Origin of the sequence: Burkholderia sp. MSh2, assembly GCF_000731655.1 — a bacterium.
Taxonomy (GTDB): domain Bacteria; phylum Pseudomonadota; class Gammaproteobacteria; order Burkholderiales; family Burkholderiaceae; genus Burkholderia; species Burkholderia paludis.
Window position 1 is genome coordinate 1 of the sequence record NZ_JPGM01000020.1, and the last position, 56,827, is coordinate 56,827.

At 70.4% G+C, this 56,827-nt stretch carries 47 protein-coding genes (1 of these 47 cut by a window edge); 13 read left to right on the forward strand and 34 right to left on the reverse strand.

Translation table 11 applies throughout. The annotated features are described in order from the left end of the window. The 3 genes from GQ57_RS13450 to GQ57_RS13460 all read right to left on the reverse strand — a co-directional run. Positions 1–281 (reverse strand): ESPR domain-containing protein (locus tag GQ57_RS13450; protein ID WP_034198082.1); only part of this gene is annotated, 281 nt, incomplete at its 3' end. Positions 282–344: 63 nt separating this feature from the next. Next, the gene (locus tag GQ57_RS13455; protein WP_235215056.1) at positions 345–1,988 is read right to left on the reverse strand and encodes a ShlB/FhaC/HecB family hemolysin secretion/activation protein; all 1,644 of its coding nucleotides are present in this window, start codon (positions 1,986–1,988) and stop codon (positions 345–347) included. Positions 1,989–2,414: 426 nt separating this feature from the next. After that, positions 2,415–3,656: a YbfB/YjiJ family MFS transporter gene (locus GQ57_RS13460; protein WP_031401218.1), complete on the reverse strand. Its 1,242-nt coding sequence runs from the start codon at positions 3,654–3,656 to the stop codon at positions 2,415–2,417. 128 nt (positions 3,657–3,784) lie between these two features. Between GQ57_RS13460 and GQ57_RS13465 the strand changes: the two genes are divergently transcribed. Next, positions 3,785–4,699, forward strand: coding sequence for a LysR family transcriptional regulator (locus GQ57_RS13465; protein WP_034198083.1), 915 nt, complete (start codon positions 3,785–3,787; stop codon positions 4,697–4,699). Positions 4,700–4,837: 138 nt separating this feature from the next. Here GQ57_RS13465 and alaS read toward each other — a convergent pair whose 3' ends face one another. Beyond that, entirely contained in the window at positions 4,838–7,462 is a 2,625-nt protein-coding gene (alaS, locus tag GQ57_RS13470) for an alanine--tRNA ligase (RefSeq protein WP_034198084.1), read from the reverse strand. Between the two features lie 281 nt (positions 7,463–7,743). Here alaS and GQ57_RS13475 point away from each other — a divergent pair, with 281 nt between their 5' ends. Further along, positions 7,744–8,964 (forward strand): CaiB/BaiF CoA transferase family protein, encoded by a 1,221-nt coding sequence (locus GQ57_RS13475; protein ID WP_034198085.1) that lies wholly within the window; start codon positions 7,744–7,746, stop codon positions 8,962–8,964. A gap of 57 nt (positions 8,965–9,021) precedes the next feature. On the opposite strand, the gene GQ57_RS13480 is transcribed toward GQ57_RS13475, so the two are convergent. Then, positions 9,022–9,573, reverse strand: coding sequence for an RBBP9/YdeN family alpha/beta hydrolase (locus GQ57_RS13480; RefSeq protein ID WP_034198086.1), 552 nt, complete (start codon positions 9,571–9,573; stop codon positions 9,022–9,024). 181 nt (positions 9,574–9,754) lie between these two features. Beyond that, positions 9,755–9,964 carry an ornithine acetyltransferase gene (locus GQ57_RS13485; RefSeq protein WP_031401223.1) on the reverse strand — a complete coding sequence of 70 codons (210 nt, stop codon included), beginning with the start codon at positions 9,962–9,964 and terminating at the stop codon, positions 9,755–9,757. Positions 9,965–10,213: 249 nt separating this feature from the next. On the opposite strand from GQ57_RS13485, the gene GQ57_RS13490 reads away from it, so the two are divergent. Further along, entirely contained in the window at positions 10,214–11,923 is a 1,710-nt protein-coding gene (locus GQ57_RS13490) for a glutamine--tRNA ligase/YqeY domain fusion protein (protein WP_031401224.1), read from the forward strand. 121 nt (positions 11,924–12,044) lie between these two features. Here GQ57_RS13490 and GQ57_RS13495 read toward each other — a convergent pair whose 3' ends face one another. From GQ57_RS13495 to GQ57_RS13505, 3 genes are all read right to left on the reverse strand, one after another. Continuing rightward, positions 12,045–12,515, reverse strand: a complete 471-nt coding sequence (locus GQ57_RS13495; protein WP_034198087.1) for an NUDIX hydrolase — start codon at positions 12,513–12,515, stop codon at positions 12,045–12,047. An 11-nt stretch (positions 12,516–12,526) separates the two neighbouring features. Further along, on the reverse strand, positions 12,527–12,913 hold the full coding sequence (locus tag GQ57_RS13500; RefSeq protein WP_031401226.1) for a hypothetical protein: 387 nt from the start codon (positions 12,911–12,913) through the stop codon (positions 12,527–12,529). Positions 12,914–13,019: 106 nt separating this feature from the next. After that, positions 13,020–14,405: a cytochrome-c peroxidase gene (locus GQ57_RS13505; protein ID WP_034198088.1), complete on the reverse strand. Its 1,386-nt coding sequence runs from the start codon at positions 14,403–14,405 to the stop codon at positions 13,020–13,022. Positions 14,406–14,630: 225 nt separating this feature from the next. Here GQ57_RS13505 and GQ57_RS13510 point away from each other — a divergent pair, with 225 nt between their 5' ends. After that, positions 14,631–16,217 (forward strand): acid phosphatase, encoded by a 1,587-nt coding sequence (locus tag GQ57_RS13510; RefSeq protein WP_031401228.1) that lies wholly within the window; start codon positions 14,631–14,633, stop codon positions 16,215–16,217. Between the two features lie 163 nt (positions 16,218–16,380). Here the strand turns inward: GQ57_RS13510 and GQ57_RS13515 are convergent, their stop codons facing one another. From GQ57_RS13515 to GQ57_RS13540, 6 genes are read right to left on the reverse strand one after another with little or no spacing between them, the layout of a single operon-like run. Then, positions 16,381–17,835, reverse strand: a complete 1,455-nt coding sequence (locus GQ57_RS13515) for an alginate export family protein (RefSeq protein WP_034198151.1) — start codon at positions 17,833–17,835, stop codon at positions 16,381–16,383. After that, on the reverse strand, positions 17,832–18,527 hold the full coding sequence (locus GQ57_RS13520) for a YoaK family protein (protein ID WP_034198089.1): 696 nt from the start codon (positions 18,525–18,527) through the stop codon (positions 17,832–17,834). Before GQ57_RS13520 ends, GQ57_RS13515 begins: the two co-directional genes overlap by 4 nt. Beyond that, the gene (locus GQ57_RS13525; protein WP_034198090.1) at positions 18,524–19,441 is read right to left on the reverse strand and encodes a glyoxalase/bleomycin resistance/dioxygenase family protein; all 918 of its coding nucleotides are present in this window, start codon (positions 19,439–19,441) and stop codon (positions 18,524–18,526) included. Before GQ57_RS13525 ends, GQ57_RS13520 begins: the two co-directional genes overlap by 4 nt. A 26-nt stretch (positions 19,442–19,467) precedes the next feature. After that, a complete protein-coding gene (locus tag GQ57_RS13530) occupies positions 19,468–19,929 on the reverse strand; it encodes a DoxX family protein (RefSeq protein ID WP_031401232.1) in 462 nt (153 codons plus the stop codon). Position 19,930: 1 nt separating this feature from the next. Continuing rightward, the gene (locus GQ57_RS13535) at positions 19,931–21,820 is read right to left on the reverse strand and encodes an amidohydrolase (protein ID WP_034198091.1); all 1,890 of its coding nucleotides are present in this window, start codon (positions 21,818–21,820) and stop codon (positions 19,931–19,933) included. Positions 21,821–21,838: 18 nt separating this feature from the next. After that, positions 21,839–22,006, reverse strand: coding sequence for a DUF1427 family protein (locus tag GQ57_RS13540; protein ID WP_034198092.1), 168 nt, complete (start codon positions 22,004–22,006; stop codon positions 21,839–21,841). Between the two features lie 113 nt (positions 22,007–22,119). Here GQ57_RS13540 and GQ57_RS13545 point away from each other — a divergent pair, with 113 nt between their 5' ends. Further along, positions 22,120–23,043 (forward strand): LysR family transcriptional regulator, encoded by a 924-nt coding sequence (locus GQ57_RS13545; RefSeq protein WP_031401234.1) that lies wholly within the window; start codon positions 22,120–22,122, stop codon positions 23,041–23,043. A gap of 22 nt (positions 23,044–23,065) precedes the next feature. On the opposite strand, the gene GQ57_RS13550 is transcribed toward GQ57_RS13545, so the two are convergent. Beyond that, the gene (locus GQ57_RS13550) at positions 23,066–23,752 is read right to left on the reverse strand and encodes a hydrolase (protein ID WP_031401235.1); all 687 of its coding nucleotides are present in this window, start codon (positions 23,750–23,752) and stop codon (positions 23,066–23,068) included. A 280-nt stretch (positions 23,753–24,032) separates the two neighbouring features. On the opposite strand from GQ57_RS13550, the gene GQ57_RS13555 reads away from it, so the two are divergent. From GQ57_RS13555 to GQ57_RS13570, 4 genes are read left to right on the forward strand one after another with little or no spacing between them, the layout of a single operon-like run. After that, positions 24,033–24,293, forward strand: a complete 261-nt coding sequence (locus GQ57_RS13555) for a DUF1427 family protein (protein ID WP_031401236.1) — start codon at positions 24,033–24,035, stop codon at positions 24,291–24,293. A 10-nt stretch (positions 24,294–24,303) separates the two neighbouring features. Beyond that, a complete protein-coding gene (locus tag GQ57_RS13560) occupies positions 24,304–25,884 on the forward strand; it encodes a cation:proton antiporter (protein ID WP_034198093.1) in 1,581 nt (526 codons plus the stop codon). A 47-nt stretch (positions 25,885–25,931) separates the two neighbouring features. Then, positions 25,932–26,324: an OsmC family protein gene (locus GQ57_RS13565; RefSeq protein ID WP_034198094.1), complete on the forward strand. Its 393-nt coding sequence runs from the start codon at positions 25,932–25,934 to the stop codon at positions 26,322–26,324. Between the two features lie 31 nt (positions 26,325–26,355). Next, a complete protein-coding gene (locus GQ57_RS13570; RefSeq protein ID WP_031401239.1) occupies positions 26,356–27,240 on the forward strand; it encodes a pirin family protein in 885 nt (294 codons plus the stop codon). Between the two features lie 58 nt (positions 27,241–27,298). Here the strand turns inward: GQ57_RS13570 and GQ57_RS13575 are convergent, their stop codons facing one another. Genes GQ57_RS13575 through bcsB form a run of 9 tightly spaced genes read right to left on the reverse strand, consistent with a single transcriptional unit; the run spans position 27,299 to position 41,879 of the window. Next, positions 27,299–27,496, reverse strand: coding sequence for a hypothetical protein (locus GQ57_RS13575; protein WP_031401240.1), 198 nt, complete (start codon positions 27,494–27,496; stop codon positions 27,299–27,301). Beyond that, on the reverse strand, positions 27,478–29,037 hold the full coding sequence (gene bcsG, locus GQ57_RS13580; protein ID WP_031401241.1) for a cellulose biosynthesis protein BcsG: 1,560 nt from the start codon (positions 29,035–29,037) through the stop codon (positions 27,478–27,480). The genes GQ57_RS13575 and bcsG overlap by 19 nt, the downstream gene beginning before the upstream one ends. A 27-nt stretch (positions 29,038–29,064) precedes the next feature. Further along, a complete protein-coding gene (bcsA, locus tag GQ57_RS13585; RefSeq protein WP_034198152.1) occupies positions 29,065–31,602 on the reverse strand; it encodes a UDP-forming cellulose synthase catalytic subunit in 2,538 nt (845 codons plus the stop codon). Beyond that, complete coding sequence (bcsQ, locus tag GQ57_RS13590; protein WP_034198095.1) at positions 31,599–32,378, reverse strand: cellulose biosynthesis protein BcsQ; 780 nt, start codon at positions 32,376–32,378, stop codon at positions 31,599–31,601. The genes bcsA and bcsQ overlap by 4 nt, the downstream gene beginning before the upstream one ends. Then, entirely contained in the window at positions 32,375–32,584 is a 210-nt protein-coding gene (locus tag GQ57_RS13595; RefSeq protein WP_031401244.1) for a hypothetical protein, read from the reverse strand. Before GQ57_RS13595 ends, bcsQ begins: the two co-directional genes overlap by 4 nt. Continuing rightward, positions 32,581–34,485: a cellulose biosynthesis protein BcsE gene (gene bcsE, locus GQ57_RS13600; protein WP_034198096.1), complete on the reverse strand. Its 1,905-nt coding sequence runs from the start codon at positions 34,483–34,485 to the stop codon at positions 32,581–32,583. Before bcsE ends, GQ57_RS13595 begins: the two co-directional genes overlap by 4 nt. Before the next feature lie 9 nt (positions 34,486–34,494). Beyond that, complete coding sequence (locus tag GQ57_RS13605) at positions 34,495–38,349, reverse strand: cellulose synthase subunit BcsC-related outer membrane protein (RefSeq protein ID WP_034198097.1); 3,855 nt, start codon at positions 38,347–38,349, stop codon at positions 34,495–34,497. Beyond that, positions 38,334–39,563, reverse strand: coding sequence for a cellulose synthase complex periplasmic endoglucanase BcsZ (gene bcsZ, locus GQ57_RS43695; RefSeq protein ID WP_031401247.1), 1,230 nt, complete (start codon positions 39,561–39,563; stop codon positions 38,334–38,336). Before bcsZ ends, GQ57_RS13605 begins: the two co-directional genes overlap by 16 nt. A 3-nt stretch (positions 39,564–39,566) precedes the next feature. Further along, positions 39,567–41,879 (reverse strand): cellulose biosynthesis cyclic di-GMP-binding regulatory protein BcsB, encoded by a 2,313-nt coding sequence (gene bcsB, locus GQ57_RS13615; RefSeq protein ID WP_031401248.1) that lies wholly within the window; start codon positions 41,877–41,879, stop codon positions 39,567–39,569. Positions 41,880–42,354: 475 nt separating this feature from the next. On the opposite strand from bcsB, the gene GQ57_RS13620 reads away from it, so the two are divergent. Then, positions 42,355–43,377 carry a sensor domain-containing diguanylate cyclase gene (locus GQ57_RS13620; protein ID WP_034198098.1) on the forward strand — a complete coding sequence of 341 codons (1,023 nt, stop codon included), beginning with the start codon at positions 42,355–42,357 and terminating at the stop codon, positions 43,375–43,377. An 18-nt stretch (positions 43,378–43,395) separates the two neighbouring features. On the opposite strand, the gene GQ57_RS13625 is transcribed toward GQ57_RS13620, so the two are convergent. From GQ57_RS13625 to GQ57_RS13640, 4 genes are all read right to left on the reverse strand, one after another. Further along, the gene (locus tag GQ57_RS13625; protein ID WP_031401250.1) at positions 43,396–43,848 is read right to left on the reverse strand and encodes a hypothetical protein; all 453 of its coding nucleotides are present in this window, start codon (positions 43,846–43,848) and stop codon (positions 43,396–43,398) included. Then, the gene (locus GQ57_RS13630; protein WP_034198099.1) at positions 43,848–45,251 is read right to left on the reverse strand and encodes a phosphatase PAP2/dual specificity phosphatase family protein; all 1,404 of its coding nucleotides are present in this window, start codon (positions 45,249–45,251) and stop codon (positions 43,848–43,850) included. The genes GQ57_RS13625 and GQ57_RS13630 overlap by 1 nt, the downstream gene beginning before the upstream one ends. Beyond that, a complete protein-coding gene (locus tag GQ57_RS13635) occupies positions 45,248–47,017 on the reverse strand; it encodes a bifunctional alpha/beta hydrolase/class I SAM-dependent methyltransferase (RefSeq protein ID WP_031401252.1) in 1,770 nt (589 codons plus the stop codon). Before GQ57_RS13635 ends, GQ57_RS13630 begins: the two co-directional genes overlap by 4 nt. Before the next feature lie 79 nt (positions 47,018–47,096). Further along, complete coding sequence (locus GQ57_RS13640) at positions 47,097–47,702, reverse strand: CDP-alcohol phosphatidyltransferase family protein (RefSeq protein WP_031401253.1); 606 nt, start codon at positions 47,700–47,702, stop codon at positions 47,097–47,099. 452 nt (positions 47,703–48,154) lie between these two features. Here GQ57_RS13640 and GQ57_RS13645 point away from each other — a divergent pair, with 452 nt between their 5' ends. Together GQ57_RS13645 and GQ57_RS13650 are read left to right on the forward strand one after the other, a co-directional pair. Beyond that, entirely contained in the window at positions 48,155–48,787 is a 633-nt protein-coding gene (locus tag GQ57_RS13645; protein ID WP_031401254.1) for a lysophospholipid acyltransferase family protein, read from the forward strand. Between the two features lie 35 nt (positions 48,788–48,822). Next, on the forward strand, positions 48,823–49,752 hold the full coding sequence (locus tag GQ57_RS13650; protein WP_031401255.1) for a phosphatidate cytidylyltransferase: 930 nt from the start codon (positions 48,823–48,825) through the stop codon (positions 49,750–49,752). A gap of 46 nt (positions 49,753–49,798) precedes the next feature. Here the strand turns inward: GQ57_RS13650 and GQ57_RS13655 are convergent, their stop codons facing one another. From GQ57_RS13655 to GQ57_RS13670, 4 genes are read right to left on the reverse strand one after another with little or no spacing between them, the layout of a single operon-like run. After that, positions 49,799–50,602 carry a hypothetical protein gene (locus GQ57_RS13655; RefSeq protein ID WP_031401256.1) on the reverse strand — a complete coding sequence of 268 codons (804 nt, stop codon included), beginning with the start codon at positions 50,600–50,602 and terminating at the stop codon, positions 49,799–49,801. A 60-nt stretch (positions 50,603–50,662) separates the two neighbouring features. Then, on the reverse strand, positions 50,663–51,334 hold the full coding sequence (locus GQ57_RS13660) for a DUF1266 domain-containing protein (RefSeq protein ID WP_031401257.1): 672 nt from the start codon (positions 51,332–51,334) through the stop codon (positions 50,663–50,665). Positions 51,335–51,347: 13 nt separating this feature from the next. Next, positions 51,348–52,574: a hypothetical protein gene (locus GQ57_RS13665; protein ID WP_200878002.1), complete on the reverse strand. Its 1,227-nt coding sequence runs from the start codon at positions 52,572–52,574 to the stop codon at positions 51,348–51,350. Further along, positions 52,556–54,937, reverse strand: a complete 2,382-nt coding sequence (locus GQ57_RS13670; RefSeq protein WP_152603247.1) for a hypothetical protein — start codon at positions 54,935–54,937, stop codon at positions 52,556–52,558. Before GQ57_RS13670 ends, GQ57_RS13665 begins: the two co-directional genes overlap by 19 nt. Before the next feature lie 156 nt (positions 54,938–55,093). Between GQ57_RS13670 and GQ57_RS13675 the strand changes: the two genes are divergently transcribed. After that, entirely contained in the window at positions 55,094–55,885 is a 792-nt protein-coding gene (locus GQ57_RS13675; protein ID WP_034198101.1) for a response regulator transcription factor, read from the forward strand. A 45-nt stretch (positions 55,886–55,930) separates the two neighbouring features. Here the strand turns inward: GQ57_RS13675 and GQ57_RS13680 are convergent, their stop codons facing one another. Then, positions 55,931–56,827, reverse strand: the 3' portion of a protein-coding gene (locus GQ57_RS13680) for a methyl-accepting chemotaxis protein (RefSeq protein WP_034198102.1). 930 nt of this gene lie beyond the right edge of the window; 897 of the gene's 1,827 nt are visible here — the last part of the coding sequence; the start codon falls outside the window, past its right edge; it ends in the stop codon at positions 55,931–55,933.

Consider the following 56,827-nt stretch of genomic DNA (forward strand, 5'->3'; position numbering starts at 1 on the left):
CCCACGCTGAAGTCCTGCCAGTTCGTGATCAGCTTGTCCGTGTGCTGGTTGATCGACATCGTCTTGCCGTCCGCCGACGTCGCGATGTCCGCCTGCCCCGACGCAACCGCGCCGCCCGTCGGCAACGCATACGCGCTCGTCGCCGCCAGACCCAGCAGCGATACGCCCACCGCCAGCAGGCGCTTGCCGCCGCCCGCCTTGCCCCGACGGCGCGCCGTTTCGCTCACCGCGCACCAGCCGCCCTGCGCGTCGTTCCATACCAGTGAATAAGCCTTGTTCATTTGGACTCCTTTTTATTCGATTGACAAATGTTCGTGCGAAATAAAACCGCCGATCACGCCTGCTCAGAAATACTGAGCAGCCTGAACCCATACGCTCGGCGCGCGGGTCGGCGAATCGCCGCCCCGGCCGAGCGGCAGCGCTGCCGTCAGCGAGACCTGCCGCTTGGTACCGAACCAGCTCGCACCGATACCCGCCGCCTGCATGTGTTTCGTATTCCGTTCGTTCGTCCATGGACGCCGGCTGATCTGCACGGCGCCCGCGTCGACGAACATGCTGACCTGCCACCCCGGCGCGGCGAGATAACGCAATTCCGCGCTGGCCTGCCAGCCCTGGTCGCCGCTCCCTTCGCCGAGCGCGTACGCACGCACGCCGTACGGGCCGCCCAGGCTGAATTGTTCGGAAGAGTCGAGATTGCGCGACGCGAGCTGTGCGCCGACCTGCCCGTATAGCTGGAACCGGCCGCCCAATGCCTGAATCCGCTGCAGGTCCAGATTGAGCTTCTTGAAGCTGCCGATCGTGTTCGTCAGCGGATTCGCCTGAAGCAGGTCGGTGCTGCGCAAGCGCCCCACGCCGAACATCACCGAGAAACCGGTGCGGCCGCCGCCCAGCCAGCCGTCCTGGCCGTTTCCGCTGAGCCCGAAGGTCCACAGGCCGACATTCTTGTCGTTCACCAGCGAGACCATGCCGTAGGTGTCGTGCAGGTTCTTGTTTTCGTATTGCACCTGCGCCGTGACGCTGAGATCGCGCGCCCGCACGAGCGGTTGGGCGACGTAGACGGTCTGCACGCTGGCGCGCCCGCTCAGCTCGACATCCGCAAAGCGCCCCGCCACCCGGTAGTTCAGCGACGAATACGCGACGCCGACCCGCGTGGATGCCGGCCCCACCGGCACCTGATAGGCGGCGCGGGAATAGCGTTGCCGCTCGTCGCTGACGAGCCCGCGCAGGCTCAGGCGATCGCCGAGCCGCAGCGGCGCATTGACGTCGATGCTGCCGGTGACGCGATAGCGCCCCGTCGACACGCCCCCGTAGTTGTCGAATTCCAGCGATCCGGAGGCCGGCGGCCCGCGTTCGGCGTCGACGACGAGATCGGTGGTGCCCGGTGCTTCGCCGGGGCGCAGCGTGCCGCGCGCGCCGACGCCCGCCAGATCGTCGAGCAGCAACAGGCTGCGTTCGAGGCTGGAGCCGCGGACGACGTCGCCCGGATGCAGCGCGGCCAGCGGCTGCCGCAACACGGCAGCGATCACGCGGGACTGGTTCTGGATCTCGATCTTGCCGTAGCGCCCCTCGGCGACTTCGATGCGCACGACACCGTTCTCGATGTCCTGCTTCGGCAGATAGGCGCGCGCGAGCACATAGCCGCGCTCGCGATAGTAGGCAGTGATCCGCTCTGCCGCGCTTTGCAGGTCGGCAAACGTGAGCGAATCGCCTGCCAGCCCGGCGACGAGCGCCTGCAGCGTGGCAGTGTCGAATACGGTGTTGCCGCTGACGTCGAACGCGCGCACGGCGATGCGCGGCCCGGCGTCCGGTTGCGGCTGCGCGGCGCTTTCGGAGGGGACGATCTCGAGATCGGGGGCGGCTTCCGGCGGCAGCGCCGGCCGCGACGTTTCGACGTCGCGCATCGTCGCCCCGGCAGTCGGCACTTGCGCGTGCGCCTGCCCGGGCGCGCTCGCGACGCCTGCGCCCCACAACAGCGACAGGCACAGCATGCCGCCAGCGCTTCGAAGCGCGCGCGGAACACCGCGACCGTCGATGGATACGGCCGGCGCACCGGCTGCACACACCCCCGCGACGACAACACTGCCGATGTCATTCCGGCAACGGACGACGATTCTTCGTTGATCTACCCACATGCGCCACAGCATCCGAAGTGCAGTCGCCGGAACGCTCCGGCGATCAATTTATTCGGCGGATGCTACAGACAGACAATCGGGATGTATGTAGATCAGGTACGAAATTTACGCGGTAATTCTCGTTCAAATGCAGTCGCGTACTAAGTCACTTTCTTCAAAGATAGCAATCCTATTGATCTGTCCCGACCGGACAGGCATCGTTCGTGCGTGATCGACGCGTCGGCCGCACCAGCCGGCCCCCTCTCGACACGACATGCGCCGCGACGGCGACCACCGCCGGCTTCACGCGCGCCGATGCGCGGCGGTCGCCGCCGCGAGTGCCGCGAACCCCGCCGCCCCGGCGAGCAGCGCCGCGGCCGCGACCCACAGCGCCGGCGTGAACGATCCGTATCGGGCAACCAGCGGCGCCGCCACGAGCGGCCCCGCGATCTGCCCGACGCCGTACGACGCGGTCGCATAGCCCATCAGCCCGGCCGCGCGCTCGCCGTGCAGACGCCGCGCCTCGCGCATCGCGAACAACGTGATCGCGGTGAACGGCAGGCCGAGCAACGCACTGCCGACCGAAAAGCCGGCCGCATTCGGCCATACGATTCCGGCCGCGATGCCGAGCGCCTGCAACGCGCAGCCGGCCGAGAGCAGCAACCGGTTGTCCCAGTGGCCGGGCAACCGCGAAGCGGCGATCGCGCCGACGATCAGCGCCGCGCCGAACATCGGCCAGAACAGGTCGGGCCACGGCGAAGCGGCCGGCAGCGCGCCGCGCGCGATCACGGGCAGGAATGTCGCGGTGATGATGTAGCCGAAGCCCGGCATGCCGTACAGCACGACGAGCCACGCGGCGTCCGCGCGGTGGCGACGTGCGCCGGCCGGCGCCGCGGAAGCTGCCGGGGTAGCGACAGCCGCGTTCACGGCCGCTCCGACGGCGGGCACGACCGCAAACGTGCGCCAGATCGCGACCGACAACACGGCCGACAGCGCCGCGAAACCCAGCCAGCCGGTCGCCGCGCGATGGCCGGCCAGCACACTGCCGATCAGCCCCGTCGCCACGATGCCGACGCCGGGCCCCGCGTAGATCACCCCGCTCCACTCCGGCGCGTACAGTTCGGCCAGCCGCTTCAGCCCCCATTGCGACATGAACACGAACGTCCACGCACTGACGACGCCCGCGACGAAACGCACCGCGAGCCACAGGGGCAGCGGATGGCCGACGCCCATCGCGGCGGTGAGCAGCACGGTGGCCGCGAGACCGAAGCGGACCATCCGCGCGGGCGCGACGCGCAGCGCCGCGCAACTGACCGCGCCGGCGAAATAGCCCGCGTAGTTCGCCGACGCGAGCCAGCTGCCGGCCTTCAGACCGATCGAGCCGTCGGCAAGCATCAGCGGCAGCAGCGGCGTGAACGCGAAGCGACCGACGCCGAGCACGATCGCGAGGCCGGTCATGCAGGCCAGCGCGACCACGCGGGCTTGGCGGTCGGCTTCGTCTGACGAAAGCGCGTGGACGGCGGACGGTGCATCGGGACGGGACATGGCGGCGGCACGGGCCGCCGCATGCGATGCGCCGGCCGGAACGGAAATCGGGACGACCTCATCCTAGCTTGACCTGACATTCTCGAAAAATGAATAATCCAGAACACATCCATCCCTCGGAGAGAATCATGGATCTGGCGGCACTGGCGATTTTCCGGGCGGTCGTGCGCGAGAACGGCGTGACACGCGCGGCGGTCAAGCTCAATCGCGTGCAGTCGAACGTCACGACGCGGATCAAGCAGCTCGAGGAGGAACTCGGCGCGGCGCTGTTCGTGCGCGACGGCCGCCGGCTCGTGCTGACGCCGGCCGGGCATACGCTGCTGCCCTACGCGGAGCGTCTGCTCGCGCTCGCCGACGAGGCGCGCGACGCGGTGCGCGAGGACACGCCGCGCGGGCGGCTGCGGCTCGGCACGATGGAAAGCACGGCGGCGAGCCGCCTGCCGGCCGTGCTCGCGCGCTATCACCATGCCTGGCCCGACGTGTCGCTCGAACTGGTGACGGGCACGACCGGCTGGCTGATCGACCGCGTGCGCGACTTCGAGATCGACGCCGCGCTGTTCGCGCGCCCGCCCGCGCCGGAGACGCTGCCCGACACGTTCGAGACGGTGCCGATCTTCCGCGAGGACCTGGTGCTGCTGACGCCGCGCGGCCATCCGCCGGTGCGCACGCCGCGCGACGTGATCCTGCCGACGCTGATCGCGTTCGAGCGCGGCTGTACCTACCGGAAATACGTCGAGCAATGGTATGCCGCGCACGAGGTGAAACCGGCGCGCGTGCTCGAACTCGGCTCGTATCACGCGATCGTCGCCTGCGTCGCGGCCGGCGCGGGCATCGCGGTCGCGCCGCGTTCGGTGCTCGACCTGCAGCCCGAGACCGGCAACATCGCCGCGCACACGATTCCCGCACTCGAAGGCATCGATACGCTGCTCGGGTGGCGGCAAGGGTATGCGTCGGCGGCGCTCGCCGCGCTGCGCGATGCGCTCGTCGACGCCGCCCGGCAACCCGGCGGTGCGGCGAAGCCGCCGGTGGCCGTGCCGGCCTGAAGCGCCGGGCAGCCGCAGCCGCGCCCGCGCCGGCCGGCCCCGCAAACACGAAGGCCCGACCGGCATCAACCGGTCGGGCCTTCGTATTTGTCACGCGATGCCGCCGTCAACCGGACGGCATCGTATCGGCTGCGACGATCAGAGGCGTTCCTCGACCCAGCCCTTCACGCCGGCCAGCGCGCCCGGCAGGTTGTCAGGCTCGGTGCCGCCCGCCTGCGCCATGTCCGGACGGCCGCCGCCCTTGCCGCCCACCTGCTGCGCGACGAAGTTCACGAGCTCGCCGGCCTTGACCTTCTTGCTCGCGTCGGCCGTGACGCCCGCGATCAGGCTGACCTTGCCGCCTTCGACGGCCGCCAGCACGATCGCCGCGCTCTTCAGCTTGTCCTTCAGCTTGTCGACCGTTTCGCGCAGCGTCTTCGCGTCGGCGCCGTCGAGCGTCGCGGCCAGCACGTACACGCCGCCGATTTCGACGGCCTGCTGCGCGAGCTCGTCGCCCTGGCTCGATGCGAGCTTCGACTTCAGCGCGCCCAGCTCCTTCTCGAGCGACTTCACCTGGTCCTGCACCTGCGCGATGCGCTGCGTGAGCTCCGACGGCTGCACCTTCAGCGCGGCCGCGGCTTCGTTCACACGGGTGTCGAGCGCCTGCACGTAACGCAGCGCGTTGTCGCCGGTGATCGCCTCGACGCGGCGGATGCCGGCCGCGACGCCGCCTTCGACGACGATCTTGAAGAAGCCGATGTCGCCGCTGCGGCTCACGTGCGTACCGCCGCACAGCTCGCGCGAGAAACCGAGGTCGAGCACGCGCACTTCGTCGCCGTACTTCTCGCCGAACAGCGCCATCGCGCCGCCCTTGACCGCTTCGTCGTACGGCATCACGCGCACGATGCCCGGTGCGTTCGCGAGGATTTCGGCATTGACGATCTGCTCGACGCGACGGATTTCGTCGTCCGTCATCGGCGCGTTGTGCGCGAAGTCGAAGCGGGTCTTTTCCGCATCGACCAGCGACCCCTTCTGCTGCACGTGCGCGCCGAGCACTTCGCGCAGCGCCTTGTGCATCAGGTGGGTGGCCGAGTGGTTGCGCTGCGTGCGCGCGCGGCGATGCGCGTCGATCTCCGCGCGCAGCACGTCGCCGACCTTCAGCGCGCCCTGCTCCAGCGTGCCGTGGTGGCCGATCACGTCGGCCTGCACCTTCAGCGTGTCAGCCACCGCGAAGCGCGTCGACGCATTCGCGAGCACGCCCTGGTCGCCGACCTGGCCGCCCGATTCCGCGTAGAACGGCGTGTGGTCGAGCACGACGACCGCGTCCTGGCCGGTTTTCACTTCGTTCACCGACGAACCGTCGACGTACAGCGCGACGACCTTCGCGTCGTCGAACGCGATTTCCTCGTAGCCGTGGAACGTGGTTTTCGCGCCCGTGTATTCGAGGCCCTGCGTGGCCTTGAACTTGCCGGCCGCGCGCGCCTGCTCGCGCTGGCGCGCCATCGCGTCGTCGAACGCCGGCTCGTCGACCGTCATCCCGCGCTCGCGGCACACGTCGGCCGTGAGGTCGAGCGGGAAGCCGTAGGTGTCGTGCAGCTTGAACGCGAGCTCGCCGTCGAGCACCTTGCCGCCCTTCGCCTCGACGTCGGCCAGCGCGGCCTCGAGGATCGACATGCCGTGCTCGATCGTCTCGAAGAAACGCTCTTCCTCCTGGCGCAGCACGTCGGTCACGCGCTGCTCGGCTTCCTTCAGCTCCGGATACGCGACGCCCATCTCGGCGACGAGGTCGGCCACCAGCTTGTGGAAGAACGCGCCCTTGCGGCCGAGCTTGTAGCCGTGGCGGATCGCGCGGCGCACGATCCGGCGCAGCACGTAGCCGCGGCCTTCGTTGCCGGGGATCACGCCGTCGACGATCAGGAACGAGCACGCGCGGATGTGATCGGCGATCACCTTCAGCGAGTTGTTCGTGAGGTCGCTGATCTCGGTCACGCGCGCGGCGGCCTTGATCAGGTTCTGGAACAGGTCGATCTCGTAGTTGCTGTGCACGTGCTGCAGCACCGCGGCGAGACGCTCGAGGCCCATGCCGGTGTCGACCGACTGCTTCGGCAGGCGCGTCATGTTGCCCTGCGCGTCGCGGTTGAACTGCATGAACACGAGGTTCCAGATCTCGATGTAGCGGTCGCCGTCTTCTTCGGGCGATCCCGGCGGGCCGCCCCACACGTCCGGGCCGTGGTCGTAGAAGATTTCCGTGCACGGGCCGCACGGGCCCGTGTCGCCCATCGTCCAGAAGTTGTCCGACGCGTAGCGCGCGCCCTTGTTGTCGCCGATGCGGATGATGCGCTCGGTCGGCACGCCGACTTCCTTCGCCCAGATGTCGTACGCCTCGTCGTCTTCCTGGTAGACGGTGACCCACAGCTTGTCCTTCGGCAACTGGTAGACCGTGGTCAGCAGCTCCCACGCGAAGCGGATCGCGTCGTGCTTGAAGTAGTCGCCGAACGAGAAGTTGCCGAGCATCTCGAAGAACGTGTGGTGACGCGCCGTGTAGCCGACGTTCTCGAGGTCGTTGTGCTTGCCGCCCGCGCGCACGCTGCGCTGCGCGGTGGTCGCGCGCGAGTACGGGCGCGGATCCGTGCCGAGGAAGACGTCCTTGAACTGGACCATGCCCGAGTTCGTGAACATCAGCGTGGGGTCGTTACCGGGCACGAGGCTCGACGAGCGGACGATCGTGTGGCCCTTCGATTCGAAGAATTTGAGGAATTTCTCGCGGATTTCGGCAGCTTTCATGGCGTGCGGGGACAGTCTGGCAAAGACGGCTTCAAACGCCGGCGCCCTGGGCGGGGCGCGGCGGCATGGATTTGGAAACGATCGATTATACGGGATCGGGGCCGGCTTCCGGGCAAAGCGCGGGCAAAGCGGCCGGGCCCTTCCCGGGTCCGGCGCCGGCCCGCGACCGGCGCGAGCGGGCGCCCGGCCCCCTGCGCGGCCGATTCGCCTTAAGATGCTCGGCATGCCAATCGGCCGTGCCCCGGCAAGGCAGGCCAGCCATGAAAGGAGACGATTCGACGATGGGTGCCCTGAGCCATATCCGCGTGCTGGACCTCACCCGCGTGCTCGCGGGCCCGTGGTGCGCGCAGACGCTCGCCGATTTCGGCGCGGACGTGATCAAGGTCGAGCGCCCGGGCGCCGGCGACGACACGCGCCACTGGGGGCCGCCGTACCTGCAGGACGCGGACGGCGCCGACACGGCCGAAGCCGCGTACTACCTCGCGGCGAACCGCAACAAGCGCTCGGTGACGATCGACATCGCGACGCCCGAAGGCCAGCGGATCGTGCGCGAGCTCGCCGCGCAGAGCGACGTCGTGCTCGAGAACTACAAGGTCGGCCAGTTGAAGAAATACGGGCTCGACTACCCATCCCTGCGCGCGGTGAAGCCCGATCTCGTCTACTGCTCGGTCACCGGCTTCGGCCAGACAGGCCCGTACGCGCACCGCGCGGGCTACGACTTCATCGTCCAGGGCATCGGCGGCTTCATGAGCATCACCGGCGAGCGCGACGGCGAGCCGGGCGGCGGCCCGCAGAAGGCCGGCGTCGCGATCGCCGACCTCTCGACCGGCCTCTACTCGACGATCGCGGTGCTCGCCGCGCTCGCGCACCGCGACCGCACCGGCGAGGGCCAGTACATCGACATGGCGCTGCTCGACGTGCAGGTCGCGCTGCTCGCGAACATGAACACCAATTTCCTCGCGAGCGGCAAGCCGCCGGTGCGCTGGGGCAACGCGCATCCGAACATCGTGCCCTACCAGACGTTCCAGACGCGCGACGGCTGGATCATCGTCGCGGTCGGCAACGACGGCCAGTTCCGCAAGTTCGTCGAGGCCGGCGGCCGGCCCGGGCTGGCCGACGACGAGCGCTTCGCGACGAACCCGTCGCGCGTGCGCCACCGCGACACGCTGGTGCCGATCCTCGCGGAGATGGTCAGGGTGCGCGACAAGGCCGACTGGATCGACGCGCTCGAAGCGGCCGGCGTGCCGTGCGGGCCGATCAACGATCTGGACGAAGTGTTCGACAACGAGCAGGTGATCGCACGCGGGATGCAGGTGTCGCTGCCGCATCCGTGCGGCGCGGACGCGAAGCTCGTGCGCAACCCGATCCGGATGAGCGCGACGCCGCCCGACGCGCGCACGGCCCCGCCGCTGCTCGGCGCGCATACCGACGACGTGCTGCGCGACATGCTCGGTTACGACGACGCGAAAATCGCGGCGCTGCGGGCGAAACAGGCGATCTGAGCGCGGTTGCCGGCCCGGGTGCGCGCCGGCATGCTGCGGGCGCCGCGCCGCGCGCCGTCAGGCGCGCGCCAGTGCGTCGAGCCAGCCGCGCGCCGCGGGCCAGTCGCCGAGGCCGCTGTCCGCATTGATGTGGCCGCGCGGGCCGATGTCGTGGAAGGCGCTGCCCCATGCGTTCGAGCACGCGCGCGCGAACGCGGGCGACCCGTACGGATCGTCGCGGCTCGCCACGACGGCGGTCGGAAACGGCAGGCGCTCGTGCGGCACGGGCCCGAAGCCGTGCGCATCGTCCGGAAACGCGGGGCCGGCCGGATCGGGCAGCGCGACGAGCAGCGCGCCGCGTACTTTCGCGAGCGCGGCCGGGCGGGCATAGCGCGTCGCCCACCACGCGGCCGTCAGCGTGCCGAGGCTGTGCGCGGCGATCAGCACGGGGCCGGGCGCGGCCTCGACCGCGCGGTCGAGCGCGAGACACCAGCCGTTGCGGAATGCATGCTCCCAGTCGGGCATCGCGACGCGCGAGAAGCGTGCATCGGCGCGCTCCCAGCGGCTCTGCCAGTGGAGCGGTCCCGAGTTGGCGTAACCCGGCAGGACGAGAACGGGGAAATGGCTCATGGAAGGTGCGTCGACGCGTGAAATCGTTATGTGGCGTCGACGCAGTGTCGCACACCCGTTCCTCCCTGATGCTGCCTGTCTGAACGAAACCGGAAGGATGTGCGTGGGGTCGGGTCGGGACGCGCCGGGTGCGGCGTCGCGACCGGTGGCGAGCCGCCGTGCCGGCGGCCCGCGTCGTCGGTCAGCGTACGTTCGCGCCGACGATGCCGCCTGCCGCGGCGCCGGCGACCGTGCCGATCGGGCCGCCCGTGATCAGGTAGCCGAGCGCGCCGCCCGCGGCCGCGCCGATGCCGGCGTTGCGCTGGGCATGCGTCATCGCGCATGCGCCGAGCTGAGACAGGACCGCGACGATCACGGCGGTACGAACGACAAAAGTGGTCTTCTTCATCATGGTTCCAGGTATTCCCCGCCCTGCGCCCATCCGCACGACGGCATTCGATTCGGTGCCGCCATCATAGGGAAGGCCAAACAGCGCGGGCAATCCGATTTACGTCGTGTTACAGCCGACACAATATCGAGATAAACCGGCGAAACCGCCTTCCGCCGTGCTGCGAGCCGCGCGGGACGCACCCCGGTCAGGTAGAATCACGGGATTAAACCGGCGCGACGCGCCGACACAGACACAACCTGACGCCACCGCATGAGCACCGAACGCAACGACGCCCCCGCGGCTTCCAATTTCATCCGCAACATCATCGACGACGACAACCGCACCGGCAAATGGGGCGGCCGCGTCGAAACGCGCTTCCCGCCCGAGCCGAACGGCTATCTGCACATCGGGCACGCCAAGAGCATCTGTCTGAACTTCAGCGTCGCGCGCGACTACGGCGGCGTGTGCCACCTGCGCTTCGACGACACGAACCCGGAAAAGGAAAGCGTCGAGTACGTCGACTCGATCGTCGACGCGGTACGCTGGCTCGGCTTCGACTGGCGCAAGGACGCGGTCGATCATCAGTATTTCGCGAGCGACTACTACGACAGGCTGTACGAGTTCGCCGAGCTGCTGATCAAGCGCGGCAAGGCCTATGTCGACAGCCAGAGCGCCGACGAGATGCGCGCGAACCGCGGCTCGCTGACGGAAGGCGGCAAGCCGTCGCCGTTCCGCGACCGTACGCCGGAAGAAAACCTCGACCTGTTCCGCCGCATGAAGGCCGGCGAGTTCAAGGAAGGCGAGCACGTGCTGCGCGCGAAGATCGACATGGCTTCGCCGAACATGAACATGCGCGACCCGGTGATCTACCGGATCCGCTACGCGCACCACTACCGCACCGGCGACGCGTGGTGCGTGTACCCGATGTACGACTACACGCACTGCATCTCGGATGCGCTCGAAGGCATCACGCATTCGCTGTGCACGCTCGAATTCGAGGATCACCGCCCGCTGTACGACTGGGTGCTGAACGAACTCGCGGAGGCCGGCATCTTCTCGCGCCCGCTGCCGCAACAGATCGAATTCTCGCGGCTGAACCTCACGTACGCGATCACCAGCAAGCGCAAGCTGCTGCAGCTCGTCACCGAAGGCCACGTCGACGGCTGGGACGACCCGCGGATGCCGACGATCGTCGGCGTGCGCCGCCGCGGCTTCACGCCGGAGAGCATCCACCTGTTCTGCGACCGGATCGGCGTGACGAAGATCGACTCGTGGATCGACATGAGCATCTTCGAAGGCGCGCTGCGCGACGACCTCGACGACAAGGCGCCGCGCACGGTCGCGGTGCTCGATCCGCTGAAGCTCGTGATCGACAACTACCCGGAAGACCTCGAGGAAGCCTGCACGGCGCCGGTGCACCCGCACCACCCGGAGCGCGGCGTGCGCACGTTCCCGATCTCGCGCGAGCTGTGGATCGAGCGCGAGGATTTCGCCGAGAACCCGCCGAAGGGGTATTTCCGCCTGTTCCCGGGCAACAAGGTGCGCCTGCGCTACGGCTACGTGATCGAATGCACGGGCTTCGACAAGGACGCCGACGGCAACGTCACGGCCGTGCACTGCAACTACTTCCCGGACAGCAAGTCGGGCACCGAAGGCGCGAACAACTACAAGGTCAAGGGCAACATCCACTGGGTCAGCGCGAAGCATGCGCAGCCGGCCGAAGTGCGGATCTACGACCGCCTGTTCAAGGTGCCGCATCCGGACGCGGGCGGCGCGAACTTCCTCGAGGCGCTGAATCCCGATTCGAAGAAGATCGTGCAGGCCTACCTCGAGCCGGGCAACGCCGATATCGCGCCGGAAACGCGCCTGCAGTTCGAGCGCCACGGCTACTTTGTTGCCGATCGTGTCGATTCGAAGCCGGGCAAGCCCGTGTTCAACCGGATCGTCGGGCTGCGCGACAGCTGGGGCAAGCCGGCCTGACGGCCTGCCGCGCACGGCGTCGACAGCCGTCGTCGCGCGACCAGAAAAAAACCGGCCTCAGGCCGGTTTTTTTATTGCACGCATCGAAGCGGAACGCGGCAGCGAGCGCCGCCGCGCGCGGTCACGCGCCCGACAGGCGCCGATGCAGCGCCGCCAGCGACAGCTTCGTGCGGAACAGCCGCGCGAGGCTGCGGCTTACATACGCGTCGACGTCGCCCGGCACGGTCCAGCGGTACGCATCCATCTCGGGAATCATCGAACCGTCCCGGCGGCTCGGGAACAACGACGTGCACGTGCAGCGCGCGGGATCGATCTCGCCGTCGGCCACCTGCACCGCGAACAGGTGCAGGTCCTTGTCGTGCCGATACGCGAAGCAGCCGAGATCGACGAGCCGCGCCGGCGCGAAGACGATGCCGGTTTCCTCGAGCAGCTCGCGCAGCGCGGCATCGACCGGCGTCTCGCCCGGTTCGCCCTGCCCCTTCGGGATGTCCCAGTGCGTGGTGTCCGTCGCATGCGCGAGGAACACGCGGCCGGCCGCATCGAGAATCACGACGCCGCACGACACCGTGCGCGGCGCGCCGCTCCGCCTCATCGCGCGTGTGCTCAGCGCTTCTGCAACTGCCACTTGCCCGCGGCCGTCTTGCAGTAGACGGGCTTGAGCGTCATCGTCTGGCCCTTCGCGGTGATTTCGGTGGCGATTTCGCGGCAGGTCTTGCCGTCGCTCTCGGACGTGGACGGCGTCAGCTTCGCATCGATCTGCGTGCCCCGGCCGCTGCTCTGCCACGTCGTGGTCTCGCCGTCCTTGCCTTCGTCACGCACCTGCGCGGCGGCCTGGGCGAGCGACGCGCGGTCGGCCTTGGTGAAATAGCTGATCGGCGTGTCGTTCAGGAAGTTCAGGTTGTTCTGCGCATGGGCGGGCAGCATCGCAGCTGCGCACGCGGCGCCGGCCAGCACGCGCGTGACGATGGAAAGGGATGCACGCATCGACATGTTGTTCTCCTTGGATGTTCGATCGAACGACGCGGTGCAGGCCGGCGAACCGGCACGCACCGCGCCCGTCAGCGAGCGAGCATAGCATGCGTGCCGTCGGCGCCGCCTAGTGCGTGGCCGGCGCGGCCGTTTGCGGATACCCGTCGGTCAGCGTGCCCAGGAACGCGATCACGTCCTTGATCTCGGCCGCGTCCAGCGCCGGCGCCTCGCCGCGCTTGCGGTCGAACGGCGCTTCGCGGTTGATGTTCGGCCAGTAGCGCTTCGGCAGGTCGTCGTAGATCTGCACCTTGCCGTGCACGACCGGGTAGAACTTCTCCGGATGGATGTCGCGTTCGACGTAGAAGCGCATGACGTCCTCGAGCGTGTGATACACGCCATTGTGGAAGAACGTCTTGCGCAGCGCGACGTTGCGCAGCGACGGCGTGCGGAACAGCCCGCAGAATTCGTCGCGGCCCTTCAGGTCGGTGCGCTCCGGGCCGCACGCGCCGAGATCGTGGAAGCGCGGGTCGCGGTTGACGGGCAACGCGCGGTTGCGCGGCACCGCGATCGCGATCAGCCCGAAATCGCTGAACTGCGGCGGCGTGCCGTCGAGCGCGCGCTGGCTGATGTGGCAGCTCGCGCAATTGCCCTTCTTCTCGTCGTTGAACAACTGCAGCCCGCGCATTTCGGCCGGCGTGAGCTGCGCATGACCGGCGAGATACGCGTCGTACTTGCTCGTGTACGGCGAGAACAGCTCGGGCGTCTGCTCGAAGGTCTCGAGCGCGCGCAGCACGGCCTTGAACGTCGCCGCGTCGTCGTCCAGCACCTTCACGCCGAACACCGCGCGGAATTCGTCCGCGTACGGGGCGGCCTTCACGGCCTGCGCGACCTTCGCGGGCGAACTGTTCATCTCGAACGGCGACGTGAGCGGAATGCGCGCCTGCTCGGCGCCCGTATCGACGCGGCCGTCCCACGTGAGGCCGCCCGTCGGGCCCGCGTCGACGCTCTCGTCGCCTTCGTCGTCGGAATCGTGGAAGTGCTCGGTGAACTGGGGCACGCCCTGCAGGTACTTGAGCGACGGCACCGCGCGAAAGCCCGAGCGCTTCATGTCGTCGCCGCCGAACTGCACGGCCAGCGCGTTGGACGGCCCGAACGCGTGATCGGGGCTGTGGCACGACGCGCAGGCAAGCTTGCCGGAACCTGACAGCGTAGGGTCAAAGAAAAGTTGCTTGCCGAGCGCCGTCATCCGGCGCACGCCTTCGTAAACTTGTGCACGCGTCTGCGGCTGGTTCGTCGCGACCACCGCCCCCGTGGCGGAAGCCGTTGCGGACGCAACCAGATTCGCGGCGCCCGGTGCACTCGCCGCACTCGCGGCCTGCCCGGATGGCGCCCCCGCGCCCGGCTGCCCGTCACAGCCGGCAAGGGTTGCAAGCGTGGTGGCCAGCGCGAGCGCGCCGGTCAGGTGCAGCCACGAACGCGCGAACGCGCCGGCTGTCGGTTGGCGAGGCTTCATCGAGTCGTCGGAAAGTGGGTTCATGAGCGGCCGGAGTTTATGTCAGCCGCATGACCGTTACATGACGGTCGATCGACAGCTAATCGAAAGGACGCCTACACCCGGCTGTCAAATCGAGCCCTCAAAATGCTTACAGCCGGACATGCCACGGTTACCCTCGCGAACCGGCGGTACACGGATGCTCCGGTTCCCCACGCGACAAGAGAGAGATAGAGAGTACAACGGATGAAAAACCACGCCTGGATTCGCTTTACACCGATCGCCGTTGCCGCGGCCGCCGCCCTCACCGCCTGCGGCGGCGACGACGTGCAGCAGCAAGGCCTGTCGACGGTGAAGAACGTCGTCGTGATCTACGCCGAAAACCGCAGCTTCGACAACCTGTACGGCAACTTCCCCGGCGCGAACGGCCTGCAGAACGTGACCGCGGCCAGCGCGCAGCAGAAGGACCGCAACGGCCAGGCGCTCGCGACGCTGCCGAAGGTCTGGGGCGGCCTGACCGCCAAGGGCGTGACGCCCGCCGTGACCGAGGCGATGACGGCCAACCTGCCGAACGCGCCGTTCGCGATCGACGATCCGAACGGCTTCAACACGTCGATGAGCGTGACGACGCGCGACCTGTATCACCGTTTCTACGAGAACCAGATGCAGATCAACGGCGGCAAGAACGACATGTTCGCCGCGTGGGCCGACTCGGGCGGCCTCGTGATGGGCCACTACACGCCCGACGCGACGAAGCTGCCGCTGTGGAAGATCGCGCAGCAGTTCACGCTCGCCGACAACTTCTTCATGGGCGCGTTCGGCGGCTCGTTCCTGAACCACCAGTACCTGATCTGTGCGTGCGCGCCGTTCTACGCGAACGCGGACAAGAGCCCGGCCGCCGGCTCGATCTCGGCCGTCGCGGCGGACGGCAAGTCGCTGCAGCTCGCGAGCAACTCCCCGGCTTCCGCGCTCGACGGCATTCCGAAGTTCGTGAATTCGGGCAACCTGACGCCGGACTTCTACGCGATCAACACGATGCAGCCGCCGTATCAGCCGAGCGGCAACAAGGCCGCCACGGGCGGCGACCCGAACCTCGCCGATCCGTCGGCCGCATCGACGCTGCCGCCGCAGACGCAGCAGAACATCGGCGACCTGCTGACCAACGCGGGCGTGTCGTGGGCATGGTACGGCGGCGCGTGGAGCCAGGCGCTGCAGGCCGCACAGAGCGGCACGGCGAACGTGATCTACGGCCCGAACATGACGGCCCCGAACTTCCAGCCGCACCACCAGCCGTTCAACTACTACGCGAACCAGGCGCCCGGCAGCACGAGCCGCGCGCAGCATCTGCTCGACGGCGGCACCGACGGCAGCGCGTTCATCAAGGCGATCGACGCGGGCACGCTGCCGCAGGTCTCGTTCTACAAGCCGCAGGGCAACCTGAACGAACACGCGGGCTACACGGACGTCTCGACCGGCGACCAGCACATCGCGAACCTGCTCGCGCACCTGCAGGCGAGCCCGCAGTGGAAGAACATGGTCGTGGTCGTCACGTACGACGAAAACGGCGGCTTCTGGGATCACGTGTCGCCGCCGAAGGGCGACCGCTGGGGCCCCGGCACGCGGATTCCGGCGCTCATCGTGTCGCCGTTCTCGAAGAAGGGCTTCGTGGATCACACGCAGTACGACACCGCGTCAATCCTGCGCTTCATCACGCGCCGCTTCTCGCTGCCGCGCCTCGCGGGCCTGCAACAGCGCGACGACGCGCTGAAGGCCAACGGCGCGCAGCCGATGGGCGACCTGACGAACGCGCTGCAGCTGTCGCCGAACCTGTAACGGCACGACGCGGCACCGGCCGGCATCGATGCCGGCCGCACCTGACGAAGGGCGACCCGGGTCGCCCTTCGTCGTTTCACGGATGCACGCGTGCCGGACGCCGGCCCCGGTGGGCGCGCTGCCCGGAGCCGTCGCATGCGAACCGCGCGCCGCGAGACGCGCGCTACCACCCGTACTTCATCTCGACGCCAATGTAATCGGCGTTGTGCCCGCCCGCCTGCCGGATCGCATCGCCGACCTGGAAGTGCACGGCCTCGATCGCGCCGATCAGGTTCGCGGCGATCGTCCAGTCCGCGCGCAGCTGCACGTACATCCCCGTCCACAAGCCGCCCTTGCCGGCCGTGCCCGGCACCACCGCGTTGCCCTGCTGGTAGACCGCGTCGCCGGTCGTCTCGCGCCACTGGAACCCGAGCGCGCCGAGCAGCGACAGCGCCGGCGACGGCTTCAGCGTCACCGACGGCTTCACGTGGATCAGGTTCGCGTAGCCGGTGAAGCCCGCGAGCGTGAAGTAATAGCCGTTCGGGAACAGCGGATTGAAGGTTTCGACGCGGCCGTCGTGCGGATGGCGATCGCCCGACGCCGCGTCGACCTGGAGCGCGACGCGCGGCGACCACGGCGCATCGAGCCGGTAGCCGGCAATCGAGCCCAACGCCCATGCGCGGATCGTGCTGCCGCCGACCGTGCCCGTCTGCAGCATCGTCTCGAGATCCCAGTCGAAGCGGCCCTGCGTGCCGGTGTAGCGCAGGTCCCACACGTCGCGCCGCTCGGCGCCGCTCGCATCGAGAAACCGCGCGTTGCCGCGGTTGTAGCGCGACCAGTAGCCCGACAGGTCGCCGGGCCCGACCGACTGCCGCTCGAAGCGCACGCCGCTGAACGTCAGGTCGCGGTTCGACACGTCGTCGAACGCGGACACGCTGCGGTTCTGCACCGGCTGCGTCGCATACGCAATGAAGCGCCATTTCCGGTATTCGTAGTCGGCCCACACCGCGTCGAACGCCTGCCGCACGTTCGGGCCGTCGCGCACGGCGATGAAGCGCTGCAGGTCGAACGCCATCTCCTGCCGGCCGACGCGGAACTTGAACGTGCCGCCGCCGAGCGCGCCCGTGTAGGTCGCGAACGCCTGTTCGAGATCGAGCGGATTCCTGTCGACCGGCGCGATCGTGTTCTTGCCGAACGCGCGATCATCCTGCAACTGCACGAAGAACTGCCAGTGCGAACCGAGATGCGCATCGGCGTGCACTTCGACGCGCTGGATCAGGTACGTATCCGATTGCGCGGAACCGATGCCGAACAGCGGCGCGTCGTTGGTTTCCAGGCGCTCGCGCAGGTTCACGCCGAGCGACAGGTACGACGCCGGATCGTTGCCGAGCGGGATGTACTTCAGGCCGTCGAGCGGCGCGCGCGGCACGCATGGATTCGCGAGCGCCGACCAGTCTTCCTGCCAGCGGTTGAACAGCACGGCCGGCCGCGCGGCCGGGCACGCCGACGCGCTCGCGCCGCCGGCGGCGGCCGGCGCCGATTCCGCCCGCGCCGCATCGACGCTCGCGAACAGCAGCCCGGCCACCACCGACGCGCGCGCAACGCGGTCGAGACGCGCCCCGCCCCGCCGCGCAATCATGCACGCTCCGGCGCGGCCGGCCGGGCGGACATGCCCGTGCATGCCGCCAGCGCCACGAGTGCGCCGGCCGGCGCGAGCAGCGCCCAGAACCCGGCCTGGCGATAACCCAGCGCACCGGCCGCCGCGCCGAGTGCGAACGCGACGATCGCCGGCCACATCTTCGCGAAGCGCGCACGCGCCGCGGCGCGCACGCTGTCGGGCGTGCCGGCGGACAGCAGGTCGACGACGTCGAGAATCGCCTGCGTGACGTTGCCGGTCATCACCGTGTTCGGCACGCCGGTGCGCGCGATCACGCGCGGATGCGCGTTCTGCACGCCCATCGCGAACGTGCCGACGATGCCGGTCAGCAGCACCGGCAGGCTGTCGGACTGGATGACGGGCGACGCCCACACGCCGGCCGCGCAGAAGCCGAGCAGCAGCAAGCCCTGGACCGCATGCAGCGCACGCGCGCCCTGCCAGGCCGGCCGCCCGGCAAACGCGCGTGCGATCAGGCTGCTCGCGACCACCCCGCACACGAACGCCGGAAACACGCTGAGCTTCAGCAGGACGCCCTGCCCGAACCCCGCGGCGCCCGCGCCGATCAGCACGAAGTTGCCGGTCACGTGCGCGGTGAAAAGGCCGAACAGCGCGACGAAGCTCAGCGTGTCGACGAAGCCGGCCACCGCGGCAAGGATCGTGTCCTCGTGCTTCATCGCGCCGCGCCCGCGTGGATCTCGGCGATATAGCCGCCCGGGAACCGGACCAGCGCCGCGTCGCGGCCGTCCGACGTGTACTGCGGCACGAGCACGCTCACGCCCGCGGCCTGCGCGCGCTTCAGCGTCGCGGCGAGATCAGGCACCTCGTAGCCGGTCATCTCGCGGCCGAACGGGTACGGCAGATGGCCGTCCGTCGCGAGCACGGTCATCCTGCCGAAGCCGGATTCGATGCGGATGCGGCGATACGTGTCGCCCGGCCGGCCGATCTCGACGCCCGGGGCGTTGCGAACGTCCGACACGACCTTGCCGTGCGAGAACGCGACGAAGTCGCGCACCAGCGTGTCGGCGCTTTCCGGCGACACGTACACGCGGTTCTCGGGCACGGTCTCCAGCGCGTCGTAATGCGGCGCCTCGGTGTGCCAGTAGAGCTGCATGTTCACGCCGCCCGGCCAGCGGATGATCGCGTCGCGGCCGATCGGATCGGGGAACGTGTCGACGACCACGTCCGCGCCGTGCGCACGCGCCGACTTCATCGCGACATCGAGATCGGTGACGAGATAGCCGGTGCGCTCCGAACAGAACGGATACGGAATCGGCGTCTTGAAGCCGAACACCGAGATCGTGCCGGCCGGCGTGAGCACCAGTTGCGACATCGTCTGGCTCGGCGTGGGCGTGACCTGGAACACGCCCTGCTTCGATTTCTTGCCGCCGAACGTCGCGACGAAGCTGTCGGTGAAGCGGTCGAAATCGTCGGGCGGCACGCACACGTGGGTCGTGTCGTACTGCGGGCCAACCGCCACGGCCGGCGTCGCGACGGCCTTCGCGGCCGAAGTCTTCGCGAAGGCGACGGGCGCGACGGCAAGCCCTCCCGCGATCATCACGGCGAGCAACACGGATCGAATGGTTTTCATGACAGGTTTTCCTGGTTGTTTCATCGTCATCGGGTGGTGCGGCCGTCGCCGGCCGGATGCTTCGCATCGGCGAGCAGGGTCGCGAGCACGAGTGCCGCGATCAGCCCGAGATGTTCGAAAAAGCTGTTGAGCGCCGTGAAATGCGCGGGGCCCGTGCGGTTCCAGAAGTCGTTCGCCACTGCCATCGCGACCAGCGTCAGCACGCCGAGGCCGCCAGCGCCGAGCCACGTGAAGCGGCCCAGCAGGATGCACAGCGAACCGGCAATCTCGACCGCGATCGCGAACGCCGCCCACAGTGCGGGCGGATGCAGGCCGAAATGCGCCTGCTCCGCCACCGCGCCGTCGAAATCCAGCGCCTTCGCGACGCCGCCGATCAGGTACGCGGACACCAGCGCGAGACGCGCGAGCGGCAGGACCCACGGCTGCGCCAGCAGCGCGTGGACCCACGCCGGGTTGCCGGTGCCGCCGGGGTTGGTCGGAGCCGCCATGTCAGACCGCCCAGCACGAGCAGCCGAACGCGCCCCAGAACCCCTTCGCGTCCGAGGTCGGCAACGCACTGCCCCACGCGCCCGCATGCGCATGCTGATGCACGTTGCACGCGTTCGCGCAGCCGCACATCGCGGCGGCCGCCGCCCGCTGCAGCGGTGCGCCGGCGCGCTGCGTCGCGCCCCAGCCGCCGTAGCCGCCGTACTGGCGCACCGGCGACCAGTCCGGCATCGCCGGCGGAACCGGCGCATCGTGCGACGCGAACGGCCCCGCGCCCCACACGATCCTGCCGCCGACCACCGTCAGCAACGCGGTCGTGTCGACGATCTCGTCCTCCGCGCAACTGAAGAAATCGCGATCCGGGACCACCAGGTCGGCAAGCTGCCCCACCGCGATGCGCCCCTTCCGCCCCTCCTCGTTCGAGAACCACGTCACGTACTCGGTCCACATGCGCAGCGCCGTCTCGCGGTCCAGCAGGTTGCGCTGCGGGTACAGGCGCAGCCCGCCGACCGTCCGGCCCGTCACGAGCCACGCGAGCGACACCCACGGGTTGTACGACGCCACCCGCGTCGCGTCGGTGCCGGCCGACACCTTGAGGCCCTTCGACAGCATCTTCGCGACCGGCGGCGTCGCCTCGGCCGCCTGTGCGCCGTAGCGCTCGACGAAGTATTCGCCCTGGTACGCCATCCGGTGCTGCACCGCGATGCCGCCGCCCAGCGCGGCGATGCGGTCCATCGAGCGCTCCGAGATCGTTTCCGCGTGATCGAAGAACCAGTTCAGGCCCGCGAGCGGGATGTCCCGGTCGACCTTCTCGAATACGTCGAGCGCGCGGCTGATCGTCTCGTCGTAAGTCGCATGCAGGCGCCACGGCCAGCGGTTCTGCGCGAGCACGCGCACGACGCCTTCGAGGTCGTCCTCCATCTGCGCCGGCAGATCCGGGCGCGCCACGCGGAAGTCCTCGAAATCGGCCGCCGAGAACACCAGCATCTCGCCCGCGCCGTTGTGGCGGAAGTAGTCGGTGCCGTCGTGATACTTCGTGCTCTTCGTCCAGTTCACGAAGTCTTCCTTCTCCGCATTCGGCTTCTGCGTGAACAGGTTGTACGCGATCCGGATCGTCATCTCGCCCGCGTCGTGCAGCTTGCGGATCACCTCGTAATCGTCGGGGTAATTCTGCGACCCGCCGCCCGCGTCGATCACGCCGGTCACGCCGAGCCGGTTCAGCTCGCGCATGAAGTGGCGCGTCGAGTTGTACTGGTACTCGAACGGCAGCTTCGGCCCCTTCGCGAGCGTCGCGTAGAGGATCGTCGCGTTCGGGTTCGCGAGCAGCAGCCCGGTCGGGTTGCCCGCCGCGTCGCGCAGGATCGTGCCGCCCGGCGGCTCGGGCGTGTCCTTCGTGTAGCCGACCACGCGCAGCGCGGCCGCGTTCAGCAGCGCGCGGTCGTACAGGTGCAGGATGAACACCGGCGTATCGGGGGCGGCCGCGTTGAGTTCGTCGATCGTCGGCAGGCGCTTCTCGGCGAACTGGTGTTCGGTGAAGCCGCCGACCACGCGCACCCACTGCGGCGCCGGCGTGATCGCGACCTGCCGCTTCAGCATGTCCATCGCGACCGCGAGCGAGCGCACGCCGTCCCAGCGCAGCTCCATGTTGTAGTTCAGGCCGCCGCGGATCACGTGGCAGTGGTTGTCGATCAGGCCCGGCAGCGCGCTGCGGCCGCCGAGGTCGACGACCCGCGTCGCATCGCCGGCGAGCGGCATCACGTCCGCGTCGCGGCCGACCGCCACGAAGCGGCCGTCCCTGATCGCGACGGCCGTCGCGACGGGGTTCGCGCGGTCAAGCGTCGTGATGCGGCCGTTGTGCAGGATCAGATCGGGTTGATTGTCAGTAGCGCTCATGAAGTGTCCTCGATGCAATCAGAAGCCGAGCCAGTGGCGGACCGGTGCGACGGCCGCGACGCCAATCAGCATGCCGGCCAGCCCGACCAGGGCGATCAGCGGCGGTGCGGGCGAGCGCACCTTGACCACGCTGTAGACGACGCCGACCAACGCGCCGGCACCCAATGAAACTAGATACGATTCCATCCGCCCCTCCCGACTCGATTAGAATGACCCGCAATGTCGCCCGGGCGCCGTGCGCGGGCGGCGCGATCCGCCGCCGCCCCGTCGGCTTCGCTTTCCTGCCACGCTTTCCTGCCATGCAACATCTTCCCGATCTCGAAGCCTGGGCCATCTTCGCGCGCGTCGCGGAGACCGGTTCGTTCGCCAAGGCCGCCGACCTGCTCGGCGTGTCGCAACCGACCGTGTCGAAAGCGATCGCGCGCCTCGAAAAGCGCCTCGGCTCGATGCTGCTGTACCGCACGTCGCGCAAGCTGTCGCTCACGCCCACCGGCGAGCTGCTGCGCGACCGCGCGATCCGGCTGCTCGCCGACGCCGAGCTGATCGAGGACGAAGCATCCGCGCACGCACTCGAACCGCATGGCCTCGTGCGCGTGAACGCGCCGATGTCGTTCGGGCTGCGCCACCTGTCGCCGGTGCTGCCCGCGTTTCTCGAACGCTATCCGCGCGTCGACATCGACCTCGTGCTGACCGACCACTTCGTCGACATCGTGTCGGGCGGCTTCGACGTCGCGATCCGGATCGCCGAGCTGAACGACTCGTCGCTGCGTGCGCGACGCCTCTGCTCGGTACGCCGGCCGCTCGTCGCATCGCCCGCGTATCTCGACCGGCACGGCCGGCCGACCCATCCGGGCGAGCTCGACCAGCACGTGTGCCTGACCTACACGAACATCCCCACACCCGACTACTGGCGCTTTCGCCACGTCACGTCGAACGACGAATTCGGCGTACCCGTGCGCGGCCGCATCCGCACCAACAACGCGGACGTCATCGCCCCCGCGCTGGTCGCGGGCCACGGTCTCGCCCTGCAGCCGACGTTCCTGGTCTGGGATGCGCTGCAACGCGGCGAGCTCGAGGAAGTGATGCACGACTGGAAAATCGCCGATATCAACGTCAACCTCGTGACACCGCCGGGCATGCTGCGCGCCGCACGCGTGACGGCCCTGCTCGACTTCCTCGTCGAACATCTGTCCCACGCGCCGTGGGCGCTGCCGCCCGTCTGAGCCCGCGACCGCCGGCGGCCCGTTACTTCGCCGGTACGGCCGGAATCGACTCGTGCGGCGTCGCGGTGCGCTGCGCCGCCTTGTGGACCATCGTGTACGCGTAGTCGACGCCCATCCCGTACGCGCCCGAGTGCTCCTTCGCGACCGCCATCACCGCGTCGTAGGTGTCGCGGCGCGCCCAGTCGCGCTGCCACTCGAGCACGACCTGCTGCCAGGTGACGGGCACGACGCCGGCCTGGATCATCCGCTGCATCGCGAAGTCGTGCGCATCCTTCGACGTACCGCCCGATGCATCCGCCACCATGTAGATCTCGTAGTCGCCTTCGAGCATCGCGCTGAGCGCGAACGTCGTGTTGCAGACTTCGGTCCACAGGCCCGACACGACGACCTTCCTGCGGCCGTTCGCGGCCAGCGCGTCGCGCACCTTCTGGTCGTCCCACGAATTCATCGACGTGCGTTCGAGCGTCTTCTGGCCGGGAAACACGTCGAGCAGCTCGGGGTAGGTGTAACCCGAGAAGCTGTCGCTTTCGACCGTCGTGATCGTGGTCGGGATGTCGAACGCCTTCGCGGCCTTCGCGAGCCCGACGACGTTGTTCTTCAGCGTTTGCCGGTCGATCGACTGCACGCCGAACGCCATCTGCGGTTGCTGGTCGATGAAGATCAACTGGCTGTTCTCGGGGGTGAGGACTTCAAGCTTCGGGTTGCTCATGGCGCGAATCATCCTTCTGGACAGGGAACGTTTGAGGCTTGCCTCGACCTGGAAACGGCGAGGAGCCGGCTGTGCGTTGCTCCGGAACTGCGTCATCCGGTTGCAGCCATTTAATCGGAAAAGTCGCGGTCCGGACATCCAAGAAACGGAATCGATCGAATTCCGAAAGCGGGGTCTCTCCGAGGCGGTCCGCCCTTTTGTTCGGCACGGAAACCCGATACGCTTCCTGCACATTGGAGGCCCGCCGTTCGCCCCCCGACCGTCACGAGAGGTTTTCATCATGAAGCCGTATTTTCTGTCGCTGCTCGCCGGCATCCTCGCCGGCGTCATCTATGGCGCGCTCGGCGTGAACGCGCCGGCGCCGCCGGTCGTCGCGCTCCTCGGCCTGCTCGGCATGCTGGCCGGCGAACAGATCCTGCCGCTCGCGCGCCGGCTGCTGTCCGGCCACCGGCTGCCGGCCGCATGGCGCGATGCACAATGCGGCCAGCACCTGTTCGGCGCGCTGCCGGGCGCGGCCGCGAACGACCGCAAGCCGTCGTGACGCAAGGCTCATGACCAACGTCGAACTGTTTCATTACCTGCTGCTGTTGATCTGCGGCGCGGGCGCGCTCACCTGGCTCGCCGAACGGATCTCGATCCCGCCGGCCGTCGTGCTGCTGCTCGGCGGTTGCGCGGTCGCCGTCGCCGGCAGGCGCGTGCCCGACATGGACCCGGCGCTGCTGCTCGCGGCCGTGCTGCCGCCGCTGCTGATGTCGAGCGGGTTCTATACCGCGTGGAAGGAATTCCGCCAGGAGCTCGCGTCGATCGCATCGCTCGCGCTCGGCGCGGTGGTGTTCACGACCGTCGCGGTCGCGCTGGCCGTGCATGCCGCGAACCCCGCGCTGCCGTGGGCCGCCTGCTTCACGCTAGGCGCGATCGTATCGCCGCCCGACGCGGTCGCGGCGAAAGCGATCCTGCAACGCCACCCGCTGCCCGCGCGGCTCGTCGCGGTGCTCGAAGGCGAAAGCCTCGTCAACGACGCGTCGGGCCTGCTGCTGTACCAGATGGCCGTCTCGGCCGCACTCGCCGTGTCGATCACGGCGGCAAGCGCCACCGGCCTGTTCTTCTCGCTGACGCTGATCGGCATCGCGGTCGGCCTCGCGTGCGGCCATGCGATGTGCTGGGTGCTGCCGCGGCTGCGCGACCCGATGCTCGGCATCGTCGTGACCTTCGCGATGGCATGGGGCAGTTACGGGATCGCGGAAGCCGTCGACGGCTCGGGCGTGCTGTCGGTCGTGACCTGCGGCCTCGTGCTCGGCGTGCGCCAGCATCGCGTATTCGACGCCGACATGCGGATCAAGGCGAAGGCGACATGGGAGGCGATCGTGTTCGTGCTCGACGCCCTCGTGTTCATCCTGATCGGTCTCGCGCTGCACGCGATCCTCGCCCGCGTGAACCACGAAGGCGCGCTGCTGATCGCCGGCCTGCGCGTCGCGCTGCCCGCGACGGCCGCCGCGATCGGCGCGCGCGTCGTGTGGGTGTTCGTCGCGATGTGGCTGCCGGGCCGCCTGCGCGCGCCGCGCGCGGGCCGCCCGCCCTGGTCGTGGCGCGAGGCCGTCGTGCTCGGCTGGTCGGGCATGCGCGGCGTCGTGAGCCTCGCGGCCGCGATCGCGCTGCCGGGCAACTTTCCCGGCCGCGACCTGATCCTGTTCAGCACCTTCCTGCTGATCATCGCGACGCTGGTCGTGCAGGGCGGCACGCTCGCGCCGCTGATCCGCATGCTGAAGCTCGGCCCGGCCGCGCGGCACACGATGTCCGAACACGCGGTACGCGCGCAGACGTTCGGCGCGGCGCTCGCCGAACTCGACGCGCTCGAACGGCGCGGATCGGACCTCGAACGCCAGTCGCTCGACCGCCTGCTCGCCGAGTACCGCAATCGCGTCGCGTTCAACGAACGCGCGCACCGCGACGGCGCCGAACCGGCCGGCGTGCGTGCGCGAATGCTGCGCGTCGAACTCGAACTCGTCGGCGTATCGCGCCGCGCGCTGCTCGACCTGCATCGCGACGGCAAGGTCGACGATACGGCGCTGCACCGGATCGAATCCGAACTCGATTTCGAGGAGCTGCGCCTGCAGCGCCTGCTCGAACCGTAACGCCCGGCGATGCCGCCGGCCCTCCCCCTTTTTCCCATGGAACTGCAATGAGCGAACTGTCCGTCGAAGCGAGCATCGGCCCGGTCGACTACCTCGTCCACTTCAACGATGGCGTCCACCAGTGGCGCGCCGACGAACCCGCGTCGCTCGGCGGCGGCGATACGGCGCCGACGCCCGTCGCGCTCCTGCTGTCGAGCCTCGGCGCGTGCACCGCGATCACGCTGAAGATGTATGCGCAACGCAAGGGCTGGCCGCTCGCCGAAGTGCACGTGAAGCTCGCGCACGAACCGGGCAGCGCGGGCAGCACGATCGTGCGCCGCATCACGCTCGACGGCGACCTGAGCGACGAACAGCGCGAGCGCCTGCTGCAGATCGCGAACGCGTGCCCGGTACACAAGATCCTCACCCATCCGATCGCGATCGACACCGCGATCGCCTGACGTCGCCCGCATCGACCACGAGATCCCCACCATGTCCGCCTCGATCAAGACCCTGCTCACGCCGCGCGAAAGCGACATCGGCAACCTCGTCGTACGCCGCGTGCTGCCCGCGCGCGCCGCGCGCCTCGTCGGCCCGTTCATCTTCTTCGACGAGATGGGGCCCGCCGTCCTGCCGCCCGGCCAGGGTATCGACGTGCTGCCGCATCCGCACATCGGGCTCGCGACCGTCACCTACCTGTTCGACGGTTCGCTGATGCATCACGACAGCCTCGGCTTCCGGCAGAAGATCGTGCCGGGCGACGTGAACTGGATGACGGCCGGGCGCGGCATCGTGCATTCGGAGCGTTCGCCCGACGAGGACCGGCCGCGCGCGCAGCCGGTTCACGGCATCCAGACCTGGGTCGCGCTGCCGGTCGAGCACGAAGACACCGCGCCCGCCTTCGTTCATCATCCGGCCGACACGCTGCCGTCGTTCTCGCGCGACGGCGCCAGCGTGCGCGTGATCGCGGGCGCCGCGTTCGGGCTCGCGTCGCCGGTCGCCGTGTTCTCGCCGACCCTCTATGCGTATGCGGAATTCGCGCCGGGCGGCCGGCTCGCGCTCGACGCCGAGCACGACGAACGCGGCGTGTACCTCGTCGATGGCGATCTCGCGATCGACGGCACGCCGCTCGCCCCCGCGACGATGGCCGTGCTCGAACCGGGCGCGACCGTGGCGCTCGCCAGCGCGAACGGCGCGCGCGTGATGCTGCTCGGCGGCGCGCATCTGCCGGGCGATCGGTTCATCGAGTGGAATTTCGTGTCGAGCGAGCGCGCGAAGATCGAGGCCGCACGCGCGGCGTGGGCCGCGCAGACCTTCGGCAAGGTGCCGGGTGAAGAAGACCAGTGGACGCGCCAGCCGGAGCGCAACGCGCAGTAAGCCGGGCCGGCCGTCCGCCGGCCGAAGACGGCCGGCGCATCGGCCGGCCGTCGTTCGCCTATCGCGTCAATCCCATCAGCTTCGCGAGCGTCGGCCAGCGGTCGAGCGACTCGATGAACGCGCGGCGCGCCTGCTCGTCGACGTAACGCTCCGGATCGAGCGCGGGCAGGTGCCGCGCGAGGCCGATGACGTCGTTCGGTTGCGACAGGCGATCGTCGTCGCCTTCGCCGGGAAGGATTACTGTTCGTCGATCCATACGCCATCCGGAGTTTTCACCGCGTAACCCGCGGCCGTCTGTATCGTCACCGTGCCCTCGTTCTCGCCCACCATTCGCGTGCGCGGCAGGTCGGCCGCGTACTGCGCGAGCGTCGCGCCCGGCTTGAACGGGCTGTTCGACACGAGGTTCGACATCAGCTGCGCGAGCGCGAGGAAGCTGGTGGGCTGCTCGATCACGGTCGTCGCGCCGTGGTTGCCGGCGAAGCCGACGAGCCGCACGCCCACCGGCCCGTGCACGATGCGCGGCGTCGGAATCTCGCGCAGGCCCGCGACCTGGTTCTTGTCGCCGCGCAACGCGGCGCCGTGCTCGGGGACGAACACGATCACGGCGCGGCGGCCCGATTGCGCGATCAGGTCGGCGAGGCGGTCGAAATCGCCCATCAGCTTCGTCGCGCGCTGCGGATACGAGTCGATGCTCGTCAGCGAGCTGCCGACGACCCGGTTGCCGTCGTGCAGGCTGATCGTGTTGTAGTACAACGCGACCGGGCCCGGCACCGACGCGCGCTGCGCGTACCAGCCCGCGAGCGTCGCATAGTCGTCCTTGATCGGCGAACCGTCGAACGCATGCATCGCGACGGGCGCGGCCGCGTTCGAGATCATCGGCGCATCGGGCACGCCGAGGTTGTCGTGAATCACCTGCAGGAAGTTGTCGAAGTGGCCGTCGTGGTTCAGCAGCGACTGCACCGAGTAGCCGGCGCTCGCCAGTTGCGAGAACAGGTGGCACTGCGGCGGCGCGGGCTTGTACAGGTCGGCATGCGCCTCCTGCCCGCAGCTCGCGCGCAGCACGCGGATCGCGGCCGGGCCGCTGTAGCTCGCAGCCGTGCTGAAGTTCGTGAACAGGTAGTCGAAATGGCTCAGCATCGGGTGGTTGCGCACCTTCGCGGCGTCGAGGTCGTCCCACGACAGCGAGCAGACATGCAGCACGATCACGTCGAACTGCGCGGCCGGATCGTTGCCGAGATGGCCGAACGCGACCTGGCGCTGCGACTCCTGCGTGCGGAACGTCGCGAGCGCGGCGTTGTGGTCCTCGGGCTGGTCGGCGCGCGCGGCTCCCGCCGCGTTCGCCTGCTGCTGCGGCAGCGGCGCGACGACGCGCGCCATCAGCCCGTTGCCGGCCTGCCACAGCGGCATCGCGATCAGCACGGCCAGCACGAAGGTCGCGACGCGCAGCCAGCGATTGACGATGAAGTACACGATCAGCGCGCCGGCCACCGTCAGCACCAGCACCGGCGGCAGCAGGCGCGGCAGCAGTTCCATCCAGTAGTCGAGGCGGAACGTGCTCACTTCGCGCGCGGCCTCGACGAGACGGGCGAGCGGCGGCGCATGCAGTTCGCGCGCGAGCAGCGGCACCGCGATCGCGAGCGCGACCAGTTGCCGGACGATGCGCCACGCGCGCTGCCGGATCGGCGCGCTCGCCGCGAGCGCCACCGCGAACGCGAGGTTCGCGAGCCACCACGGCTGCAGGCGCCCGGTCGCGAACATCGCGAACTTCAGGATGAAATACAGATTCCAGAACGTCATCTAAACCACTCCATGATGGGCGCCGCGTCAGTCGCGCGCCCGATCGAGTTTCGGCGCCAGCATGGCCCGCAGGCCGCGCGCCGCACCCTTCCACATCCGCACATAGCCGTCCACGCCGACGCGCAGCACCTCCTTCAGCCCGCCGAGCGGCGTATCGGCGCGCTCGCCCGCGTGCCAGTCGAGCCACGCATCCGCGCGGCCGAACGTGCACTGCACGAGCTGGCGCTCCTGTTCGAGCGTCAGCTCGTCGAAGCTCACGCCGAGATGGGTCGGCGTCACGCGGCTCACGCGCACCGGGAACGGGAACGGCCGGTCGCCGCGCGTCACGCACACCGTCAGCGTGTCGCCGACCGCGAGCGTGAGCCCCGGCACCGCCTCGAGGCCGAGGCCGCCGGTCGAGTAGTCGCTCGTGAAGCACGCGGCCGTCGAGCCGTCGGCCAGCAGCAGCGTGGCCGGCACGCGCATCGCGATGCGGTGCGTGACGCGCACCTGCCGGGTTTCGCGTGCGACCGCCAGCGCCGCGCCGAGCATCGCGAGGTTGTAGGCGGTCCAGCCGAGCGTGATCAGGATCGTCGACGCCTCGTCACCCTGGTCGGCCACGAGCCGCCACACGCCGGCGACGATCGCCAGCACGTTCAGCGCGAACAGCACGAGATACGGCTTCGACGTCGACCAGTCGACGTAGCCTTCGTCGATCTTGCCGCCCTTGTCGGTCACGTTGAACTTGCCGTGCTTCGGGCTGAAGAACGCGACGGTGGTCGGCAGCGCGATATACCACGCGAGCACCGATTCATAGACCTCGGCCCAGAACGAGTGCCGATAGCGCCCCTGCATCCGCGAGTTCGCGACGTTCGACAGCACCAGGTACGGAATCACGTAGCTCGCGAGCGCGAGCGCCGACGCGTTGATGAAGTACAGGTGGAAGAACAGGTACGCGAGCGGGATCGTCAGGAACACCAGCCGCGGAATCCCGTAGAAGAAATGCAGCATCGCGTTGCCGTAGCAGATCCGCTGGATGAGGCCGAGCCCGCGCCCGAGGAACGGGTTGTCGATGCGGAAGATCTGCGCCATCCCGCGCGCCCAGCGCGTGCGCTGCTTCACGTGGCCCGCGAGGCTCTCGGTCGCGAGGCCGGCCGCCTGCACGGTCGGCAGGTACGCGGACGTATAGCCGCGCCGGTGCAGCTTGAGCGCCGTGTGCGCGTCCTCGGTCACGGTCTCGACCGCGACGCCGCCCACCTCTTCCAGCGCACTGCGCTTGAGCACCGCGCACGAGCCGCAGAAGAACGTCGCGTTCCACAGGTCGTTGCCCGACTGCACGAGCCCGTAGAACAGGTTGCCCTCGTTCGGGATCTCGCGGAACGTGCCGAGGTTGCGCTCGAACGGATCGGGCGAGAAGAAATGGTGCGGCGTCTGCACGAGCGCGCACTTCGGGTCGCGCAGGAACACGCCCATCGTCGTCTGCAGGAACGAGCGCGTCGGCACGTGATCGCAGTCGAAGATCGCGATGTATTCGCCGTGCGTCTTCGGCAGCGCGCGGTTGATGTTGCCGGCCTTCGCGTGGCGGTTGTCGTCGCGCGTCAGGTAGTCGATGCCGGCCTCGGCCGCGAACGCCGCGAACTCGGGGCGGCGGCCGTCGTCGAGCAGGTAGACGCGCAGCTTCGCCGCCGGCCAGTCGATGCTCTGCGCGGCGAACACCGTCGGCTTCACGACCGACAGCGGCTCGTTGTAGGTCGGGATGTAGATGTCGACGCTCGGCCAGCTGTCGGGATCGTCCGGCAGCGGCACGACCGTCCGGTCGAGCGGCCACGCGGTCTGCACGAAGCCGAGCAGCAGGATCATCCACGTATAGGCTTCGGCGCCGTACAGCAGATAGCCGGCGACGGCCTCGACCGGGCCGCGGAAATCGAGTGTCTGCGTGGTGCGCCACCAGACGTAGCGCAGGGTGGCGAGCAGCGCGAGCGACGCGAGCGCGAGCGTGGGCAGATGGCCCGGCAGGCGGCGCAGCGCGAGCGCCAGGAGCGCGACGATCGCGAAGAACGCGAACTGCGCGCCGGGCATCAGCGGCGACATCCCGGCCGCGGCCCACAGCAGCGCACCGGCCGCGAGCAGCAACGGCGCGAGCCAGCGGCGCCGGCTGACGCCGTTCGCGCGGGCGTCGAGCCACCCGCCCCAGCGGGCCCACGGCAGGCGCGCGAGCATCGCGTCGAAGCGCCGGCCGGCGGCGCGCGCGATGACGTAGACGGGCACGACGAGCGTGTCGAACCAGGCCAGCGGATCGCGTGCGGGGCGGCCATCGGCCGCGCGAGGCGCACGCACGATCGCGCGCCACAGCCATTCGCGCGGACTGAGCGGCTGCAGCACGCCCCAGTCGTGCGCGAGCCGCAGGAACGCGACGCGCACCCAACGGCGCACGTAATCGGGACGGCCCGGCGGCGGCGCGTGGAACAGCAGGCGCACGAGCCAGTCGACCGTCGTACGCTGCGCCGGCAGCCCGATGCCGCGTGCGAACCAGTCGGCTGCCCGGCGGCCGGACGCGCGCAGGCGCGACGCGACGCGCGCCTTCATCGCGCCGCTCCCCGGCGACCGGCCGCGGCCGCCGCCAGCCACGCGTCGACCCAGTTCGCGACGCCGTTCAGGTCGTGCGACGCCTGCGAGTACGGCGCGTCGTCGAAGATCCAGCTGCCGCGCGCGAGCGCCTCGGGCAACGCCGCGTCGACGTGGATCCGCTGCTCGAGCATCGACGCCGGCCCCGCGACCGCGCGCAACATCGCGAGCGCGTCGCGCTGCATGTCGCGCGCCGGATTCAGCCGGTTCACGACGATCTGCAGTTCGCCGCCGCCGGCGCGCAGCGCGCCGAGCCGGGCGGCCGTCGTCGCGCAGGCGGCCGGTTCGGGCGGGACCACGACGAGCGTCAGGTCCGCCCGGCGGATCGCCTGCTCGGCCTGCGTCGACGGATAGCGGGCGGTGTCGACCAGCACGACGCCGTCGGCCGGCAACGCGATCTCGTCGAGCGCGTTCGACAGCCATGCCGGATCGGCCGCGAGCCGCGCATCGCATGCGGCCGCGCCGGCCGCATCGACCTGCCCGTACGGCACGAACAGCACGCCGTCGGCGTTACGCCACGTATGCGCATGCCACGGCTCGGCGCCGCCGAGCACGCTCTGCGCGAGGCCGTGTTCGGCCAGCGTATCGAGGCCGAGCGTCGCGCCCATCAGGTTCTGCGCATCGAATTCGACCGCGACGACCGGACGGCCGCGGCGCGCGAGCAGCACCGCGAGCGCGGCCGCCAGCGTGGTGCGGCCGGCGCCGCCGGTCGTCGACGTAATGGCGATCGTCTTCATCGCGCCGCCTTGCCGGCCGGCTCGGCGCCGGGCAGCAGCCGCCCGCGCAGCGCGACCGGCACGAGTTCGCACGGCACCGCGTTGCGCAGGTCGATCCCGCGCGGCGCACGAAAACCGCGGCCGATGCCGAGGTGCTGTGCGACGATCCACACGGGCACCGCGATCACGATGCCGGCCAGGAAACCGATGACGAGTTCGGCGATCATGCAACCCCCTGCTTGCGCAGCGGCATCGCGCTGCGGATGGCGCCGCGCGTACGCGCGGCGGGAATGACGGGCGCCGATGCGTCGCCGGGCGCGGGCGTCGCACGAAGCGCCTCGAGCGCGACGATTGCATCGATGGCGTCGATCGCGTCGCTCACCTCCGCCGCTTCGGCCGATGCCGCGTCGCGGCCGGCACGCACGGACGGCGTGGCCGCGAACAGGTCGCTGTAGTCGGCGATCGGCGCGCGGCGGTTCTCGGCCTTCAGCGCCTCGAGTTCGGTGTCGATGCTGCCCTTGCCGAGACACACGACGCGGTCGGACAGCGTGTCGACCGGCACGTCGAAGATGCGCGTGAGCGCGTCCTCGGCGTCGGCCGGCTCGCACGCGAACAGGAACACGTACAGGTGCCCGGCATCGGCCGTCACGACGTCGCCCGCGCGGCGCGGCCGGCAATGCCGGAGCGCGTCGACGTGCGACACGCCCGGCAGCAGCGCGATCTTCGCGAGCGTGTGCGGCAGCGCGAGCACCGCGCCGCGATCGAGCACCGCGCGCATCCGCTGGCAGAACGCGCCGACCGGCAGATAGCCGAGCACCGGATCGCCGAGTGCGGCCGCGAGCGCCGCGCGATAGTCGGCCGCGACGGGCCGCGCATAGAGCTGGCCGCGCAGCGCGTGCACGGCGGACTGGATCCGCGCCACCGGCAGGTCGCGCGCGACGATGCGGCTCGCGCCGACGCTCAGCACCAGCATCTCGAACTGATGGCGCAGCACCTCGCCGCGCTCGACGATCACGATCTTCAGCGCGCCGCCGCACTGCCGGCGCAGCGCGTGCACGCTCGCGCACAGCGCTTCGAGCTGCGCATGCGAGCGGAACACGAGCACCGCGGTCGCCGCCTGGGCATGCGCGCAGGCCGCGACGACGGCCGCGTTGTCGCTGACGATTTCCCAGCCTTCGGGCACGCGGTTCGCGCCGTCGAGCACCGCGCGGCAGGCGACGACGCGATCCTCGTCGCTCGCGAGCTTCATCCGTTGCGCGGGCTCGGTCGCATCGCCGTCGACGCTCGCCGACAGCCGGCCGTCCGGCGCGAAGCGCAGCGGCCGCACCTCGCCGGCCGCGAGCGTGTCGCCCGCGCGCCAGAAATCGACGATCCACAGCAGCTCGCCATGCGTGCGCTGCAACTGCGCGACGCCCGAGCAGATGCCGTGGAAGCCGCTGCGCGGCGCGCGATCCGCGTCGCGCACGAGCGGCGCGTCGTCGGTGCGCGCTTCGTCGGCCGCACGGGTCGCTTCGGGATCGAGCAGCAGCACGAGCGCGATCCGGCGCGACCGGCACCAGTCGGCGAGTGCATGCGCCTCGTCGGCCAGCGCGCTCGGGTCGTCCCAGCTGAACCAGCGCTGCGCGCCCTCGATGAAATACAGCGAACGCGCGCGAAAGCCGTAGCGCTGCATCGCACGCAGACCGCCGGTGAGCCGCGCGAATGCGCCCGGCGCGGCGCGGCGCGATGCGGGATCGGCGGCCGCCTCGGCCGCCGGCGGCATCGCGAGCACGTTCAGGTTGCGCGGCCAGCCGGCCGGCTGGGCGCCGCCCGCGAAGCCGCGCGCCTGCATCTGCCCGGCCACGGCGGCCGCGTCTCGCGCCAGCACGACGGTGACGTTGCGCGTGCGCGCCTGCCGCGCGCTTTCCCAGACGAGCGCGTCGCACGCCGGCGTGCCGGCGGCCGCGTAGATCGCGTACAGGCCGCCGGCCTCCAGCTGCGTCCATGCGTCGGGCAGGCCGTCGATCGCCAGCCGGTTCGGCGCACCGGCGCGACCGCCGGCCGGCCCCGCGCGCAACAGCATGCGCAGGCGGCCCAGCAGGCCGGCGGGGCCGGACGCGGGACGGGTCGAATCGATTTCAGTATTCACGACGTACCCCTAGTAATCCGAGTAGAGCCGCACCGGCGTCGGCGTGACGAGCCAGCTGCGTTGCGCGCGCGCGTCGAACGCATAGCGCAGGTACACGAGCGCCGAACTCGGCGCGTAGTCGTGCGAACGGTCGACGTGCAGCTGTGCGCCGACGCTCAGGTGCGGATTCACGCGGTATTCGACGATGCCGTTGACGCCGTACGAGAACGACACGCCGCCCGTCGAGCTGCCCGCGTACACGAACCCGGCCGCCACCTGCTCGGCCCGCAGGCTGGAGAACGTCGGGTAATACAGCGAATCCTTCTCGTAGCTGTTCGAGATCCCGCCCGTGACGGTGAAATCCCACGACAGTGCATCGTGCCGCCCCGCCCATTCGATCGGCACGCCGAGCGACAGGTAGCGTTGCGGGCTGTAGTAGCCGCCCTGCCCGTACGTGTAGTAGCGCAGGTTCTGCGCGTAGTGCCACGCATTGCCGACCAGCCCGGTGCTGATCTTCATCGTCGCGCGCTCGTACACGGGCACCGTGAAGCCCGTGCGCAGCGTGACTTCCGCATTGCGTTCGACGTCGCGGCCGGACAGCACGCCCGCGCCGAGTTCCGCGAACAGGTTGGTGCGGCCGATGTCGACCGACGCGCGCAGGTTCACGCCGTCGCGCCGCACGCCGCCCCAGACCGCGCCCGTCCACGGGTCGCGCATCCCCGCGTACGACAGCACGCTGCTCGTTTCCGGCCGCCGCGACGCGTTCACCGAGAAACTGGCCGGGCCCGCGTCGAAGCGGTAACGCACGCCGCCGACGAGGTAATGCACCGGGAAGCCGAGCGGCGACGTGCCCAGATCGAAGCGCCACGCGTCCGACAGGTAGCCCGCGCCGAGCGCCACGCCCGTGGCCGTCTGGTGCAGCGACCCCGGCGGATTCGCGATCGCCGCGGCGCTCAGGGCGTTCAGCGCCCTGAGCGCCGCGTAGGTGCCGAACGTCCTGAGTGCGTACGCGTTCGGGTCGCTCGTGTCGAGCGTGCCCGGGTCCAGGCGCACGGTGTCGACCTGCGCGAACACATGCCCGTCGTAGCGGACCGGCATCTGCACATAGACCGGCACCTGCTGGGCGCGGTACGACGAGATGCCCTCGTCGCCCGACTTGTACGCGGGCGTCCAGCCGGTTTCGATCTCGGGATTGCGCCGCTGCTCGAGATCCGCGAACGCGGCCTGCGCGGGCGTCAGGCCGTCGCGGCCCGGGCTCACGCCCGCCGTGCGTTCCTGCGACCGCGACAGCCGGTACAGCGACGCCGCGTCGTCATAGCGGCCCCGGGCCTCGGCCACGCGCCCGGCCGCGACCGTCACGTCCGCCCGCGCCGGATACGCGGCCTGCAGCCGGTCGGTCACCTGCGCGGCTTCGTCCGGGCGACGCAGCGCGTTCAGGCGGCGGACGGCCGACAGCTGCGTGTCGACGTCGTCGTCCGGCGTACGCACGAGCACCGCCTGCACGCGCGCCAGCGCGGCCGCGCGGTTGCCGTCGTCCTCGTCGATCCGTGCGAGCGCGAGCTGCGCATCGGCATCGTCCGGCGTACGCGCGACGACCGGCGCGAGCACACCGCGCGCCGCATCGTAATGGCCTTGCGCGCGTTCGAGATCGGCCAGTTCGATCGTATAGCGCTTGTCCGCACGGCCGGCCGGGCTCGCCCGGTCGAGCCGCCGGCGCGCCTGCGCATAGTCCTGCTGCGCGATCGCATCGTCGGTCTGCCGCAACACGAGCCGCAGCGACTGATCCTCGAGCCTCGCCGTCTGGGCGGGCGTCAGCGACGCGTCGCGGCGCAGCGCGTCGAGCCACGCGGCGAGCGCGTCGTCGCGCCCCGCGCTGCCGAGCAGGTCGCCGTAGCGCAACCGCACGTCCGCATCGGCTTCGCGCGGATGCGCGGCGATCCAGTCGTGCAGCAGCGCGAGACCGCGCTCGGGTTCGCCCGCGTCGATCCACTGCGCGCCGATCGCGGCGAGCATGTCGGGGTCGTCCGGCGCACTCGCCTGCGCATGCGCGAGCGACGCGGCCAATGCCGCGCGATCGCCGCGCCCGAGCGCACCGCGCGCGTCGGCCAGCGCGCCTTCCGCGTCGAGCTTGCGCGCGAGCGCGCGCATCCCGTCCGAACGCTGCGCGTCGGCAACGGGCGCGAGCGCGGCCTGCGCGCCGGCCACGTCGTCGAGCGAGTTGCGGTACAGCGCGGTCGCATAGCGCATCTCGGGCGTATCGCCTTGCGCGAGCCCGTCGTCCATCACCGTGCGGCCGAGCTGCGGCAGCCCCATGTCGCGATAGAGCCGCGCAAGCGCGAAGCGCGTCCACGCCGCGTCCGGCGCCGCGCGCACGGCTGCTTCGTAGCGTTGCGCGGCCGGCCCGCGTTCGCCCTTGTCCGCGAGCGCGCGCGCCTGGTTCGCGAGCTGCTCGGCCCGCAGGCCGTCGAGCGCGCGGCGATCGTCGCGGCCCGTCACGCGGCCTTGCAGCGCGTCGAGCAGCGGCCCGATCCGGTCCGCGCGGCCGGTGTTTTCATACAGCGTGGCCGTGCCGCGCACGGCCGACAGGTTCGGCGAACGCGCGGCCAGCAACTCGCGCAGCAGCGGTTCCGCGCGCGCCCAGTCGCGCTGCGCGAGCAATGCGTCGGCGAGCTGCAGCTTCGCGTCCGGGTTGCCCGGCTGCATCGCGAGCGCGGCCCGCGCCGCCCGCTCGGCGTCCTGCGGGCGCCCCGCGGCGGCGGCGGCCCGGCCTTGCGCGAGCAGCCCCCAGAATTGCGCGGTGCGCGCGAGGCCCTGCCATTTGCCGCGCTGGTCGGTCGCGAGCGTCGCGGCCCGCGCGAACAATGCGCGCGCCTCGTCGTGCCGCCCTTCGCGCAGGCGCAGCAGGCCGAGGCCGCCGACCGCGTCGGCGTCGTCGGCGCGCGCCCGCACGGCGCGCGCGAGCAGCGGATCGGCGGAGGCCAGGTCGCCGCGCGCGAGCGCCTGCAGGCCGCGCTGCTGCGCGATGTAGTCGGGATTGCGTTCGAGCTGGCGCTGCGCGTCGCGCTGGCGATCCAGCGCCGCGGCGCGGTCGACGAATTCGGTGTCGTCCGGCACGAGCGCGAGATACGCATGCAGCGCATCGAGATAGGCGAGATCGCTGCCGGCCGACTGCAGCACGCGCCGCCACAGTGCCATCGCCTCCGTATGGTCGGCGTCGGTGCGTTTCGCGAGCGCCGCCGCGATCCGGCCCGCCTCCGGCCGCGTGTCGGCGCGCTGGTTCAGGAGCCGCACGAGCGCCATCGACGCGCTCGTGTCCTGCGGGTCGGCCGCGACCGCGCGGCGCAGCGCGGCGATCGCCGGCTCGCGCCCGCCCGGCGCGTTCGACACGATCTGGTAGTACTCGGCGCCGAGCGCGCCCGACGGCGCGCCGTTCGGGAACAGCGCGACGATCCGCCGGGCCGCTTCTTCGGCGCGGCCGCTGCGCGCGAGCAGGCGGATCTGCGCCATCTCGCCGCGCCCGCTCGTCGCGACACGGTATTCGTCGGCCGCCCGCCGCGTCGCCGGCGCATTCGGCGCCTGCGCCCGCAGGCGCGCGAGCGAGGCCTGCGCGCCTTGTGCATCGCCGAGCCGCAGCAGCACGCTTACCTGCTCGGCCAGCAGGCCGGGATCGCCCGGCGCGATCAGCAGACCCTTGCGCAGCGCGTCGCGCGCGAGGTCGTCGCGATGCTTGACGCCCCACATCCGTGCGACGGCCAGCTCGCGCTGTGCGTCGGCGGACGCGGAAGTCGCCGGCGTCGCCGCGCCCGGCGCCGCCGCGCACACCGACGACACGAGCCACGCGAATCCCGCGACATGCGGCACGACGCGCGTCAACGGGCGGCGCACGAACGGCCTCCCCAGCGTGCGTCGAGCGTGCCGTCCGCGTCGAACCGGTAGCGCCCTTCGCGCCAGCCGAGGCCGAACAGCGTCAGCACGCTCGTGTAGTAGCCGGGCGCCGACTGGCGCGCGAGCGTCTCGGCGCGGGCCGCCTGCGCATCCGCGAGCGCGCGCTGGCCGCGCGCGTCGAGGAACGGCACGGCCGCCGCCGAGAACCCGCCGTTGCCGTCGTTCGGCCCCGCGACGCCCGTCGTCGTATCCACCTTCTCCGGCGGCGCGCCATGCGCGGCGATATGGTCGGCGAACGGCGCGAAGCGTGCGAGCAACGGGGCGGCGAGCGGATCGGCGCGATCGAGCATGCCGGCCCACAGATACACGCGGATCGCGTTGTACGCGCTTTCCGCCCGCGTGTCGCGATCGGGCCCGAACCCCGTGCCCGCGCGATACAGCGCCCAGTCGGGCGAAAAACCTTTCGGCGCCGTGTCGAGCAGCACGCGCCCGGTGCTGGCGGCCAGCGCCGCCCAGCGGCGGTCGTCGGGCAGGCGCGCGCCGAGCGCGCGGATCACCTGCGGCGGCGAATAGCTCGGGTTCACGCGCCACTGGCCGTCGGCCAGCCGGAACCCGGTCGGCCCCGGCAGCAGCGTCAGGCCGAGCCCCGGCACGGTCGCCGTCTCGGTGTCGAGCACACGCCTGGCGAGCAGCGCGCCGCGCGCCGTATAGCTGCGTTCTTGCCACAGCCGCCCGGCCTCGACGAGCGCATACGCGATCCACAGGTCGGCGTCCGACGCGGCGTTCGCGTCCAGCACGCGCCACGCGCCGTCGGGCGCACGGCCCCACAGCCATGCGGGCAGATGCGCGCTCAGGTCGCCCTGCGCGAGGTTGTTCTCGGTCCATGCGAGGATCGTGTCGAACGTGCGCCGGTCGTTCGCGACCAGCGCGAAGAACAGTCCATATGCCTGCCCCTCCGATACCGTGCGTGAATCGGCCGAGCCGACGTCGATCACGCGGCCGTCGGCCGAGATGAAATCCCGTTTGAACGCATCCCAGCGCGGCCACGCCGCGCCGCATCCCGCACCGCCCGCCTCGACCGCGTTGCCGGCCGCGGCCTGCGCGCGCGCAGCCGTGCCGGCCGCCGCGCACGCGAGCACAACCGCCAGCGCGCATGCCGCGCCGGCGCGCCGCGCCGGCCGCATCGCCCGTCGCTTCGCCATTGCCCGCGCCATCCGTTACATCCCCCGTCGACGCGCGGCGATTCGCTGCAGCACGCTGAACACGCCGAGCGCGAGCAGCAGCCCCGCGACGACGCCGACCGCGCCGAGCACGACCGGATGCTGCGCCGCATGCGTCCACACCCGCGCATACCACGGCACGAAGCCGACCACGTAAGGCTCGCCGATGCGCAGGCTGTCGACCTGCCCCGGCCGTACCAGCGCGAGGTCGCCCTGCAGTTGCGACACGAGCCCGGCATTCTCGAACACGTTGAGCAGATCGCCGAGACGCGGCTGGTCGGTCGCCGTCAGCGCGACGACGCTGCGCCCGCGGCTGCCCGGCAGCTCGAACCCGGCGAGCGCCGCGAGCGACCCCGTCTGCTCGATGTGCGCGCCGCCGTCGGCCAGGCCGACGCCGTTGCGCCAGCGCTCCTTCACCGAGAACGCGACGCGCGCGGCGCCCTCGCCGCCCGTGCCGCCCTGCTCGCCGATCACGAGCGGCAGCGCCGAGCGCCAGTGCGCGAGCAGCGGCGACGCGGGCGAGCCGTCGATCACGAGCAGGTCCTTGCTGCCCGACAGCGCGGCGACGTCGCCGGGCCGCGCGACCTGCACGCGCAGCGCCGGGTAGCCGGTCCATTCGCCCATGTGGCCGAGCATCGTCAGGTACGCCTCGAGCTCCTGCGGCGACGGCCGGTCGGGCAGCACGACGGCCGTCTGCGACAGGTCGGCGAAGCGCGTGAACGGGAAGCCGCTGTTCGCGAAGAACGCGAGGTTCGGCAATTGCGCGTAATGGACGAAATGCGAGAAATCGATCGTCGAATCGGGATCGATCGCCGCGCGCTGCGGCTCGGTGGCGGTGCTCGAACAGAGCCCCGTCTTCTGCGAGTCAAGCGTGAACCGGAACTGCAGCTGGTTGCCGCTGCCGACCCGGAATGCCGGGATGTCGACGTCGCTCGTCACGCGCCCTTCCGGCACCGACAGCAACGGCAGCTGCATGCGGCCGTGCGCGTCCTCGGCATGGGCCGGCCCGAGCCGGTAGGACTTCACGAGCTGGTCGTTGATCTCGACGGCGAGCGTCGAGTTGTCCTGCACGGTCGGCGCCGTGTAGCGATAGCGCAGCGTGATCGGCACGCCCGCCCCGTTCCACGAATGGAGATCGGCCGGCACGCGCAGGTTCAGGCGGATCGCGTCGGGCGAGGTGCCGCGCACTTCCAGGTCGCGCACGTCGGGCACGAGCTCGCGGAACGCGATCGGCCGGTTCACCGGCAGCCAGCGCGGCGCGTCGTACGGCTTGCGCGGCGCGCCGAGATCGACGTGCGCGACCGTGGCGGCCGGTCCCGACAGCGCCGCGCGGCCGAGCACGAGCGTCGCGACCGCGTCGTCGACCTCGGCCGCCGTGCGGCCCGTGACGACGAGCAGCTTGCGCGCCGGCGCGGCCGGGTTGTCCACCACCGCGAGCAGCGGGCCGTTGATCGGCGGCAGCGCGAGGCCGGCCGGCAGCGTCGCGGCCGTGCCGACCACCACCGCCTGGTCGCCGGCCGGCAGCGCGGACGACACCGGGAAACGCGCATGCCGGTAGTCGGCCAGCGCGCCGAACCAGGACGCCAGCACGCCCGCGCTGCGCAGCGTCGCCGAATCGGGCGATGCCGGCAGCACGAACGGCAGCCGCACGCGGCCGTTGTCGCGCCGGTCGAAGAACGGCGCGGGCAGCAGCGCGAGATCGTTCGGCAGGCGGACCGGCGACTCGTCGAGAATCAGCTCGCTCGTCGGGCTCACGTCGGCCCACAGCGCCGAGTTCGCGGGATCCTCGCAATGGTCGAGCGTGTAGTGCGCGATCAGCCGCACGCCGATCTGGTTGAAATCCGAGAAGTAGCGCGGATCGACCGGAATCTCCTGCGTCACCGTGCGGCCCGCCTGCGCGGCGTCGAACGGGACGGTCGCCACGACCTCGCCGTTTATCGACACCTTCAGGTGCGACATCGGAAACACCAGCGCCGGCGAATACGCATAGGTCAGGCGCAACCGCGCGCCCGTGACCACGCGATCGAGCCGCACGCCGGCGTTGATCGTGCGCGCGTCGTCGGCGCCGCGCAGGCGCAGCGGATCGAACGCGCCGAGCGACGCGAACGGCAAGCGCACCGTCGTCGCCGGCAGGCCGGCGGAGGGCGTGCTGGCCGCCGCGGGCGCGGCCGCGAGCACCGGCGCCGGCGCAGTGCCGGCCGCCGATGCGGCTGCCGGCACCGCCGGCATCGGAGCGGCCGACAGCGCGGCCGCGTGGAATGCGCCGACCATGGCGGTCGACAGTACGAACAGCGACAGGGCAGGCTTCATGTGCCGCTCCATTGCGCCCGGGTCATCCGGTCATCCGCCGCGTCGAACCCGACGCGCGCAAAGCAGCTATGCCCGTGAGTGCATATCCTCACTGCTTCCCTCATATCACTAACTGGCCTGAATCAATTATCGAAACGATGCGGTGATTTCTTTAATCCCTGTCATCGTGTTGCGTGCGCCTGGCACTGGCACCCGCCTATTCGTCACACTATCTCAAAAATCGGACAAAACTTACCCCGATTCGCGCAGGCGAGGCGAAAAAGCCTCGATCCGGTCGAAACTGCGGCGTGAACGGGACGAACGGTAAGAATTGCGCCATTGTCGGCGGACGAGCCGAACGGCATACTGCCGGCGCGATGCGGCCGGCCGCCGGCGGTCCGTTGCGGATCGCGCTGGACGCGCTGCCGCAAGGCGGCGCGTATGCTACCGCAAGCTTGCGCCGCACGACGCATTTTTTTCTTCACGGATCACCGACTTGGATCAAATCGCCGACACCGCCACCCCGTCCCCGGATACGTTGCTGCGCATCATCGCGGTACAGACCGAAATCGCGAAACTCGGCCTCGATCTCGGCAGCGTGATGGCCTACGTGGCCGAACAGGTGCCGCGACTCACCGGCGCGAGCGCCGCCGCGGTCGAGTTCGCCGAGGGCGACGACATGGTGTACCGCGCCGCGTCGGGCACCGCCGCCGGCATGCTCGGCCTGCGGCTGCGGCGCTCGGGAAGCCTGTCGGGCCTGTGCGTGCGGCAGGGCCGGTTGCTGCACTGCGTCGATTCGGAAACCGACCCGCGCGTCGATCGCGATGCGTGCCGCCGGGTCGGCCTGCGCTCGATGCTCGTGATGCCGCTCACGCATGCCGACACGACGGTCGGCGTCCTGAAGGTGATGTCGCCGGACGTCGACGGCTTCTCGCAAGCCGATGCCGGCACGCTGCGGCTCACGGCCGACCTGATCGCCGCCGCGATGTTCCATGCAGCGCGCAACGAGGCGAACGAGCTGTACCTGCGCGCGACGCACGACGCGCTGACGGGCCTGCCGAACCGCGCGCTGTTCTACGACCGCCTGCGCCAGTCGATGCACACGGCGCTGCGCGCGAACGGCCGGCTCGGCATTCTGAACATCGACATGGACGGGCTCAAGCCGATCAACGACGGCTTCGGCCACCGCGCGGGCGACGCCGCGCTGCGCGAGATCGCCACGCGGATGCAGGCGGCGGTGCGGCGCTCCGACACGGTCGCGCGCGTCGGCGGAGACGAATTCGCGGTGATCCTGCCGAACATCGGCAACCGCGACGACGCGCAAGCGCAAAGCACGCGGCTCGCGCGGCAGGTCGGCGAACCGTTCGAATTCGAGGGGCGCCCGCTGCCGCTCGGCGTCAGCGTCGGAATCGCGCTGCTGCCCGACGACGGCACCGACATGAACGCGCTGATCGAGCACGCCGACCAGGCGATGTACGAAGTCAAGCGGACGCGGTCGCAGCGCACGGCGCGCGCGTAACGGGCGCGCACACCGGCGTCAGCCGATCTGCGGAACGGCGATCGCGAGCCCCACGACGAGCCACTGCAGGATCGCGACCAGCATGGCCGCCCGACACAGGCCGACCGCGCCGCGCACCCGCGCGTCGAGCGGCCGGCCGGCCTTCCCCGCGTCGATCCAGCCGAGATCGGCGAGTGCCCGATCGAGCGCCGCGAGCCCCTCGTCGACCGATGCCTCGCCCGACGCCGTGCGCGCCAGCGCGGCGAACAGCCTGCGGTCGATCTCGATGCGCACCGCGTACCACAGCGCCGCGATCCCCGCCCCCGTGCTGACGACGGCCAGCAGCACGCGCGCGACGGTCGCCGGCGCCCAGCCCGACGCAAGCCACCACCCTGCTCCGGCCGCGGCCAGCGCGGCCGCGATCGCCCAGGCGCCCGCGTCGAGCGCGCCGCGCGCGGCGGCGATCCGGAACGGTGCGGACGGATCGCGCATCACCGGCCTCCCGCGCCGCGACGGCGATCGATCCAGTGCTGCAGCACGGCCACGCCCTCGTCCGACCACACCGCGCGCGGCCGCACCGCACGCACCGCGGCCAGCGCGTCGCGCGCATCGCCGAGCCCGTGCCGCATCGCCAGCCACGCGGCCGCGCACAGCACGCTGCGGCCGTAGCCGAGCGCGCAGCACACCAGCACGTCGCGCCCTTCGCCATGCAGCCGTTCCAGGGCCGCGACGGCCTGCGCGAGTTGCGCGGCCGTCGGCGCGACCAGATCGAGCTGGGGCACGGCCGCATACGCGAGCGACGCGTCGGCCGCCGCCCAGCGCGGCATTTCGGCGGTCAGGTCGAGCAGCGCGGTGAAGCCGTGGCGGCGCACGTCGCGCGTCGTCGGCGTGCGGCCGATCGAGACGCGTTCGTCGATCCGCACCGGCGCCGGCTGCCGGAACGTCCAGGCCCGCGAATTGACGAACGCGCCGGCGATCGTCGGCGCGAGCAGCCAGCGGACGAACACCGGGTAACGCCCGTGCGCGTCCTTCAGGAAGGCGCCGGGCGCGCCGCGCCAGTAGATCCACGCGACGCACGCGAGCGCCAGCGCGACCCACCCCGCGGCCAGCGCCCAGCCGGGTGCGTGCGGCACGCACACCAGCGCCGCGAGCGCGAACGCCGCCGCGCCGAGCGCGTAGCGGCGCGCGAGCGCGCGGCCGGCCGCACCCGGCGACGCGTCGGCGCCCGGCAGCCGGCCCGACGCATCGCGCAGCGGAAACAGCAGCAGCGCAAGGCAGCCGACGGCGGCGCCGGTCGGCACGTCGATCGCGTGATGCTGGTAGGTCGTCAGCACCGACACGCCGATCGCCGCGAACCACAGATGCAGCACGGCGCGCGCGACCCTGCCGCGCAGGTGCCGCGCATAGACGGCCCACAGCACGACGAGCAGCCCGATATGCAGCGACGGCGCCTGGTTGAACGGCTTGTCGAACCCCATCAGCAGCGTGAACAGCGCACCGGCCACGCCGCCCGCGTCGGGCCGCTCGAACCCGAAACGCAGCGGCCACGCGATGAAGCACGCCACCGACACCAGTTGCACGGTCAGCAGCCGCTTCACGTGATCGAGCAGATCGGCGCGGCGGGTCCAGAAGAAGAACGACAGCGCGTACAGCAGGTCGATCGACCAGTACGGCACGATGGTCCACGGCACGAACGGAATCGCATGTTCCCAGCCGAACGCAAAGGTCGGCACCGCCGCGCGACGCGCGGCGAGCCAGTTCGCGAAGCCGTAGGTCGAGAAGAACACGGCGCCCATCGCCGCGAGCCAGCCGACGCGCAGCGCCAGCGACGCGTCACGCGCGCGGCCGTCCACCGGCTCGGCGAGACCGCCCGCGCCGCCGCCGAGCGCGCTCATGACGCGTCGATCCGCTGCGCGAGGCTCACCGAGAAGATGCCCATTTCGTCGATCCGCTGCTCGAGCTTGCGGAACCCCGCCCGCGCGACGAGTTCGTCCATCTCGGCCTGCGAGCGGCGGCGCATCACCCAGGCCGCCTCGCCGCGATGATTGTTGAGCACGCGCGCGATGAATTCGATCTGCGGATGCCACGGCTGCCCCGTATAGACGAGATAGCCGCCCGGCGGCACGGCCTGCGCGAGCCCGCGCAGCGAACGCTCGATCAGCGCGTTCTCGCCGAACAGCTCGTAGAGCCCCGACACGATCGCGAGCGTCGGCCGCGGCTCGAGCGTCGCCAGCGACGCCTCGTCGAACGCGTCGCCGCGCTCGAAGCGCGCGATCGGCTCGAGGCCGCGCTGCGCGATCAGCACGCGCCCGGCCTCGACGTTCGGCGGGCTGTAGTCGCGCAGCGTGATGTCGTCGGGCGCCGCGCCGTCGCGCTCGGCCGCCGTCGCGATCGCATCGAGCACGTAGCGCCCGTGCCCCGCCGCGATGTCGACGATCCGCACCGGCGTGCCCTGGCCGCGCAGGCGGCCGATCGCCGCGCCGATCAGTTCCTGCAGATGCACCTTGCGCTGGCGGATCCCGACCCAGCCCGGCGCATCGAGGTAGGTGCGGTCGATCAGCGCGCCCACGCCGAGCCGCCCCTGCGCGCGGTTGCGGTACACGTAGTCGAGCGTCGAGCCCGAATCGAAGCCGAGCCGCAGCCCGAGCGCGATGCCGTCCGACAGCGCGCCGCCGGCCTTCAGGCCGGCGCGCGTGAGCGCCCAGTACGCACGTGCGAACACGTTCGCGGGCGGCCGCCCGAGCGCCGCGTACTCGTCGTGGAATGCGCCGCGCCGGTCGGCGTCGGCGAGCGACACGCGCGGGCTCGGCGCGTCGAATTCGCGCAACACGAACGCGCGCAGCGGCGCGAGCGCCTGTGCGCGATCGCGCTCGCCGAGCGTGTCGTGATAGAAGCCCGGCAGCACGATGCGCTCCTTGCGCGCCGAGCCGAGCCGTTCGAAGAAGCGGTCCTGCGGGCCGCGATGCACGACCCAGTCGGCGCCCGAGATCAGCAGTTGCGTCGGCACCGTGATCGCGGCCGCGTCGGCGACGATCCGCTGCGCGGTGTCGTGCAGGTCGAGCAGCATGTTGACCGCGATCGGCCGCGTGATCAGCGGATCGGACGCATAGCTCGCGATCCGCTCGGGATCGTGCGTGAGGAATTTCGGCTTCACGTAGCTGTTCACGTAGAACAGCCCGCGCAGCCGGTGCATCAGCCGCAGCCCCGGCCGCGCGAACGGCACGTAGAGCTTGATGTGGAACGCCGGCGACGCGACGACGAGCGCGCGGATCGGCGGTGCGTAATCGTGCACCCAGGTCGCCGCGAGCACCGCGCCGACGCTCTGGCCGACCACGGCGACATCCTCGATCGCGATGCCGTGCGTGTCGCGGATGTGTTCGACGAAGGTCTGCAGGTCGCGCACCGATGCGGCCGCGCTCGGGCTGTAGCCGCGCGCGCCCGGCGAGCGCCCGTGGCCGCGGGCGTCCCAGGCGAAGAAGGCGAAATCCGGCAGGTCGAGTTCGTCGACGAGGTGCGCGACGCGCGCCGAGTGTTCGTGGCCGCGATGCAGCAGCACGATTGCGCCGCGGCAGCGCGGGCCGGTGGCCGGCCAGTGACGATAGAACAGCGTTTCGCCGTCGTGCGTGATGAAGTCGGCCTCGCGGGCCGTGCGTGCGTTCATGCTATTTCTCTCGTTTCGTTATTCGAATCATATGGCGCCGCCCTCCGGCGCCGGGTACCGCCACTGCGCGATGCCGTGCTCAGCCGCCCTTTTCGGCGATGCCGGCCTGGACGCGGCGCACGACGGTCACGATCGACAGCACGATCAGCAGCCGCCACAGCCACGCGGCGATGCTGCCGACCGGAAAACCGAGCCCGATCCACAGCGCGAACGCGCCCAGGGCGAGCGCGCGGTCGCTCTTGCCGAACGGGCCGTCGTAGCGGCGGCTCACGCCGACCAGCGGGCCGATCAGCCCCGCGCATTCGACGATCGCCGCCGTCAGCGCGAACAGCCAGACGTCTGCCGCAGCGAACGCCGACACCGCGAGGAACGGCAGCACCAGCGCGATATCGGACACGACGTCGCCGAGTTCGTTCAGATAAGCGCCGAGCGTACTCTTCTGGTTGTGCTCGCGCGCGAGCATTCCGTCGATCGCATTGAGCGCCATCCGCACGAACAGCCACAGCGGAATCAGCAGGAACAGCGCGCGGGCGAATACGCCGAGCCCGGCGAGCGCGCCGACGACGATCGAGCCGCCAGCCGCGAACAGCGTGACCTGGTTGGCCGTGACGCCGCGTGCGGCGAGCGAATTCGCGAACGGACGCAGGCGATTCTGGAATTTGGGTTTGAGTGCGTAGAGGCTCATCGTTTTATTTGCGCGGCACAGTCGGATACGTTCGACGCCGCCATGCCCCAGGCGGCGCAACGGCCCACGTCGGCCTGTCGTGGACGGCCCTAATCGTCGCCGAGCGGCCCCGATGCGTCAAGCGTGCACGCGGCCCGCCGGCGCGGCGCCAAATCTGGCGTTTTTGGCGGAAACTCGCGATAATCCGCTGGCCCGGCCGCAGCGACAATCGTTCGACCTGTCGCCGGGCACTCGTGCAACAGCCGATCATCACGCCGCCGAACGGTGCACGCGCCGCGACGCGACAGCGGTATGACGGCGACTCGTCCGATTATCGCGGACCTGCGACAGGCAGCCACGAATTTGAAAAAATTTAAACAAAGGCCGTCCGGCGCGCATCCTGCCGCGCCGGCATTCCGGGATCCGGCCCGCCCTTGCGGCGGCCGGGCATGCAGGCAGGAGGCGCAGCGCCGATGAACATCCTCAACGTCTGGCAGCGCGACTTCCTGCTGTCCATCGTACGGCTCGTCGCCGGTGCGTATCCGGTCTGGCATCAGGCGCCGCCGACCCCGACACAGAAGATCTATTTCTCGAACCACACGAGCCACATCGACACGCTCGCGATCCTCGCCGCGCTGCCGCGCGACGTACGCGCGGTCGTGCGACCGGTCGCCGCACGCGATTACTGGGACAGCAGCGACCTGAAGCGCCATATCGCGCAGAAGCTGCTGAACGTCGTGCTGATCGATCGCCACCGCGAGTCGGGCGGCGACCCGCTCGACCCCGTGCGCGACGCGCTCCGGCAAGGCCATTCGATCATCATCTTCCCCGAGGGCACGCGCGGCGCCGAGATCCTGCCGCAGCCGTTCAAGAGCGGGCTGTTCCATCTCGCGACCGAGTTTCCGCACGTCGCGCTCGCCCCCGTCTATCTCGAGAACCTGCAGCGGATCATGCCGAAGGGCGCGATCTGGCCGGTGCCGCTGATCTGCAAGGTGCACTTCGGCGCGAACGAGGCGCTCGACGCGCAGGAAGACAAGCCGACCTTCCTCGCCCGCATGCGCGACGCGGTCGTCGCGCTCGCGCCGCCGCAGCGGCCGGCCGGCTGAACGCGGCCCCCCCTTTCCTTTTTCCGGATATACCCATGCGAACTCTCTTCTGGGAACTGGTCGCGGGCGTCACGGGCGTGCTCGTCGTCGCCACCGTGATCGGCGCGATCCTCGGCGCGCGCAGCGGCGGCGCGAGCACGACCATCGACAACCTGAACCAGCGCATCCGCGCGTGGTGGGCGATGATCGCGATCATGGTCATCGCCATCAGCCTCGGCAACAACATCACGTATCTCGTGTTCGCGGTGCTGTCCTACCTGACGCTGCGCGAATTCATCACGCTCACGCCGACCACCGCGAGCGACCATACGACGCTGTTCATCGCGTTCTTCGTCGCGATCCCCGTGCAGTACCTGCTGCTCGGGATCAACTGGTACGGCATGTATTCGATCTTCGTGCCCGTGCACCTGTTCTTCGCGATGTCGCTCGTGTCCGCGCTCACGCAGGACACGCGCGAATTCCTGAGCCGCAACGCGAAGATCAACTGGGCGCTGATGGTGTGCGTATACGGCCTGAGCCACGCGCCGGCCGTGCTGATCCTCGACATCCCGCACTACACGGGGCAGAACCCGCTGCTGCTGTTCTTCTTCCTGTTCGTCGTGCAGATCAGCGACGTGCTGCAGTACGTGGTCGGCAAACTGTTCGGACGACGCAAGATCGCGCCGCAGCTGTCGCCGTCGAAGACGATCGAAGGGTTCGTCGGCGGCGGCCTGCTGGCGACGCTGTGCGGCGCGGCGCTGTATCGCGTGACGCCGTTCAGCTTCGGCGCGGCGTTCGGGATCTCCCTCGCGATCGTGATCGCGGGCTTCGTCGGCGGCCTCGTGCTGTCGGCCGTCAAGCGCTCGCTCGGCACCAAGGACTGGGGCTCGATGATCGCCGGCCACGGCGGGATGCTCGACCGGGTCGACTCGATCTGCTTCGCCGCCCCGGTGTTCTTCCACCTCGTGCGCTACCTGTACGTGTGACGCCCGGGCGGGCGGCGCGACGCCGCCCGCGCCGTCGCGCGCGCATTCAGTATCCCTCGCGCAGCGCCTTCGGCACGACGTAGCGGCCGCGCGCGGCGTCGAACTTCACCGTGTAGCGCGCGTGGAGATCCCGGTCGCCGCGCGAACCCGTCTCGGTCACCGTCAGCGGATAGACGTCGCCGCTGGCCGTCGTGTCGGGCACGATCGTGAACGTGCGGCTCTCGCAATGCGACTTCGCGTTCCCGCAATCGAGCGAGCCCTGGTTGTCCAGCGCTTCGTCGATCCGCGGCGCGGCCTCGACGAGCGCATTGCCGTACGGCAGCCAGATCGACCGCATCGCCATCGTGTAGCCCTGCAGCGTGACGCCGTCGCCGATCGTGAAGCCGAACAGGTGCGGACCGTAGCGCTCGATGCGCACGGTGCCCGGCTCGCCGTGCTTGCCGGACGCGATGTCCGCCTTCTTCACCACCGGCGCGAGCGTCTTGCCGTCCGCGGCCGGCTTCAGCACGTACAGGTCGATCGTGCCGGTCGTGCCGTCCGAATCCATCCCCGGCATGCCGTTCTGCACGGCCGCCTCGGTCTCCCCGCACATCGCGAGCAGGTAGCGCGGGCCGTCGGCCGTCGCGACGCGCAGCGAACCGCACGGCGCATAGATGAAATCGCCCGGGTCCGACTGCCAGCCCTTGCGGTCCGCGCGCCAGGTGCCGTAGCTGTCGTGGATGAACGCCTGCAGCAGGCCGTCGGACGCGATCGGCCCGGCGGCGCGCGCCGCCGGCGGCGACGCCGCCCACACCAGGCAGGCAACGGACAGTGCCAGACGTCGCACCAGGGGATGAGCGGATGAAATCATGTCGGCGTCGAGAGCAACGAGGAACAGTATGGAAAACAGACGGCCGGCAGCATCGACGCGTCAGCGCGGTTGCGCGACCGGTTCGGGATCGAAGGCCGCCAGCCCGGGCCACGCCGCCCGGCCCCACGCGCCGTCGGCCGGCGCAAGCCAGCGCTGCAGCGTCGCGTCGTCGAACGCCTTGCCGAACGGATCGGCACGAAATCCGGCCACCCATTGCCTGCGCCCCGCGATGTATGCGCCGCCGAAATCCGCCCAGCTGCCGAAACAGTCCTGCGCGCGCTGCGCGTTGAGCAGCAGCACCCGCCACGCGGTGTCCGGCCCGGTCCAGCCCATCAGCATCGCCACGCGCGCGAGGAACGCCATCCGCGCGCAGGCGAACGCGAGCGCCGCGCGCGGATCGTCGGTCGGCTGCAGCCCATGCAGGTCGGCGCGGAACCACTGCGTCTCGAGCACGCGCGCCAGATGCGCGCGCGCATCGTCGTCCGTCGCATCGGTGCGCAACTCCATCTGATGCAGCATCTGCGCGCGCAGGAACTTGCGCGACGTGTCGTTCAGGTGGCTCGTCTGCGCATCGTCGAAACCCGTGAACCCCGTCGCTTCCACGTACGGATGCGCGAGCAGCAGCGCCCAGTGCTTGCGGGCCGACAACGCGGGGCGACGCGCGACGCGCCCGCGGACGTAGCGCACGATCCGCCACAGCACGAACAGGGCAACGATCAGCTTGAATATCATGGTCTTTGCCCCTTCATGCGCGCGCGGCGGCGTCGCGCGGCGCCTCGTATCCGGGCCAGCCCACCTCCTCGGTTGCAAACGCGGGCGGCGCCTCGTCCGCACGCGCGGCCGGCGCCAGCGTCGCGCGCACCGCGTAGCGCACCGAACCGGCACGCGGCGGCCGCGCCTGCAACAGCTCCGGTTGCCGCGCGGCGACCAGCCACTCGACGGTCGGCGTCGGCTCGGCGAGCCGCCCGAACAGCTGCGGATGGCGCGCGACGAGCCGCGCTTGCGACGCGGCGTCCGTCACGTCCTCGATCCGGCACCACCCCGAGGCGGTATGGACGACGCCGAGCGCGATGCAGTCGGGCGGCGTGCGATCCGTCGTCCCCAGCGCATTCAGGCAGGCCAGTACGTCGTCGACGTAGCGCTCGACCGGCGGCCGGTTCTGTTTGCCCTTGACCTGATCGACGTCGAGGCCGCCGTCCGCGCGCACCGTGACGCCGATCGTGATGTGCGGCTGGCCGCTCGCGTCCCGGAAGCTCAGCAACCGCAGCGTGCGCGCCTCGATCGCTTCCGCATAGCGCCCGCCATAGCCGCCCGCCAGCGCCTGCCGGTCGGCGAACTGGCCGAGGCAATGGCGCATCACGTAACTCTCGAACGCCATTTCGGCGCGCAGCAGCGCACTGTCGGGCAGGAATTCGACGAAGCGCCCGTTGGCCGTGTCGCACCACGTACGCAACGCATCGGGCTGGCTCTCGCGCCAGCCGCGCGCGATCCGGGACGCCATCTCCGCGTGCTCGCGCTCCCACAGCGCGAGCGCCTGCGGGCAATTGACCCGATCGAGCTTGCCCTCGAGCCCGGTCCCCTTGCGCGACTCGAGAAACTCGACGAGCGTGGTTTCGAGCGCGAGGAGCGCCGCGTCGTTCGGGTCGACCCAGACGACGGGCGCCTGCCGGCCGGCGTCTGCGTCGCCGGCCGTCTTCGCATCGGCGCCGAAGCGCCTGACGACCCACGCCGGCGGCGCGGCCTGGCCGAGCGCCTGGCGCGCGTCGTCGAGCGAGACGATCGTGCGCGCGGGCGCGAAGTTCGCGACGACATGCCGGTAGAAATGGTTGAGCAGCCACGCGCGCACGGCGTCGGCGTCGCCCCGTGCGCTGCTGCGCGCGGCGATCGCCGCTTTCAGCGCGTCGGCGTTCAGCGCATTGCGCGGCGCGTAACCGGCCCGCCGGCCGACGGCCGTCATTGCCAGAACTTCCACCAGCGCTTGTTCGGCGCGGCCGCCGCGCCCGCCCCCGCCGGCGCGCCGGCCTCGCGGATCCGCTGCTTGATCATGTCCACGTTCAGGTCGGTCGGTTCGGCCGATTGCCGGTTGAGGACCAGCACGCGCTCGTAGAAATACTTCACGTCCGGCTGGCGGCCCAGTCCGTACGCCGCGTCGGCCGCCGCGGTCAGCACGCCGAGGTCGTTCGATGCGTCGGCCTGCGCCCGCGCGGCGTCGTACAGCGCCGCCGCCTGGTCCGCGTGAGACTCCGACATGTAGGTGACGAACACGAATCGCGCCACGAGCGCATCGTCGGGCAAACGGTCGTCGAGCTGATCGTGTTCGCGCTGCCAGCCGACCAGGCGCTCGAGCCAGATCGGCAATTCGTTGCTGCGCTCGACGCGGTACAGCGCCCGCACCACGTCGCACACGTACCAGTTCGGATCGTGCCGGCTGTAACCGTATTCGGCAGCGTAATGCCACAGCTGCTCGGCGGCCTCGAGCATCTCGTCATCCTTGCCCTGGCGCGAGAGCGCGTAGCGGACCCCGTCGTAATGCTCGGCAAACGAGCTCGCCGCGATCCCGTTGCGATGCAGTACCAGCGCCTCGTCGAAACGCTCCTGGCCGCGATAGAGAATCGCGAGGTTGTTGCAGAGCATCGAATACAGGTGCGCACAGGCATCGTACGGATGCCCGTTGCCGGTCTCGAAGAAATGCTCCATGCTCGCGCGGCCCTGCTCGTAGACGGCGATCCGCATGCGCTCGAGATCCGCGCGCACCGGGGCCTGCTCCGCCGCCGGCAGTGCGTCGATCGCCTCCTCGGCCGCGTCGTCGATCGCACCGGCGAACCCGTAGCTCCACAATCCGCTGGGCAGCGACGGCGGCGGCAGTTTCATCGCGGCGGCGACGCCCAGCGCGCGGATGCACGCTTCGGTCAGCGCGAACGTGGTGCGGTTGTCGACCATCTCGCCTTCCTGCGCGGCCGCGAGCAGGCGCGCGGCCTGGGTCGTCGCGTCGATACGGCCGGTTTCGCCGTCGTAGACCGCGGCGAGCCGCGCGATCCACGGATGGTCCGGCACGCGCCGCCGCGCGACCTCGCACGCGGCATCGGCCACCGCGTAGCGCGCGTCGTCGCCTTCGAGCGAGCCGAGCGCGGCGAAGATCTCGCCGTGCGCCGGCGAGCGCGCGGCCAGCGCATCGGGTTGCTCCGCGCCGAGTTCGACGAGCCGCTCGAAGGTCGGCTCGAAGCCGGCCGCGCGCATCGCGCACAGCGGCCACCAGACCGACGTATCGGACGGCTCGGCCAGGCGTGCGTGGATGATGTGCCCGACCCGGTCGAGCATGCTGCTTTCGACCTGGTACACGTGGAAGAACGCGCGCCGCCCGGCGTCGTCGAAACGGCCGGCCTCGAGCAGCCACGGCAGTTCGTATTCGATGAAGTCGTCGCTGCCGTCCGACTCGAGGCTGTGACGCGCCATCTCGCAGCGGGCAAGCGCGCCGTCGAGATCGCCCTGCGCGTGCGCCGCCCGCGCGTCGAGCCGCGCCAGCCGCACCTCGGTCTCGCGCCGCGGCGGCGGCGTCCAGCCGGCGACAAGCGCCTCGACGGCCCGGTGTATCGTCGCGCACTGCAGCGGCGCGAGCTCGATCATCGCGTTGCCGACCCGCAGCCAGTCGTCGACGTCGATGTCCTGGTCCGCCCCGGCCGATGCGACGGCCGCCACCGCGGCCTCGGCCGCCGCGCGCGCCTCGTCGTTCCGGCCGAGACGCCGCAGCGCCCACGCCCGCAGGCATTGCCGGTTCGCCTCGTCCGATGCGCGGAACGCGGCGCGCTCGGCGATCGCGCCGCACAGCACGTGCCGCAGCTCGACCGCGTCGAGCGCGTGCTCGGCATGATCGTATTCCAGCGTATCGAGAATGTGTGCGCGCACGTAGCGCCCGGCATCGAGCGTCGGCGACGCGAGCACGATGTCGCGCATCTGGCCGATCTCGTGCGACACGGCATCGTTCTCGCCCAGGTGCCGGGCGATCTGCAGCCGGTACAGCGCGAGTTGCATGCGGATATCGGGCTGCACGTCGGGCTGCGCGGCGTCGTGTACGCCCGTGCCGTCGTCGTCGATCACGGCGCGCGCGGCAGCCGGATCGCCGGCATGCATCCAGAGCGCATGCAGGCGCGCGATCGCGTCGAGCGAATCGGCGCGCAACGGCTGGGCGCGCAAGCGGGCCGCAAGGTCGCTCGCGCGGCTCGAATCGCTTTCCTCGAGATCGGCTTCGAGCCGGTCCATCAGGGTGTCGAGGGGCTGGCCCGTCAAGGGCATCGTGGTTGTATCGATATTGGTATTGGTATTGGCGCTGGGAGTCATCGACTTCTCCGTCTCGGAATCGCGATAGCTTATCAGGAGACGGACGGGGCGCGGCCTCGTCATTCGCGCCGGCCGGCGTTACGATCTCGTTCTTCACTCCCGGACCCGCTCGATACGCACGGCGCATCGACCGGTCCTGCCCGACGCGGAACACGCATGAACCTGACCTTGCAGGATGTCGCATGGCACCGGTCGGTCGGGCGGCTCATCGAGTCGCTCGACCGGCCGGGCTTCTGGCTCGCCCTGATCCGGCTGATCGAGGAATACGTCGCGGTCGACAGCTGGGTCGCGCTGACGTTCGGCGACGGCCGCCCGCTGGTGCTCGCCGAATGCCCGTACGAAGGCGGCGGCCCCGATCCGCTGTTCCGCGACTACGTGCAGGGCCTGTACCAGCTCGACCCGTTCTACATCGCGAACCGCGACGCGCCGAGGAGCGGCCTGTTCCGGCTGTCCGACGTCGCGCCCGAATGCTTTCGCGACACCGAGTACTACACGCTCTATTTCACGCACAACGTCGTCGAGGACGAGGTGCAGTTCAACGTCGTGCTCGACGACGCGCGCACGCTGTGCCTGTCGCTCGGCAGCAAGCGGCGCTTCAGCCCCGAACAGGTTGCGCTGCTCGACCTGATCCGGCCGTGGGTGGCCGGGCTGATGCGGCAGCGGCTGGCATTCGAGCCGGCGTGCGCCGAGCACGGGCCGTCGCGCCGGCCCGGCGCGCACGACGGCTTCGAGCAGGCGATGGCGCGGCTCGGCACGCCGCTCACCGCCCGCGAACTCGACGTGATCCGGCTGATCCTGAGCGGCCGGTCGAACAAGGAAGTCGCGAACAAGCTGGCGATTTCAGCGGAAACGGTCAAGGTGCACCGGCGCAACATCTACGGGAAGCTCGCGATCAATTCGCAGTCCGAGCTGTTTTCGCTGTTCCTCAACGCGCAGACCGGCGGATGACGCACGGCCCGCCCGGACCGCGCCGCCTCCGCCCCGCGCGGCGCATCACGCCGGCGTCGTGCCGGCCGCCGGACGCGCGAGCTTGAATTCGCCGACCGTCTGCGCGAGCCGCGCCGCCTGCTCGCGCAGCAGCGCCGCGGCCGCGGCGGACTCCTCGACGAGCGCCGCGTTCTGCTGCGTCGCGTGATCGAGTTGCGACACCGCCTGGTTCACCTGCGCGAGCCCGGTGCTCTGCTCGTTCGCGGCAACCGTCATTTCCGCGATCACGCTCGAAATGCCGCGCACGCCCTCGACGATCTCGTCCATCGTCGCGCCGGCCGTCTGCACGAGCCCCGACCCGCCCTCGATCTTGTCGACCGACGCCTCGATCAGCTGCTTGATTTCCTTCGCGGCCTGCGCGCTGCGCTGCGCGAGCGTGCGCACCTCGCCCGCGACGACCGCGAAGCCCCGCCCGTGCTCGTTCGCGCGCGCCGCCTCCACGGCCGCGTTCAACGCGAGGATATTGGTCTGGAACGCGATGCCGTCGATCACGCCGATGATGTTCGAGATTTCGGTCGAGGCCGCCGTGATCTCGCTCATCGTCACGACCACCCGGCTCACCACCTCGCCGCCGCGCATCGCCACGCCCGACGCCGATTCCGCGAGCCGGTTCACCTGCGTCGCCGCATCGGCCGAGTTGCGTGCGGTGCCGGCGATCTCCTCGAGCGCCGCCGCCGTCTCCTGCAGGCTCGACGCCGCATGCTCGGTGCGGCTCGACAGATCCTGGTTGCCCTGCGCGATCTCCGCGCTCGCGACGCTCACGGATTCGCTGAAGCCGCGGATCTCCAGCAGGATCGCGCCGATCTTCTCCGCAAACACGTTGAACGCGCGCGCGATCTGCGCGGCTTCGTCGTCGCCGTCCGCCTGCAGCCGCTTCGTCAGGTCGCCGCTGCCGCTCGCGAC

Excerpts from the sequence above, each read along its gene's own strand:
- GQ57_RS13630 (WP_034198099.1), bottom strand. The coding sequence starts at position 45,251 with ATGAGCGCGCTCGGCGGCGGCGCGGGCGGTCTCGCCGAGCCGGTGGAC.
- alaS (WP_034198084.1), bottom strand. The coding sequence starts at position 7,462 with ATGAAAGCTGCCGAAATCCGCGAGAAATTCCTCAAATTCTTCGAATCG.
- GQ57_RS13510 (WP_031401228.1), top strand. The coding sequence starts at position 14,631 with ATGAAAAACCACGCCTGGATTCGCTTTACACCGATCGCCGTTGCCGCG.
- GQ57_RS13625 (WP_031401250.1), bottom strand. The coding sequence starts at position 43,848 with ATGCGCGATCCGTCCGCACCGTTCCGGATCGCCGCCGCGCGCGGCGCG.
- GQ57_RS13535 (WP_034198091.1), bottom strand. The coding sequence starts at position 21,820 with ATGAGCGCTACTGACAATCAACCCGATCTGATCCTGCACAACGGCCGC.
- GQ57_RS13675 (WP_034198101.1), top strand. The coding sequence starts at position 55,094 with ATGAACCTGACCTTGCAGGATGTCGCATGGCACCGGTCGGTCGGGCGG.
- bcsA (WP_034198152.1), bottom strand. The coding sequence starts at position 31,602 with ATGAAGGCGCGCGTCGCGTCGCGCCTGCGCGCGTCCGGCCGCCGGGCA.
- GQ57_RS13490 (WP_031401224.1), top strand. The coding sequence starts at position 10,214 with ATGAGCACCGAACGCAACGACGCCCCCGCGGCTTCCAATTTCATCCGC.
- GQ57_RS13670 (WP_152603247.1), bottom strand. The coding sequence starts at position 54,937 with ATGACTCCCAGCGCCAATACCAATACCAATATCGATACAACCACGATG.
- GQ57_RS13570 (WP_031401239.1), top strand. The coding sequence starts at position 26,356 with ATGTCCGCCTCGATCAAGACCCTGCTCACGCCGCGCGAAAGCGACATC.
- GQ57_RS13660 (WP_031401257.1), bottom strand. The coding sequence starts at position 51,334 with ATGATATTCAAGCTGATCGTTGCCCTGTTCGTGCTGTGGCGGATCGTG.
- GQ57_RS13495 (WP_034198087.1), bottom strand. The coding sequence starts at position 12,515 with ATGAGGCGGAGCGGCGCGCCGCGCACGGTGTCGTGCGGCGTCGTGATT.
- GQ57_RS13515 (WP_034198151.1), bottom strand. The coding sequence starts at position 17,835 with ATGATTGCGCGGCGGGGCGGGGCGCGTCTCGACCGCGTTGCGCGCGCG.
- GQ57_RS13650 (WP_031401255.1), top strand. The coding sequence starts at position 48,823 with ATGCGAACTCTCTTCTGGGAACTGGTCGCGGGCGTCACGGGCGTGCTC.
- GQ57_RS13525 (WP_034198090.1), bottom strand. The coding sequence starts at position 19,441 with ATGAAAACCATTCGATCCGTGTTGCTCGCCGTGATGATCGCGGGAGGG.
- bcsZ (WP_031401247.1), bottom strand. The coding sequence starts at position 39,563 with ATGGCGCGGGCAATGGCGAAGCGACGGGCGATGCGGCCGGCGCGGCGC.
- GQ57_RS13635 (WP_031401252.1), bottom strand. The coding sequence starts at position 47,017 with ATGAACGCACGCACGGCCCGCGAGGCCGACTTCATCACGCACGACGGC.
- GQ57_RS13645 (WP_031401254.1), top strand. The coding sequence starts at position 48,155 with ATGAACATCCTCAACGTCTGGCAGCGCGACTTCCTGCTGTCCATCGTA.
- bcsB (WP_031401248.1), bottom strand. The coding sequence starts at position 41,879 with ATGAAGCCTGCCCTGTCGCTGTTCGTACTGTCGACCGCCATGGTCGGC.
- bcsG (WP_031401241.1), bottom strand. The coding sequence starts at position 29,037 with ATGACGTTCTGGAATCTGTATTTCATCCTGAAGTTCGCGATGTTCGCG.
- GQ57_RS13455 (WP_235215056.1), bottom strand. The coding sequence starts at position 1,988 with ATGCTGTGCCTGTCGCTGTTGTGGGGCGCAGGCGTCGCGAGCGCGCCC.
- GQ57_RS13540 (WP_034198092.1), bottom strand. The coding sequence starts at position 22,006 with ATGGAATCGTATCTAGTTTCATTGGGTGCCGGCGCGTTGGTCGGCGTC.
- GQ57_RS13465 (WP_034198083.1), top strand. The coding sequence starts at position 3,785 with ATGGATCTGGCGGCACTGGCGATTTTCCGGGCGGTCGTGCGCGAGAAC.
- GQ57_RS13520 (WP_034198089.1), bottom strand. The coding sequence starts at position 18,527 with ATGAAGCACGAGGACACGATCCTTGCCGCGGTGGCCGGCTTCGTCGAC.
- GQ57_RS13595 (WP_031401244.1), bottom strand. The coding sequence starts at position 32,584 with ATGATCGCCGAACTCGTCATCGGTTTCCTGGCCGGCATCGTGATCGCG.
- GQ57_RS13560 (WP_034198093.1), top strand. The coding sequence starts at position 24,304 with ATGACCAACGTCGAACTGTTTCATTACCTGCTGCTGTTGATCTGCGGC.
- GQ57_RS13565 (WP_034198094.1), top strand. The coding sequence starts at position 25,932 with ATGAGCGAACTGTCCGTCGAAGCGAGCATCGGCCCGGTCGACTACCTC.
- GQ57_RS13460 (WP_031401218.1), bottom strand. The coding sequence starts at position 3,656 with ATGTCCCGTCCCGATGCACCGTCCGCCGTCCACGCGCTTTCGTCAGAC.
- GQ57_RS13545 (WP_031401234.1), top strand. The coding sequence starts at position 22,120 with ATGCAACATCTTCCCGATCTCGAAGCCTGGGCCATCTTCGCGCGCGTC.
- GQ57_RS13505 (WP_034198088.1), bottom strand. The coding sequence starts at position 14,405 with ATGAAGCCTCGCCAACCGACAGCCGGCGCGTTCGCGCGTTCGTGGCTG.
- bcsQ (WP_034198095.1), bottom strand. The coding sequence starts at position 32,378 with ATGAAGACGATCGCCATTACGTCGACGACCGGCGGCGCCGGCCGCACC.
- GQ57_RS13575 (WP_031401240.1), bottom strand. The coding sequence starts at position 27,496 with ATGGATCGACGAACAGTAATCCTTCCCGGCGAAGGCGACGACGATCGC.
- GQ57_RS13480 (WP_034198086.1), bottom strand. The coding sequence starts at position 9,573 with ATGAGCCATTTCCCCGTTCTCGTCCTGCCGGGTTACGCCAACTCGGGA.
- GQ57_RS13655 (WP_031401256.1), bottom strand. The coding sequence starts at position 50,602 with ATGATTTCATCCGCTCATCCCCTGGTGCGACGTCTGGCACTGTCCGTT.
- GQ57_RS13485 (WP_031401223.1), bottom strand. The coding sequence starts at position 9,964 with ATGATGAAGAAGACCACTTTTGTCGTTCGTACCGCCGTGATCGTCGCG.
- GQ57_RS13530 (WP_031401232.1), bottom strand. The coding sequence starts at position 19,929 with ATGGCGGCTCCGACCAACCCCGGCGGCACCGGCAACCCGGCGTGGGTC.
- GQ57_RS13640 (WP_031401253.1), bottom strand. The coding sequence starts at position 47,702 with ATGAGCCTCTACGCACTCAAACCCAAATTCCAGAATCGCCTGCGTCCG.
- GQ57_RS13555 (WP_031401236.1), top strand. The coding sequence starts at position 24,033 with ATGAAGCCGTATTTTCTGTCGCTGCTCGCCGGCATCCTCGCCGGCGTC.
- GQ57_RS13550 (WP_031401235.1), bottom strand. The coding sequence starts at position 23,752 with ATGAGCAACCCGAAGCTTGAAGTCCTCACCCCCGAGAACAGCCAGTTG.
- GQ57_RS13500 (WP_031401226.1), bottom strand. The coding sequence starts at position 12,913 with ATGTCGATGCGTGCATCCCTTTCCATCGTCACGCGCGTGCTGGCCGGC.
- GQ57_RS13475 (WP_034198085.1), top strand. The coding sequence starts at position 7,744 with ATGGGTGCCCTGAGCCATATCCGCGTGCTGGACCTCACCCGCGTGCTC.